The following is a 56,645-nucleotide window of genomic DNA, read 5'->3' on the forward strand; positions in this document are numbered from 1 at the left end:
GATTTTCGGGCACACAAGGGCAATGCCGTACTCGTTTGTGGCTCTACTACGGTGAAATATCCGGGTTAGTTCTTTGAGACTTAATGTTTGCTTGCGGTAGCAGCTTTCTTTTTAGATTTGTTGGCTGCTGGCCGGGTCTCGCCCCGGCGGGCGACTGACTTTCTTGCCCGCGCAAGAAAGTCAGCAAAGAAGGCGTGCTGCGCAGCTTTTGCACCGTGAAACTCGCTTCGCGCCCTTTGGGCGCTGCGCTCGGACAACCACGGTGAGTCAGACGGGTAGCGCTCGCTATGTTGAAGACGGTTGCGCTCTTGCGGTTGCGCTGTTGAGGAATGACTTCTTCGCTTGCTTTGCAGCAAGCGAAGAAGCCACTTTTCAAGGGCATCAAGAAAAAGCGCAGCCGCTGATCAAGCAAGCCCTCACCCATCCATGCTCGCCGTAGCTGTTTGAGCGCAGCGCCCGCAGGGCGCGCAGCGAGTTTTACGGCGGGTATTGAAGCTGCGCAGCACGCTTTCTTTGCATCCTTTCTTGCGCGTGCAAGAAAGGATGTCGCCTGCCGGGGCGAGACCCGGCCAGCAACCCTAAAAATCATCAAAACTAACGGTTAAAGCTGCTGAGCCAGCCAAGCCAGAGATTTGAGTGCCACCAACAGCAACACCGCCAGCAACAAAGCGCTGGTAAAGGGCAGCCGCAGGGTGCGCCGACCCAGGGGAAAACGCAGGTCGCCGGGCAATTTAGGCCACTTGCCCAGAATGCCGGTGGTGCTGTCGATGAGCAGCAGCACGATGAAGACGATGATGGCCCAGCGCAGCAGCATGGTGTGGTGTGCTCCTGGGGGCTTTACAGCCGGTGCGTGCGGTCGCCGTGGGCAAAGCCCAGGGTGGGCCAGGGCGGCACGCCTTTGCACAGGCCCAGCACTTTGAACAGCTCGCCCATTTCGTGCTCCAGCACCAGCTTGCCCGCCAGCGCCCGTTGGGAGAGGGTGAGGGCATCGGTTTTTGCGGTGAACCCGCAGTTCAGCAGAAAGTGCCCCTGGCTGGTGTAGCCCAGGATGTCAAAACCCGCGTCCTGCGCTGCGACGGCGCTGCCGGTGAAATTGACGTGGGCGGTGATGTCCTTGCCGCCCACGTCGGCCAGCGGGTCGCTGTCCATTTTGTGGCGCTGGTGGCAGACCAGGGTGCCCATGGAGCGCTGGGGGTGGTAGTACTCGTCCTCGCCAAAACCGTAGTCAATGAAAAACGCCGCGCCGCGCTGTAAATGGTGGCCCAGGGTGCGGATAAAGGCTTCGCCCTGGGGGTGGATTTCGGTGAGGTAATCGTGTTCGCCCTCGATCTCCAGCGGCGGGCGCAGGGGGGTGGGGCGGTCGCTCCAAATGAAAGCGCCCCCGTCGCCCAGCGCCACGCCGCGCTCGTGCCAAGTGCCGTCGATGCGGGCCAGCAGCTGCACGGGCATGGCATCGAGCACCTCGTTGCCCAGCACCACGCCGTGCATGGCGGGGGGCAAATGGTCGGCCCACTGCACCACATCGCCAAACGCGGCCAGCCGCGCTTGCTGGCGCTGGCGCAGGCTGCCCGAGACATCAACGATGGTGTAGCGCTCCAGCGGCACGCCCTGCGCCTGCAAGGTGGTGAGCACCTGCTCGGCCAGCGCCCCGCTGCCCGCGCCAAATTCCCACACCTCATTAGTAGCGGTGTGCTGCAGTGCTTCGATCACCTGGGCGGCCAGCGTTTGCCCGTACAGCGAAGACAGCTCAGGCGCCGTCACAAAGTCGCTGCCATCGGCGGGCATTGCGCCCAATTTAAGGCTGTCGTTGGCGTAATAGCCCAAGCCGGGGGCGTACAGCGCCAGGTGCATGAAGCGGTCAAACCCCAGCCAGCCACCGGCGGCCGTAATGGCGTGGGCAATGTGCTGGCTGAGTTCGGCGGAGGAGGGTGCGCAGGTGTTCATAATCGGGCCGATTTTTACCCGTATTTCCCCTGGCCCTTGGTGATTCATGAATAAGCTGCCGTTTTTATCCGCCGATTCTGTCGCAGCCCCGCCACCGCAGCCGCCCTCGTGGGTGCTGATTACGGGGGGAGCGGCCCGTTTGGGCAAGGCCTTGTGCTTGGCCTTTGCCGATGCGGGCTGGAACGTGGTGCTGCACTACCGCCACTCTCACGCTGCCGCGCAGCAGGTGCAGGCGCTGGTGCAGGCCAAAGGCCAGCAATGCACCCTGCTGCAGGCCGATTTGACCCAGCCGCACGCCGCCCAGCAGTTGTTGGCCGACTGCGCCATGGCCTTGGGCGGCCAACCGCTGCGCTGCGTGGTGAACAACGCCTCGCAATTCGAGCCCGATACCGCCGCCACCGCCCAGGCCCAGGGCCTGCAGGCGCATTGGCAAACCAACACCGCCACGCCGCTCTTGCTGGGCAATGGCCTGCTGGCCTGGGCGCAGCAGCACGCCAGCCCCGCGCCGGGCTGGTTCAGTGTGCTGCACATCCTGGATCAAAAGGTACACAACCTGAACCCGGATTATTTTTCCTACACCGTCAGCAAACTGGCGCTGGAGCGCAGCGTGGCCCTGCAGGCGCAGGCGCTGGCCCCGTGGGTGCGGGTGTGCGGCATCTCGCCGGGGCTGATGTTTTTAAGCGGGCCGCAAACGCAGGACAACTTTGACCGCGCCAGCCGGGTGAACCTGCTGCAAGCGCCCATTGACCCGGCGCAGGTGGCCGCCAGCGCGGTGTTTGTGGCCGAGACGGCGGCGTTGAATGGCTGCACCCTGCCCGTGGACAACGGCCAGCACCTGGTGCCGCTGGGCCGTGATGTGATGTTTGCCATTGAGACCACCCTGCACGGTGCCGGTGCGCAGGAGCAGCCCTTATGAACTCGATCTTGCTGGCGTTTGCCGCCCTAGACCCCCGCCTGGCGCTGCACTGCCGGGCGCTCAGCCTGCGCCGCCACGAGGTGCCGGTGCGCATTGGCGTGCATGCTTTTGAGCGCCAGGCCCCGCAGCGCATGTGGTTTGATGTGGATTTGTGCGTGCCGCTGGCCCAGGCCGCCGCCGCACACGACGATATTGCGCACACGCTGGATTACGACTTTATCCGCGCGGTGATTGCCCAGGTGGTGGGCGACCAGCACCACGAGCTGCAAGAAACCCTGTGCGACCGCATCGCCACCCAGCTGCTGGCCAACCCGGCGGTGCAGGCCGTGCGCGTGGCCACGCGCAAGCCCGATGTGTACCCGGACAGCGCATCCATAGGTGTAGAGCGCGTGGCGCTTAAACCATGCCAATCTTTGGGTAAAAACCAACTATAAATCAACGTCAGCAAGCGCTGACAGCTATCATTATGTTAAATCTCTCTTCGGTGCCGCAAACCGGCAACCAAATCCTGACCCTTACCGGCCTGCGCTTTGCGGCCAGCCTGGGCATTTTGGAGCAGGAAAAAACCGCCCCCCAGCCCATCCAGGTCGATGCCGAGCTGAACCAAGGCCCGCAAGCGCTGCGCCCGCAGGACGATGACATCCTGCACGTGCTGGACTACCGCAAGGTGCGGCAAATCATCATCGAGGAGTGCACGGCCGAGCACGTGAATTTGCTCGAAAGCCTGATCGGCAAACTCGCCCAGCGCCTGATGCAGCTGCCTGGCGTGCTGGGCGTGCGCATCAAAATCGCCAAGCTGGAGATTTTTGACGACTGCGAAGTCGCTATCCGGGTGGAAGCGGGGCAGTGGTAGCGCTGGCGCTGGCGGCAACGGCAGCGTGGGTGGTTAAAAAGGCTTCCAGCGCCTGTGCTGGCAGCGGCTTGCTGATGCCGTAGCCCTGAAAAAAGCGACAGCCCCAGCCCTGCAAGGCCGCTTGGTGGGCGGCCGTTTCGACCCCTTCGGCAATCACATCCAGGCCCAGGCTGTGGCCCAGGGCAATCACCGTCTGGGCGATGCTGGCATCGTTGTGGTCTTCCAGGCAGTCGCGCACAAAGCCCTGGTCGATCTTGAGCTGGTCCAGCGGCAAGCGCTTGAGGTAGGCCAGCGAGGAAAAGCCGGTACCAAAATCGTCAATCGAAAACCGCACCCCCAGTTGGCGCAGGGCCTGCATGCGGGCCACCACGGCCTCCATGTCTTCGACCATGGCGCTTTCGGTCAGCTCCAGCTTGAATCTGGGCTTCGTAAAACAAAAATCTGGGCTTCGTAAAACAAAATGCTGCCCGGGCCGGTATTTTTTGCTTGGTTCAGCGCCAAATCGACTTTGCGCAGCAGCTCCATCGGCGGCTCGTGGGTCGCCCCGCCGAACACCACGATCCCAATGCTCACGCTGCAGTGCTGGGCGGTGTGGGCAAAGGCCAGTGGCTGCTCTAGTGCGTGCAGTAAGGCCGCTATGGGCTGCAGGGCAACCAACCAGGCTTGGCCCTGGTTGTCGTACTCCAGCTGGGCAAATTGGCCCTGCGCCAGGGCATCGACCAGCGGATTGCTGCCCAGCGGCGGCAAACGCTCCATCACCCGCTGGGGCTGGTTGGCGGCCAGCACGGTCTGGGTGGCCACATCGGCGATGAAAAATGTGCCTTGTTCCCCATAGGTTTGCTGTTCAATGTGCGACAAGAAATTGGGTCGGCTTAAATCCAGCACCCCCGCCAACACCCCAATCGGCTGGCCGCTGCTGCCCCAGATCGGCACCGCCAGCACCACCACCGGGGTGCCGGTTTCAATGAAGGGGGCGCTGACCACGCTGCGCCCGGCCAAGGCCGCTTGGATAAAGCTTTCCCCGCCGTAGTCATTGCCGGTGCGCAAGATGTGGGGCGGAAACGAAGTCAGCGCCAGCCCCTGGGCATTGGTAACAAAGGTGCCGCCATTGAACAGTTGCTGCAGCACGACCAGGCCCAGCTGGGTTGAATCTGGGGTGGAGAGCACCTCGCCAAAGGGCTGGCGCAAGGCACGAAAATCTGTGGCCGGGCGGTTGAGCTGCTCGGGCGCATGCTCCAGCACCGGGGCAAAGTGGCGGGCCACGCGCAACAAGATTGCTTGGCGCTCTTGCAAGGTGTGCTCCAGCGCCTGGGCCGCCAAGGCGGCCACGGAGCGCTGTTGGCGTTCAATCTGGTGGCGCATGTCGTGGCGCAACTGGTAATTGGCAAAGCCCGCCAAGGCCCATAAGCCCCCTAAAAACAAAACCACAATCAGCAGCGGCAAGCGCAGTTTCAAGGAATGCCAGGAGAGTGCCGCCATAAAGTTCAGACCCAGGTGGTATCAACGCTGGAGGCTGTCTGGCACCTGTGCCGCGAATCTTCCGCTGGAATGCCCGTGGGGGCCAAACCGCATTCAATTACAGGGAAAATCACGCCTCAGCAGCGTTGAGGGGATGAAATGGATTGTTTCAAGTCCCCGCGCTTTTACCGCAAATTGGCTTGTATGAATACTGATACTTCTCCCTCCTGGGTGGCTGAGGCTGCCGACTTTTCTGACACCGACAGCAGCGCCATGCCCGCCCCGGAGGCGGCCACCAGCGGCAGAACCAAGGCCCAGCGCGAGGCGTACAAACTGGAAAAACGCCTGTGCCGCGAGGTGGGGCGGGCGATTACCGACTTCAACATGATTGAAGAGGGCGACCGCGTCATGGTGTGCATGTCCGGCGGCAAGGACAGCTACACCCTGCTGGACATTTTGCGCAAGCTGCAAAAACGCGCCCCGGTCAAGTTTGACATCGTGGCCGTCAATCTCGACCAGAAGCAGCCGGGCTTTCCGGAGCACATCCTGCCCGATTACTTCAAAAGCATTGGCGTGGAGTACCACATCGAAAACCAGGACACCTACAGCGTCGTCAAGCGCGTGGTGCCCGAGGGCAAGACCACCTGCAGCCTGTGCTCGCGTCTGCGCCGGGCGATTTTGTACTCGGTGGCCGACCGCCTGCAATGCACCAAGGTGGCGCTGGGCCACCACCGGGACGACATTTTGGCCACCATGCTGCTCAACCTGTTCTACGGCGGCCGCATGAAGGGCATGCCGCCCAAGCTGGTCAGCGACGATGGCAAGCATGTGGTGATTCGCCCCCTGTGCTATGTGCCCGAGCGCGATACGCGCAGCTGGGCCGAGCACCAGCAGTTCCCCATCATTCCCTGCAACCTGTGCGGCAGCCAGGACGGCCTGCAGCGCGTGGCCGTCAATGAAATGCTGCGCGAGTGGGAGAAAAAACACCCCGGCCGCATCGAAAGCATGTTCCGCGCCATGGGCCACGTGGTGACCACGCACATGATGGACCCCAAGCTGCACGACTTTAAAAACGCCAAGGCCACCGGCATGGCCGACCCCCAGGGCGACATTGCCTTTGACGATGAGCCCCTGCCCATGCCGCAAGTCGTCCAGCGCAGCCGTTCTACCCTGGAAACCAGCCTCGACAATTAACGCGCCCCGCCGGGGCCAGAAAGGGATCACCATGTTCCAACGCGCATTCACCGCAGCCGCCCTGGCCAGTGCGCTGCTTTTGGCCGGTTGTGCCACCGGCCCGGCGGCCATTACCAGCCAGGTGCAGTCCTACGCCAGCATGCAAGGCGTGGCCTTGCCCAGCACCTACCGGCTGGAGGTGCTGCCCTCCCAGGCGCAGCAAGCCAGCTTTGCCCGCATTGAAATGGCCGCCGACACGGCCTTGACCAAGGTCGGCTTGCAGCGTGCCCCGCGCCCCGAGCAGGCCAAACTGGTGGTGCAAGTGGGTGCCTCGGCCGGGGAAGGCCGCGCCCAGCATCCAACGTGGGATCCGTACTACTACGGCCCGCGCTTTGGTTGGGGCCTGGGCTACGGCGGTGGCTGGTACAGCGGCTGGAATATGCACTGGATGATGATGGACACCCCACCCCGGGTGTATCTGCGGGCCGTCAAGCTGGTGCTGCGCGATGCGCAAAGCCAGCGCATCGTGTACGAAACCTCGGCCCAGTACGATGAAGTGCGCGTGAATGACGACACCATCTGGCAGGTGCTGTTTGATGCCGCCCTGACCGGGTTCCCGGCCCCGCCCGCCGGGCCCCGCCAAGTCACCCTCCTGCCTGCACCTGCAGAAGCGCCAGCCCCGCAGGCCCCGGCCAGCGTGCCGCTGCCGGTCTGGCAGCCGGTGGACACCACCTTGCCGCCAGCCACGCAACCCGCGCCCGCAGGGGCGGTACCGGCGACGGCTGCTCCTGTTAATGGATCAGCTCCCGTTCGTCCTGCTTCAGAATTGGGGCGCTAACGCCTTCATTTTGGCTTGCAGTAAACGCTTGCAGCCCTAATTTTTGTAGCAACTGATCATCGGCCTGGGTGTCTGGATTGCCGGTGGTCAGCAGCTTGTCGCCATAAAAAATCGAATTCGCCCCGGCCAAAAAGCACAGCCCTTGCACCGCCTCGCCCAGTTGCTGGCGGCCGGCCGACAGACGAATCCGCGCCCGGGGCATGGTGATGCGGCAGATGGCAATCACCCGCACAAAATCCAGCGGATCCACCGGGGCGCTGCTGGCCAGCACCGTGCCGGGCACGGGCACCAGGCTGTTGATGGGCACCGACTCGGGCTGCAGCTTGACCAGTTCGGCAATCAAACTTGCGCGGTCGGCCTGCTGCTCGCCCAGGCCAATGATGCCGCCGCAGCACACCTTGATGCCGGCTTGGCGCACGGCGCTCAGGGTGTCGAGCCGGTCTTGGTAGCTGCGCGTGGTCACCACCTGGGCGTAATGCGCGGGGCTGGTATCGAGGTTGTGGTTGTAGTAATCCAGCCCGGCCGCCTGCAAGGTCTGCGCCTGGTCGGGCGAGAGCATGCCCAGCGTGGCGCAGGTCTCCAGCCCCAGGGCTTTGACGTTGGCGATCATGGCGGCCATTTTTTCCAGATCCCGTCCTTTGGGGCTACGCCAGGCGGCCCCCATGCAAAAGCGGGTGGCCCCAGCGGCCTTGGCCGCCTGGGCCGCTTGCAGCACCTCGTTTTCAGGCAGCAGCTTGCTGGCTTTCACCTCGGTCTCAAAACTTTGCGACTGGGGGCAGTAGCCGCAGTTTTCCGGACAGCCGCCGGTTTTGACCGACAGCAAGGTCGCCAGCTCCACCTCCGGCTGGGGCCAATGGGCCTGGTGGACGCTAACGGCGCGTTGCAGCACCGTCAGCCACGGCTGGGCAAACAAATCCTCAATAGCAGACAAAGTCCAAGCAGTCATCGCAATCTCCAAAGCAAAAACAATCGACGGCGATGGTAGGAGAGTGTTTCAGGCTTGCCCAGGGGAGCAGCGCAAAATAATCAGCGCTATTTATTTGTCTGCAAATGCCGGTAAATCATCCCAATTTTGCGCAAACTTAATAACAGTTAAGCGCAGATTGCTGCTTTGTAGTCATGCGCAACTAACCTGCTGTCTTCTGCCTGCAATGGCGTGCAAAATCGCGCATTCACCGCTGTATTCCTCTGGGGCTTGCAAGCACCTAGGGTTTACCCGAGAATCAAACGCTTTTTTTACCCCCTTTTTTTTCTTGCCCATGGACGCAACCCGCATCATTGCCATTCGGCACGGCGAAACCTCCTGGAATGCGACTGGCCGCATTCAAGGCCACACCGACATTCCCTTGAACGCCACGGGCCAAGCCCAGGCCCAGCAGGCGGCCCAGGCGCTGGCCGATGAAACCTTGGCCGCCATTTACAGCAGCGACTTGCAGCGCGCCTGGCAAACCGCCCAGGCCCTGGCCACGACCACGCAAACCGCCCTGCACCCTGAGCCGGGCCTGCGCGAGCGCTGTTTTGGTGTTTTTGAAGGGCGCACCTTTGCCGAGGTGGCGCAATCGCACCCCGAAGACTCGCTCCGCTGGCGCAAGCGCGACCCCCACTTGGTCTTTCCTGGTGGCGGCGAATCCCTGCTGCAACTGCGCGAACGCATCGCCGCCACCGTGCAGCGCCTGGCCCAGCAGCATGTGGGTGAGCAAATCGCCCTGATTGCGCACGGCGGGGTGATGGACATCTTGTACCGCCTGGCCACCCAGCAAGACCTGCAAGCGCCGCGCACCTGGGCGCTGACCAATACCGCCATCAACCGTTTGCTCTGGACACCCCAGGGCCTGAGCCTGGTTGGCTGGGGCGACGTGCGCCATCTGGCACCGGGGGCGCTGGAAGAGTCGTTTTCCTAGCCTCGTCTCCTCGTCCTCTAGCCCCGTCTGCGCCCCAGCCATAAAAAAGCCAGCCTATCAGGCTGGCTGGGTGCTGGCAGGGCGCGATTACAGCGCAGGAATGCGCAGTTTTTGACCCGGGTAAATCTTGTCCGGGTGGGTCAGCATGGGCTTGTTGGCCTCAAAAATCACCGGGTATTTATTGGCATCGCCATAGAATTTTTTCGCGATGGCGCTCAAGGTGTCACCGCGCACCACGTCGTGGTACTGGGCTTCGGGCTCGGGGTGGGTGACCGTCATCTCGTTGTCCACACTTTGCACGCTGGCAACGTTGCCGCAGCACAGGGTGACTTTTTCTTTGGCCGCTTGGGTGGGGGCCGCGCCCCGCACGGTCACTTTGCCCTCGCTGCCATCAAACGTGACCTGCAGGTCTTCCAGGCCCAGGTTTTGAGCTTGGATATAGGTGGTAATGGCTTGCGCCGCTTGGGCATTTAAGGCTTCAGCCGAAGGGGCCGCCGCTGTGGCTGCCTGGGCGGGCTTGCCGCCAAAAAGTTTTTCACCGGCTTCTTTGATAAAACTAAACAGACCCATGGGGAAGACTCCTTCTTGTGTTGAAACAAGCGACCACTTTACCGGCGGATGCGGGTCAATCGTCCTTTCATTGGCGCAATAGCTACTTTTTTTCACAATTCAGTGCCGCGCCCTCTGCAATGCGCTGTGCCGTCGCTGTCCTGGGCGGTAAAAATCCTGATAATCCCTGCCTTATGACATTTCTGGCCATTGACATCGGCAACACCCGCTTGAAGTGGGCCATGTACGACGCACCCCGCCATGGGGCCAGTCTGCTGGCACAGGGGGCGGAGTTTTTAGAGCAAATCGAACAATTGGCCGACGGCCCCTGGAGCCGTCTGCCTGCGCCCTGCTGCATGCTCGGTTGCGCGGTGGCCAGCGAAACCACCCGGCGGCGGGTGCATGAGCAAATCGACCAGATGCTGGGCTGGGACTTTGCTCCCCAGTGGGTTGTGCCCAGCAGCCAAGAGGCAGGCGTGACCAATGGCTACGACCAGCCGCTGCGCCTGGGGGCCGATCGCTGGGTGGCCATGATTGGCGCGCGCCAACGCATCGTGCAACGCGGCAGCCCGCGCCCGCTGATTGTGGTGATGGTGGGCACGGCCGTAACGGTGGATGCGCTGGATGCCGATGGGCGGTTTCTGGGTGGCCTGATCTTGCCCGGCCACGGCATCATGCTGCGGGCGCTGGAGACGGGCACGGCCGGGCTGCATGTGCCCACCGGCCAGGTCACCCCCTTCCCCACCAACACCAGCGATGCCTTGACCAGTGGCGGCACCTACGCCATTGCCGGGGCGGTCGAACGCATGTACCAGCACCTGTACCTGCACTGCCGCATGGAGCCAGCCTGCATCATGGCCGGTGGCGCGGGCTGGAAGATGGTGCCCAGCATGACGCGCCCCTTTGAGCTGGTCGATAACCTGGTGTTCGAGGGCCTGCTGGCCCTGGGGGCCCAGCGCTTTGCCAAAGCGGCGGCTTAGAACGTGTTCACGATCTGCGCGCGAAGGGGTGCGGGATGCGGATCGGGATGGGCTGCAAGGCGCAAACCACAGACATAGCGCTAGCTATGGCGAGGATTTGCAACGCCGCAGACCGCCCGAGGCCGCGACTGCACACCCGCGAGGAGATTGTGAACACGTTCTTAGGGGCGCTGCGTTTGGGCGTACTGATCAGCAGGCCAGTACCGGTGCCAAAGCACGCTGGATGCAATTATTTTTTTAATAGCTTCTACCGCTTTTATATTAACGATATTAAAGAAAAAATACCGTTAAATCTTTTATTTAAAAGCGGCTACAGCTATCAAATTAGGCGCGCACCTGGGCATCGTAAGCATCAATGATCCGCGCTACCAGGGGGTGGCGCACCACGTCCTGGCTGCCAAAGTGCGAGATGGCAATGCCGCGCACGCGCCTGAGCACGCGCTCGGCATCAATCAGGCCGCTGGCCGTGCCTTTGGGCAGGTCGATTTGGCTGACATCGCCGGTAATCACGGCCTTGGCACCAAAGCCAATGCGCGTTAAGAACATCTTCATCTGCTCGGGGGTGGTGTTTTGCGCCTCGTCCAGAATCACAAACGCATTGTTCAGCGTGCGCCCGCGCATGAAGGCCAGCGGCGCAATTTCCAGCACATTGCGCTCAAAGGCTTTTTGCACCTTCTCGTAGCCCATCAGGTCGTACAGCGCGTCGTACAGCGGGCGCAGGTAGGGATCGACTTTTTGCGTCAAATCGCCGGGCAAAAAGCCCAGGCGCTCGCCCGCCTCCACCGCCGGGCGCGTCAGCACGATGCGCTGCACGGCGCTTTTCTCCAGCGCATCGACGGCGCAGGCCACGGCCAGATACGTCTTGCCCGTGCCCGCCGGGCCAATCCCTAAGGTGATGTCGTGCTGGGCAATGTTGTCCAGGTAAATGGCTTGGTTGGGCGTGCGCGCGCGCAGGCTGCCACGGCGGGTGTGCAGGCTGGGGGCATCGGGGTCGGCCTGCAGCATGTCCTTGTCGCCGGCCAGCAGCAGTTGCACGGCATCTTCGATGATCGGGTCATCGGCCATTTCGTACAGGGCCTGCAATACGTCCAGCGCTTGGTGCGCCTTGGCCTTCACGCCATCAATTTTGAACTGCTCGTGGCGGTGGGCGATTTTGACTTGCAAGCCGTTTTCGATGGTGCGCAGGTGCTGGTCGGACGGGCCGCACAGGTGCGCCAGACGGGTGTTGTTGTGCGGGGTAAAGGTGTGGCGCAAGATCACGCGGATAATTCCAAGACAGTAAAAACGTGCAAGGCTTGCCCCGCACGCTCCAGAAAACAAAGAAGGACGAATCCGCCATGATAGGCAAATTAACCGGCACCCTGACCGATAAACATCCCCCTGAGGTCATCATCGACTGCCACGGCGTGGGCTACGAGGTGCAGGTGCCCATGAGCACCTTTTACCACCTGCCCGCGCTGGGCCAACCCGTCAGCCTGCTCACCCACTTCGTCGTGCGCGAAGATGCGCAGCTGCTCTATGGCTTTGCCACGCTGCAAGAGCGCCACACCTTTCGCCAGCTGATCAAGGTCAGCGGCGTGGGGCCGCGCACCGCCCTGTCCATCCTCTCGGGCCTGAGCGCGGATGATTTGGCCCAGGCCGTTAGCCTGCAGGAGGTGGGCCGCCTGGTGAAGGTGCCCGGTATCGGCAAAAAAACCGCCGAGCGCTTGCTGCTGGAACTCAAAGGCAAACTCGGCGATGCCCTCACGGCCAATCTGCCCCTGCAAGCCAGCACTGCCGAACGCGCCGACATCCTGCAAGCACTGCTGGCCCTGGGCTATAACGATAAAGAGGCCAGCGCCGCCCTCAAAGCCCTGCCCGCCGACGTGGGCGTGAGCGAAGGCATCAAACTGGCGCTCAAAGCCCTGGCTAAATAATTTCAGCCAAATCGCCACTTAACCCTTGCACAGCAAGCGCTAGCAGCTATTGATTTAGAAAACCATGAGCATCCACACCGAAGATTTCGGCCTGGGCAACGCCGCAGCGGCCACCACCGCCGCACCCGCCCCGCGCCTGATTGCCGCCACCAGTGCTTCGCGCAGCGAGGAGGCGCAGGAGCGGGCCTTGCGCCCCAAGCTGCTGGATGAATACGTCGGCCAGGCCAAGGCGCGCGAGCAGCTGGAAATCTTTATCGGTGCCGCCAAAAAGCGCAGCGAGGCCCTAGACCATGTGCTGCTGTTTGGCCCGCCCGGCCTGGGCAAGACGACGCTGTCGCACATCATTGCCGCCGAACTGGGGGTAAACCTGCGCCAAACCAGCGGCCCGGTGCTGGAAAAGCCCAAGGATCTGGCCGCCCTGCTCACCGGGCTGGAGGCGGGGGATGTGCTGTTCATTGACGAGATTCACCGCCTCTCGCCCGTGGTGGAAGAAATCCTCTACCCCGCGCTGGAGGACTACCAGATCGACATCATGATTGGCGAAGGGCCGGCGGCCCGCTCCATCAAGCTGGATTTGCAGCCTTTCACCTTGGTGGGTGCTACCACCCGTGCCGGGATGCTGACCAACCCGCTGCGCGACCGCTTCGGCATCGTGGCGCGGCTGGAGTTTTATACGCCGCAGGAGCTGGAGCGCATCGTCACCCGCAGCGCCAGCTTGCTCCACGCCCCGATAGATGCCGCAGGCGCGATGGAAATCGCCCGCCGCGCGCGCGGTACGCCCCGCATCGCCAACCGGCTGCTGCGCCGCGTGCGCGACTTTGCTGACGTGAAGGCCGATGGCACGATCACGCAGACCATCGCCGCGCAGGCGCTGGCGATGCTCGACGTTGATCCGGAAGGTTTTGACGTGATGGACCGCAAGCTGCTCGAAGCCGTCATTCATCGCTTTGACGGCGGCCCGGTGGGCGTGGATAACATTGCCGCCAGCATTGGCGAAGATGCCGGCACGATTGAGGATGTGATTGAGCCGTACCTGATCCAGCAAGGCTTTTTGCAGCGCACCCCACGCGGGCGCATGGCCACCCAAGCAGCATGGCGGCATTTGGGATTGCAGGCACCGCCGCAGGGCAGCTAGCCAACCAAACAAAGAAAAAGCCGCCACCTTTTGACAGGTTGCGGCTTTCGGTGGTTTAGTCGAGGAAGGATTACTTCATCGACAAAATCCAGGTCACCAATTGCTTGGCTTCGGCTTCGGTCACTTTGTTTGGCGGCATGGGCACGGGGCCCCAAACGCCTTTGCTGCCTTCGATGATGGCTTTTACCAAAGTGGCTTCCGCGTCTTTTTGACCGCCAAATTTGGCCGCTACGTCTTTATAGGCGGGGCCAACCATTTTTTTGTCGACGGCGTGGCAGGCCATGCAGTTTTTGGCCTTGGCCAAAGCCTCGTCGGCCATGGCGGGGGCTGTAGCCAAAATACCAGCAGCCACAGCAGCAAGCAGAGCAAGTTTTTTCATAGAAAAACTCCTGAAGTTAAAAAGTGAAAAGGACGGGGTAAGACAAAACCTGCCCTCCCCATCCTGAATGTTTACGGTTAGCTACCGTTTACGCGACGCTTAGTAAACGTCGTGTTGGGTGTTGTAAACGTTGAACTTGCCGGTGGGGGTGATCAGACGTTTGTCTTTGATCACAGTCTTGCAAGCGCGGGTTTTGTCATCCACAACAACGATAGCAGATTCTTTGTCTTTGGCGCTCCAAACCGAGAACCAGACTTCGTCACCGGCCTTGTTGTATTCCGGCTGCACTACGCGCTTGGCACCATCGTCTTTCAGGCCAGCGCAGGCGGCGATATCGATCACTTGGTAGCCTTTGTCCAAGTTGTTGATATCAAACACGGCAACGCTTTGGCTGATCTTGGCATCGGGGTTCAGTGTGGTATCGACCCACAGGTTGGTGGACTTGGGGTGGGTTTTGATGAACAGCGAACCACCACCCTGGCCTTTGAGGGTTTGAACCACTTTCCAGGCGTGGTCTTTGTTTTTCTTCGGATCGGTGCCGATCAGAGAAATGCCCTCGTCACCCAAGTCAGACGTTGCCCACACCGGGCCAAATTTGGGGTGCTTGAAGTTGGCACCGCGCCCAGGGTGGGGGATTTTGCCGACATCGACGATGGCTTCAAGCTTGCTTTCCTTGGTGTCGATCACCACGATCTTGTCCGAAGCGTTGGCAGCGGTCATGAAGTAGCGGCCCGAAGCGTCAAAACCGCCGTCGTGCAGGTATTTGGCCGTATCGATTTGCGTGGTCTTCAAGTTGGTCAAGTCGGTGTAATCGACCATCCACACTTTGCCGGTTTCTTTGGCGTTCACCAAGAACTCAGGCTTGTTGTGGCTGGAAACGATGGCCGCCACCCGGGGTTCGGGGTGGTACTCGTTGTTGATGTCCATGCCGCGGGTGCCGACCACTTTTTTGGGCTTCAGGGTGTCGCCATCCATCAGCACGAACTGGGGCGGCCAGTAGGTGCCGGCAATGGCAATCTTGTCTTCCCAGCCTTTGAACTTGGAGGTTTCCACCGAGCGGGCTTCCAGACCGACTTTGATCTCAGCGACGTTGTCGGGTTTTTCCATCCACAGGTCGATCAGGTTCAAGCGGGCATCGCGGCCAATCACGTACAGGTAGCGGCCCGAAGCGGACAGGCGCGAGATGTGCACGGCGTAGCCGGTTTTGATGATGTTGATGATTTCCTTGGTATCACCGTCGATCAGGGCGATCGTGCCGTCGTCACGCAAGGTCACCGAGAAGATGTTCTCGATGTTGTAGTTGTTCATCTTTTTGGTGGGGCGCTTGTCCACAGGGATGTATTCCTTGCGGGTCGCTTCCATGTCCGCTAAGGAGAACTCGGGTGGTGTCGGGGCATCGTGCTGGATGTAGCGGGCCATCAGATCGACGGTGGCTTCATCGAACTCACCCGAGGTCAGCCAGTTGGGCATCCCGGCGGGGGAACCGTAAGCGATGAAGGTCTTGAGGTACTCGGTGCCTTTTTCGTTGGTCAGATCAGGGGTCAAAGGCTTGCCGGTTGCGCCTTTGCGCAGCACACCGTGGCAACCGGCGCAGCGCTCAAAATAAACTTGACGGGCGCGGGCAAATTCCTCCTCGGTCATGGGCGGGGCTTTGGGGTTGCTCGACTGGTGCATAGCGGCACCGGCCAAGGGCGATGCAGCGCCTTGGTACTGGGCTTCTGCCGCAGTGGTTTGGGTGGTGGCTGCGCCAGGTTTGGCTGGCTGGGCCACGGCGGCCAACGCCATCGAGGACAGAGCCAGAGCGATAAGACTCGTTAGTTTGCGGGTTTTCATGCAGGAAACTCCTTGTTATGCCGCCGCCCGAAACTCCCTCCCGTCCTAGGGGATACCCCCGCTGTGGGCCGCGACAAAGCAGCAGGGTTTTCCAGTTATTGTGGAGAGCACAGAAGGGTTTTTATTTGATTTATCTCAAATACGAATGCAGTGTCTATCTTTTCTTGGCATTGCGGGAAAGCACTCCATAATCAACGCGAAACTCCTTGTTTCTTGAATCGTTCTTGCTATGGCTTTTACCCTGCTGCCTTCTAATCTTTTGCTTTATCAACGGCTTAGCCCCGTCTGCCTTGGTGTGGTTTTGGCCTGTAACGTCTTATCGCTCGCCCAAGCCCAGGTCGCCACGCCGACGGCCCATGCCACCTTGCCCACCGTCGTCGTCAGCGGCGCGCGCATGGAACAGGCCAACGACGACCTGCCCCTGTCGGCGGACATCGTCAGCGAAGAAGGCCTGCGCGACCAGCAAAGCCGCAATCTGCGCCAGGCGCTGCAAGACCTGCCCAATACCGAGGTGCGCAGCAGCCCGGCGCGGCTGGCCGTGGGCGCAGGCTCGGCCGCTTTCGCGCGGGACGGCAACATGGGCATCCAGATTCGCGGCCTGGGCGGCAACCGCGTGTTGATGACGGTTGATGGCATTCGCATGCCGCGCAGCTACGTCTCGCGCTCGGCCATGTTCGATCGGGAATACCTCACGCTGGAGACGTTCAAGCGCATCGAGCTGGTGCGCGGCCCGGCCTCGGCCCAATACGGTGGCGACGGCATGGCGGGGGTGGTGAACTTTGTCACCCACGACCCCAGCGACTTTCTAAAAGCCGCTGACGGCAGCAGCAAAACCATGGGTGGGCGCATTGCCACTGCCTGGAGCGAGGAAGACCACAGCACCAGCCTGACCGGCACCGTGGCCGCCCAGGCGGGCGAGCAGGTGCAATGGATGCTCACCGCCTCGGGCCGCCAGGGGCATGCAATGCAGACCATGGGCACCGATGGCGCAGCCAACAGCAACCGCACCAAGGCCGACCCCTTGGATACCAACGACCAGGCCGTGCTGGGCAAGCTGGTGTGGAAGCCCAATGGCCTGCAACGCCATACCTTTACCGTGGAACATTCGCGCAAAAAGCTGGATGCCGATTTGCTCTCCAGCCGCATCGCCACCCCCAGTAAACCCAACGATGTGGTGAACGAGTTCACCACCAGCACCATTGAGCGCAATCGTTTGGCGTGGGATGGGCGCTTTGGCCTGCACACTGCCTGGGCCGACCATGTGCGGGCCATCGTCTCGGTACAGCATGCGCAGTCGCACCGCCTTGGCCAGAGCTTTTTAAACAGCGGCGTACACCGTGTGCGCGACAACCGCTACGAAGAGCAGACATGGCAACTGGGCCTGCAAGCGGACAAGGTGCTGCGCCACCCAAGCTGGTCATCCCGCTTTGTCTATGGGCTGGATTGGGTGCGCAACAGCATCAGCAACCTGTACACCGGCCAGGCCCCCCTGGCCCCAGAAGTTTTCCCGCTCAAACGCTTCCCCGATACCCATGAAACCAGCGCGGGCCTGTTTGTGCAAAACGAAACCGTGCTGGGCGATTGGACGATTACGCCCGGGCTGCGCATCGACCACTTCCGCATTGATGTGCAAAACCAGGATTTGTACTTTCCGCCGGCCCCCCAACCCGCCAAGGATATGAGTGGCACCGCCGTGCTGCCCAAGCTGGGCCTGCTCTACCGCGCCACGCCCGAGTGGAGCGTGTTTGGCCAGTACGCCACCGGCTACCGCGCCCCCGAGGCGGGGCAGGTGAATGACCGCTTTCGCGCCCAGGCCCTGCTGCCCGGCGTGGGCATGGTGGACAACTACATCATCGCCAACCCCCACTTAAAACCGGAGCGCAGCCGGGGCATGGAGCTGGGCGTGCGGGGCCGCATGGAGCGCTTGAGCGTGGATGTGGTGGGCTTTTACAACCGCTACAGCAACTTGATTGAAGATGCCCGCCTGATTGAGCGCACCCCGTTAAAACAAGTCTTCCAGACTGTGAACATCACGCGTGCCAAGATTTACGGCTTTGAAGTCAAAGGCATTTACGACTGGGGCCACGTGGGTAGCAACACCGACGGGCGCTTGCGCAGCTCTTTTTCGTATGGCCAAACGCGGGGCAAGGATGTGACCAGCAACAGTCCGCTGAACTCGGTCTCACCCGCCCAGCTGTCGGTGGGGCTGCGCTACGACACACCGCATTGGGGCGTGTACGCCAACGCCCGCCATTACGCCGCAAAGCGCGATCAAGACATTGATTTGGTCTCGATTGGCAACAACAAGGCCGGAACCACCCAATTTGCTACGCCCTCAGCCACCACCTTGGATGTGGGCATGCAATGGCGGCCCCGCAGCAATGTGCGGCTGAATCTGGCGTTGAACAACCTCACCAACCAAAAATACTGGCGCTGGGCTGATGTGTATGGGCAAGCGGCCAATTCCCCCACCATTGACGCTTACACGCAACCGGGGCGCAATATAAAAATAGCACTAACCGCTGATTTTTAAACGCGTATCGGTCAAATACTTCCCAAACCTGACAGGCCGGCTAAATCCACTTGCATGCAGATTTTGCGGGCGACTTGGGTGGGATTGTTGCGCTGGGTATCCAGTACGTAATGCGCCACTTCGCGGTACAGCGGGCCGCGCACTTTTTGCAGGGCTTGCAGGCGCTGCAATGCATCGACGCCTTGCAGCAACGGGCGCACAGTATCACCACGCAGCCGCCGGGCGATATCCTCTGGCGCAGCGTGCAGGTAAAACACCGTGCAGCCTTCACGCAAGGCCACCCGATTTTCTGGTTTGAGCACCGCGCCGCCGCCCGTGGCAATCACCGTGGGTTGGGGCGCTTGCAGCAAGGTGCGCAGCACCTGTGCCTCGACCTCCCGAAAAGCGGCCTCGCCGTGCTGGGCAAAATAATCTTTGATGCTGCAGCCCAGGCGCTCTTCAATGGCGTGGTCGGCATCGACAAACACCCAGCCGCCTTGGCGCGCCACCTGCCGCCCAATGGTCGATTTGCCCGAGCCGGGCAGTCCCACCAGTGCCAAATGCTTTGCCATAACGCTTGCCTTGATAAAAAAACCGCAAGGCCGCAATTGCGGCCTTGAGGGGTTAATGAAATTTTTGATTAACGGTTGGCGATGGCATCGGTGACCATGCGTGGGGTAATAAACACCAACATTTCCCGTTTTTCGGTTTGGCGAGTACGGTTTTTAAACAAGTTACCCATTACAGGAATATCGCCTAAGACTGGCACCTTATTGACTTGGTTAGATTCTTCCATTTCGAAAATACCACCAATGACCAGTGTTCCACCATTTTCTACTAATACTTGGGTTTTAATACTTTTTGTGTTGATTGCTAAGCCGTCATCTGTACGATCACCAACAGAATCTTTGTTAACCTCAAGATCCATAATAATATCTCCTTCAGGAGTTATTTGTGGGATAACTTTTAATGATAAAACAGCATCTTTAAAATCGGTGGTGCAAGAGGATGATTTGTTTGGATCACTGCAAGCCCTAAATGGAATTTGTTGACCTTGCTTAATTTCTGCCTCAGATTTATCTGCAGTCATCAAACGGGGATTGGAAACAATTTTACCTACACCTTCCGATTCCATAGCAGAAAGTTCAAGACTCAAAAATCGAGACATTTCAGAATTGAATACACTGAATGCTAAGGATGCTGCATTGGTGTTTGGTAGTAAGGCTGGGAGGTTTACGAATGGATTGCCAGTGTTTGTGCCAGCTGTACCTGTGTTGTTGCCACCGTTATTGCTTCCAGAACCAATGCCACTGCCAACACTGCTACGGTTACTGAGATACCCACCACCAAATTTCACACCTAGCGAGCGACCAAAAGAGTCGCGGGCCTCAACAATCCGTGCTTCAATGAGCACTTGACGAACAGGTACATCGAGTTTTTTCAGCAGCTCGGCAATTTCTTCCAGCTTGGTCGGCGTATCAGTGATAAAGATTTGGTTGGTACGTTCTTCGGCAATCGCCGAGCCGCGCTCTGATAGAAAGCGGTTGTTGCTAGAGCCGCTGGTGCCAACACCACCACTGCGGTTTTGGGATTCAGTGAATTTCTTCACCAATTCTTCCGCTTTGGCGTAATTGATTTGAAAACCTTGGGTGCGCAGGGTTTCCAGCTGCTCAATGGAGCGGGCCGCTTCTAAATCCTTTTTCGTGCGCTCATCAATTTCTTCTCGAGGTGCAATCCACAGCACGTTGCCATTTTTCTTCATGCCCAGGCCCTTGGCCTCCATGATGATATTCAGGGCTTGGTCCCAGGGCACGTCTTTGAGGCGCAGGGTTAAAGCGCCACCAACGGTGTCGGAGGTGACGATATTGAAATTGGTGAAGTCGGCAATCACCTGCAGCAGGGCTCGCACTTCAATGTTCTGGAAATTCAGCGACAGGCGCTCGCCGGAGAAGCCTGGGCCCTGGGTCAGTTTGGTGGGATCGATTTTCTTTTCACGCACTTCCAGCACAAACTGGTCGTCGCTTTGGTAGGCGCTGTGCTCCCACTCGCCTTTCAGATCGACTTTCAAGCGCACCTTATCGCCTTTTTGCGAGCTGGAAATCAGCTGTACTGGGGTGCCAAAATCCACCACATCCAGGCGACGCATCAGTGCGTCAGGCAGGCTGGAGCGCGAGAGTTCTACCACCAGTCCCTTGCCTTCGTTGCGCACATCGGCGCTGGCACCGGCCGAGCCCAGGGCTACCACCAGGCGGCCTGCGCCGTCGCTGGTGCGGCGAAAATCTACATCGCGAATGCTTTTGGGCGATGCCACCGGGGCCGGTGCTGGCGTTACTTGCACAGGGGTGGAGATGGGGGCCACGGCCGAGGCGGTTTTTACCGGGTCGAGGTAAACCAAAACAGCATTGCCATCCAATTCGGTGCGGTAGTTGGTGGCCGATTTCAAATTCAGCACCACGCGGGTGCGGCCCGAGGCCTCGACCACGTTGGCGGTATTGAGATTGCCTTGGTTGAGTTCGACCAGGGATTGGGGCAGGCCATTGGTCGTACTCAAAAAATCCAATGCAATGCGTGCCGGTGATTGCACGGCAAAGCCGGTGGGGGCTTGGCTGAGGGGCTCATCCAGCACAATGCGTACCACTTCGCCACCGCCTTGCACCGAGCCAGTGACCGATTGAATGCTCCCTGCCCAGGCAAAAACGGGGAGTAGAAAAGCCATCCCGACACTATAGGCCAAGGTATTTTTCATTGGTTTTTTTTGACGCAGCAGCATTATTTGGTTTCCTCTTGCAGTTCCAGGATGGTGGTTTTCTCTACCCAATCTCCCGCTGGGTCTTGAACAATTTCACGCAAACGAATGGCGTTTTCTGAAATTTTTTCTATGCGGCCATAGTTTTGCCCCATATATCCCCCAGCCTTGACTTGATAAACCTGCTTGTTCACCCGTACTAAAGCAGTTTCGCTGCCATTTTGGTGCATGCTTCCAACCATTGAGATGGCATCCAGGGGGAAGCTTTCCAGTTCTTGTTTGCGACGATTGAGCTCTTGTTCCAGCAAGTTGGTATTGGCTGTGCCTTTTTCGCTATCCAGGCGCAAAGCCGACGTGAGCTTGAGAACGTTGAAGGGGTCCATCAAGTCCGCGGTGGTATAGGGCTGAGGAGTGAAGGCCTTGGGTTCGCTCAAGGGTTGAATATTGGGCTTGGCATTTTTGCGTTCTTGGCGCACCCATTCACGCAAATCGCCGGTGGTGTCGCCCATACAGCCAGAAAGGGTCAGCACGGCCAGCGCGCTGGCGAGCCATGGAAGGAGTTGATGGTTGCGCATCATTTTTTACCTCCTTTTTTCTTTTTGCTGGCTTCAGCCTGCTGTGCTTGTATCTCTTCAGGATCCAGGTAGCGATAGGTGCGGGCCTGCGCGTCCATGACCAAGCTTGTGCCTTTAGGGGTTGAAGTCAGGGCGATGTCGTTGATCGTGACAATGCGCGAAAGGTGTGCCACATCCGAAACAAAAGCACCCATGTCGTGAAAACGACCAGAAATGCGCAAAGTAATCGGCAACTCTGCATAGTAATCGCGAATGGATTCGGAGCCTGGACGGAATAAGTCAAATTGCAATCCCCGCCCCATGCCCGCATGGTTCACATCTGACAGCAGCGCTGCCATCTCCGCTTTGTTGGGAAGTTGTTTTTCCAACTGGGTGACGTATTGTTGTACTAATTCGCGCTGGGCTTTGAGGGCTTCCAATCCAGCCGCTTTGCGCATTTTGGTGGAAAACTCTTGTTGCAGTGTGGTTTCTTTTTGCTGTTCTGCCTTCAGGTCTTCTTCTAAGGTGTTGAGATACGCAAACCAAGCACCAATCAAAACGCCTACGGCAATGGCGATACACAGAAAGACTCTAGGGATCAGAGGCCACAGAGAAGGGTCTTTGGGATCCAGATTTCGAAACTGATTTTTAAAGGCTTCAAATTTCTCAGAAAGATCAGAAGCCGTATTGTTTTTGCTTTTATTGCGCATATCAGGGCTTTCTCTCTTGGTTTTGCTGCTTCACCTCGGTGGAGCGAACCAAGGTAAAAGACATGGTAAAAGTGACTACTTTACGCAAGTCTTTTGGAGCAACTTCGACGGTGCCAGAAACAATTTCCTTCAGAATAGGCTTGGTAAACCATGGCGACCCATTCGAGATGTTGCGCAGCACTTCAGAGACGCGTTCATTGGATTGCGCCGAGCCTTTTACTTCGACATTCAGGCCTGTTTGCTTCATGGAAGTGATGTAAACCCCCTCGGGCAGAAGCTGGGTAATGTCGCTGAACAGATAAACTGGTAAATTACGATCAGCTTGTAAATCCTCTACTGATTTTTGCCGTGCTTTTAATGAGTTGATTTCTTCTTCAAGACCTTGAATATCTTTAATTTGATTGTCTAGCTGGGATATTTCTGATTTTAAATAGCTGTTGCGCTCTTGTTGGCTACCAATCAAGGCTTGGTAGATAGAAAATACAACCGCCGCTGCCAGCAAACCGGCAAGCAAGGCGCCGAACATTGCCATTTGAAAAACTTCTTTGCGGCGTTTGTTCGCGATTTCTCGGTGCGGTAAGAGATTGATGAGAATCACTGGTAGAACCTCCGCAGTGCTAAGCCGCATGCTGTTAAGTAGGCGGGGGCCGCTTTGCGTATTTTTGATTTATTAATCGACGAACCCATCTCCATGCCAAGGAAGGGGTCAAGTACCAGGGTTGAAACCTTGGTTTCATTTTGAATGGCCGAGGCCAGCCCTTCCAAAATCGCGGAGCCACCAAATAGCAAGATGTGCTGCACGCTGTGGTAGGGGGTGCTGGTAAAGAAAAATTGCAGCGAGCGGCCGATGTCCAGGGCCAGGTTTTTGACAAACGGTGCCAATACGGCGGTGGCGTAATCGTCCGGCAGATTGTCGTTGCGCTTTTTTTGTTCGGCCTCTTCGGGGGGGATGCTGTAGTAGCGGGCAATCGCTTGGGTCAGTTGTGCGCCTCCCATGCCTTGCTCGTGATCGAACAAAATTTCTTCACCGCGCAAAACTTGCATGGTGTACCCGCGATCGCCCACATTGATCAGGACGGCCAAGTCGGCTTCGCCAACATGGGCGGGGGCTTGGGGATGGTCCAGCACGCGTTGTACCGCCAAGAGTGCCGCGTAGGACTCAATATCCAAGACGGTTGGTTTTAAACCTGCGATTTCGGCGGCATCTTGGCGTTCGTGTGCTTTTTCTTTGCGGGTTGCGGCCAAGAGAACATCCACATCGCCTGGGTTTTTGGCATTGGGCCCAATGACGCAAAAATCCAAGCGCACTTCTTCCAATGCAAAGGGCAGGTATTGACTGGCCTCAGATTCAACCTGAATCTCCATTTCCTGATCGGAAAGGGCCCCGGGCAGAATAACTTTTTTGGTGATGACGGCAGATGCCGGCAGGGCCAGGGCAACGTTTTTCGTGCGCGTGCCACTTTTGGCCAATAGACGGTGGATGGTGGCGCTGACTTCATCCATGTTCGCGATGCTGCCATCCACAATACAGCCGGGGGGCAGCGGAACCATGGAGCAGCGCTCCAGCGTCCAGCCATCTTGGCCGTGACGCGCCAACTCCACCAACTTCACAGCCGTGGCGCTAATGTCCAGGCCAATGAGTGGCTCTGGCTGGCGTTGGAAAAGTGACTTCAGGGAAAGCAAGACAACTCCTATTTGCTGGCATCTACTGGTGTTTGCGGTATGTGGCGGAATGTAAGCCGGGCCGAATGATGCTAGCAGCAAGAAGTGATGCCGCTTTCCTGCGCAGTTCACAATTTCAAAGGAGTGTTGCCAAAACCGCACGTTTCAAGGGTTTTTGGTGACATCTGGTCGCACTCTGTGACACGTGTAGTTTGGCGGTGGCTTTCTATAATGCGCCTCTTGCCTGGTAGCCCTTTATGCCCACTTCGAAACCTTCTTCTCATGGCGCAGCGTCGCCCAATCCCAAACAAACACCCCCGAAAAAAAAGCGTTTGCCGTGGCCCGTTCGGGCTATTTTTTGGGTGCTTGGTCTGGCGGTGGCTGGCATGGTGGCCGGGGCCTTTGTGGTGGCGATTGCTTTGTCGCAGGCCTACCCGAATTTGCCGGATATTTCAGATTTGGTTGATTACCAGCCTAAGCTGCCGCTGCGGGTCTACTCCTCAGAAGGGGTGTTGATTGGGGAGTTTGGTGAAGAGCGGCGCACGCTGACACCGATCCGCGAGATTCCCAAAGTAATGGTGGATGCGGTGCTGGCGATTGAAGATACGCGCTTTTTTGAGCACAACGGGGTGGACTACAAGGGTATTTTGCGGGCGGCCTTGGCCAATTTGGGCAAGGTCAAAAGCCAGGGGGCTTCCACCATCACCATGCAGGTGGCACGCAATGTGTACTTGTCGTCAGAGAAAACGTACACCCGCAAAATTTACGAGGTGCTGCTGACGTTCAAGTTAGAGCATTTGCTGACCAAAGAGAAAATTCTGGAGGTCTATATGAACCAGATTTTCTTGGGTCACCGGGCTTACGGTTTTGCCGCTGCCAGTGAGGTGTACTTTGGCAAGCCATTGAAGAACATCACCATTGCGGAGGCTGCCATGCTGGCCGGCCTGCCCAAAGCGCCATCGGCGTACAACCCGATCAGCAACCTCAAGCGGGCCCGTGTGCGCCAGCTGCACATCATTGACCGGATGGAGGAAAACGGCTTTATTACCGCCGAACAAGCCGAAGAAGCCCGCAACGAGCCCCTACGGTTGCGCCGCGATAGACCGCGCGAGAATGCGGCCCATGCGGACTACGTTGCAGAAATGGCCCGGCAGCTGATTTTTGACCAGTATGGGGAAGCGGCTTACACCAAAGGGCTGAACGTGTACACCACGCTCAAGCTCGATGAGCAAAACGTGGCCTACCAGGCCCTGCGCGAAGGCATCATGGCCTACGAGCGGCGCCAGCGCTTTCGGGGGCCGGAGCGCTTTGTCGCCTTGCCAACGGATGCGCAGGCGTTGGAGGATGTCGTAGATGATGCCCTGGCCCAACACCCGGACAACGGCGATGTGCTGGCCGCTGTGGTGTTGGAAGCTTCACCGAAAAAACTGGTCGTGGTGCGGGCCAATGGGGACAAGATTGAAATCACCGGCCAAGGCCTCAAACCCGTTGAGTCGGGTTTGGCCGCCAAAGCGCCGCCGCAGATCAAGATTGTTCCGGGTGCGATCATCCGCATCATCCAGACGGGCACGACCTGGGCGGCCACGCAGTTGCCGGAAGTGGAAGGGGCCTTTGTGGCTTTGGACCCCAATACCGGGGCCATTCGGGCCTTGGTGGGGGGCTTTGACTTTGCGAAAAACAAATTCAACCACGTCACCCAAGCCTGGCGCCAGCCCGGCTCGGCGTTCAAGCCGTTTATCTACTCTGCTGCGCTGGAGAAAGGCATTGTTCCTTCCACCATCGTCAATGACGCTCCTTTGGTGTATGGCGCGGGGGTGACGGGGGGGCAACCTTGGACACCGAAAAACTACGATGGCCGCTTTGAAGGCCCCATGACGGCGCGCGTGGCCATGGCAAAGTCAAGAAATATTCCCGCCATTCGCATTCTCGAGGCGGCCACCCCGGCCTTTACCCAGCAGTGGATCACGCGCTTTGGTTTTGAGGCCAGCAAACACCCGGCATACCTCACCATGGCTTTGGGCGCAGGCTCGGTCACGCCGATGCAAATGGCGGTGGGCTTTGCCACTTTTGCCAATACCGGCTACCGCATTACGCCGTGGCTGATTACCAAAATCACCGACCAGCGTGGTGTGGCCTTGGCCGAGTACCAGCCCAAGCCCCTGGCCCAGCAGCAGCGGGTGATTGAGCCGCGCAATGCCTTCATCATGGACAGCATGTTGCAGACGGTGACCCGCTCGGGCACCGCCGCGCGCGCGCAAGCCACCTTGAAGCGGCCCGATTTGTACGGCAAAACCGGCACCACCAACGATGCCATGGATGCCTGGTTTGCTGGCTTTCAGCCCAATCTGGTGGCCGTCACCTGGATTGGTTACGACACGCCGCGCAACCTTGGCTCGCGCGAGACTGGCGGGGGCTTGAGCCTGCCGATCTGGATTCAATACATGCAGTACGCATTAAAGGATGAGCCTGTGGCCAGCTACACCGTGCCGCCGGGTGTCACCAATGCCAATGGCGAATGGTTTTATACCGAGAACGTGGAATCGAGCGTGCGCGGTTTGGGTATGAGTGATGTCCCCCTGGAGGGAGGGGAGGATGCCATTCCTACGCCCAATGCCGAAGAGCGCAAAAACATTCTGGATTTGTTCCGCAACAATTAAATAATCAATGGCTATGCGTTTTACCTATTTGCTTCGTACTTTGGCGCTTGTGATGGCCGTGGCTGCTTTGGGCGGCTGCGGTCAAAGCGGCCCGCTTTACCTTCCTGGGGCACAGGCTCCAGCCCCCCAGGCAGCGCCCGCTGCATAGCCATGACCCTGCTGGCCGAAGGCGTGCTGAATGCGCACTGGGATCACAAGCTTCCGGTGAATTTGGCCCGCATCGCCAAGGGCATGGAGGTGGTGGTGGCCTTTGCCCCGTTGGGCCGGGTGTGTGCCCTGGTGGAACTGGCTGCCAAGCGCAAGCCGCGCATTGTGATTGATCGCCAGCACCCTTTAGAGCGCCAGCGCTACGGCGTGGCCCATGCGCTGGGGCACATTGCCTTGCACCATTTGCGCCCAGGCCAGACGCACGCGATTGAGGTGTCAGACAGTTACCACTGCAACGTGCAGGAGCGCATCGACAACGAGGCCAATGACTTTGCCCTGCGCCTGCTGCTGCCCGAGGCGGCGTTGCGTGCGCAGGTACAGCCCTTGACCCCGGTAGAAGCCTTGGCCCAGGTGTTTCAAGTGGCGCCGATTTTGATCAAGCAGCGCATGGCCGACTTGAATTTGCCCTGGCCGCGCACCCTGGCACAGCAATTGCGGCCAGAAACCACCTGGGATGACTAAAAAATCATCAAAATAAATAGCTGTTTGCGCTTATTCAGCAAAGAAAACGCGGTTCTTCCCTGCTTTTTTCGCCATATAAACAGCCTTGTCAGCTCTGATTAATGCGTGTTGGTAGTCCTCGTTGGCTTGCAGCTGCGCCACGCCGGCGCTGAAGGTGATCAGCACCCGTTCGTTGTCTTGCAAAAAGTACTGCGCAGTGAGCGTGCGCTGTAGGCGCTTCATCACCTCCACGGCCTGTGTGGCGGTCGTGTCGGGCAGGAGGAAAACGAATTCTTCTCCGCCATAGCGGGCCAGCTGGTCTTGGGTGCGCATGATTTTTTTGGCCACATGGACCAGATGCTCCAGGGCTTTGTCGCCGGCATCGTGGCCCAAGCGGTCGTTGAGGTTTTTAAAGTCATCCAAATCCAACAAGGCAACGCACAAGGGGGCACCGGTCTTTTGCGCGGCTTTAACTTCTTGCTCCAGCGCCTCGTCCATACCCCGGCGGTTGAGCGCCCCGGTTTGGGCATCGGTGCGGGCCTGGGCCGAGGTCTCCACCAGGGCATCGCGCAGGCGGTTGATTTCCTGCATCCCTTGTTCGCTTTGTATGCGCAAGGTGTGCAGCTCATGGCGGGCCAGATCGCAGCGATCGGCCATGGCTCGGGTAGCACCGATGACATCTTCGAGCAGCGGGGTGATTTCGTGCAGCTGCGAGACTTTGGTGAGCTTGGCCGCGCACTGCTCCAGATGGTCGTGGTAGCTGCTGTTGGTGTCCCCTATGTCGGCCAAGCGGTCAATAAACGTGGCGAGCAAATCACGCACCTGGTTTTGCGCTTGCACCAGGCGCTCTTTGGCCTCGGTTTGCTTGAAGATCACCTCTTGCAGGCGCTGCTCCATCTCTTGCAGGCGTGGCAGCGTCAGCGGTGGCTCGGTGGCCGTTTGCAGCGCGCTCAACTGCCCCTCCAGCCACTGGTCGTCCAAACACAGCACGGCCATGTTTTGCAGGATCAGCCCCAGCAAGCGCAGCAAACCCTCGTACAGCTGCACCTGGTCGGGCACCGCAAACGACAGGCGGTGGCTAAAGTTTTGCAGCAGCAAGAGTGCGGTGCTCAGCTCGGGCTGGGGTTGGCGCAAAAAATGCACCAGCTGCTCGGACATTTCGCGCAAGCGCGCATCGCTGTGTGCAAAGGCAGGCTGTGCAAACTGACACAAACGTGCCAATTGGTGGGCCAGGCCAGGCGGGACCACGATGGCATCCATCGTCCCAGCGACTTCGTGGTAAGCCGCTTGGTAGTTTTCAGGAGTAGGTGGTTGCTCCCGTGAAAACAACAGCTTAAGCGCTTCGCGAGCAAGAGTAGAGGGGGATTTTTCGACCATGACAGGCTAAAGCGTAGGCAGCATACAAAAGGAGCACAGCCTTTTCATTCTAAATGAGTGTCCCCTAGGTAACGCCAAAACAATATCTTTAAATGCCACAATAATAGAACGGCCGTGCATTTTTGCCGGTATTTGCTGCGCATTTTGATTTGCCAAGGACATTCCATGACCGCTACTGCTGCCACTGCATCCCCTTACCCCCACTTGCTGGCCCCGCTGAACCTGGGCTTTACCACGTTGAAAAACCGCGTACTCATGGGCTCCATGCACGTGGGGCTGGAAGAAGCGCCCAATGGCTTTGAGCGCATGGCGGCGTTTTACGCCGAGCGGGCCAAGGGCGGCGTGGGCCTGATCGTGACCGGCGGCATTGCCCCCAACGAAGCGGGCCGGCCCATGCCCGGCGGCGCGGCCATGACTTCGCAGGCCGAGGCCGACAAGCACCGGGTGGTAACGCAGGCCGTGCATGACGCAGGCGGCAAAATTTGCATGCAAATCTTGCACTTTGGCCGCTACGCCTACCACCCGCAGCTGGTGGCACCCAGCGCCCTCAAAGCCCCCATCAGCCCGTTTGCCCCCAAGGCATTGACCACCCAAGAAGTGCAACAAACGGTGGAGGACTACGCCAACGCTGCCGCCCTGGCACAAAGCGCAGGCTATGACGGTGTGGAAATCATGGGTTCGGAGGGCTACCTGATCAACGAATTCATCGCCGCACAGACCAACCAGCGCGATGACGAGTACGGCGGTAGCTACGAGAACCGCATCCGCTTTGCGCTGGAGATCGTGCGCCGCACGCGCGCGCGGGTGGGCCAGCACTTCATCATCATCTTCCGCCTGTCGATGCTTGATCTGGTCGAAGGCGGCTCCACGCAGGACGAAGTGGTGCAACTGGCGCAGGCGCTGGAAGCGGCGGGCGTGACGATTTTGAACACCGGCATTGGCTGGCACGAGGCCCGCATTCCCACCATTGCCACCAAGGTGCCGCGCGCCGCCTTTGCCTGGGTGACCGAGCAGCTCAAGGGCAAGGTCGGCATTCCACTGGTGGCCACCAACCGCATCAACACCCCTGATGTGGCAGAAAACATCCTCGCCAGCGGCCAGGCCGACATGGTGAGCATGGCGCGGCCCTTCTTGGCCGACCCGGAGTTTGTGAACAAGGCGGCCGCTGGGCGCGCGCAGGACATCAACACCTGCATTGGCTGCAACCAGGCCTGCCTGGACCACACCTTTGCGGGCAAGATCACCTCTTGCCTAGTGAATCCCCGCGCTTGCCATGAAACCATTCTGCTGCCGCAGCCCCTGCCAGCCGCTGCGCAAAAAGAGCGCATTGCCGTGGTCGGCGCTGGCCCAGCGGGTCTGGCCTTTGCCACCGAAGCGGCCCAGCGTGGGCTGGAGGTGACGCTGTTGGATGCGGGTCACGAGATTGGCGGCCAGTTCAACATTGCCAAACAGATTCCGGGCAAGGAAGAGTTTTACGAAACCCTGCGTTATTTTGGTGAGCGCCTCCAGCAGACCGGCGTGACCGTCAAATTGGGGCAGCACGTGGCGGCAGACGATTTGGTGCAGGCGGGCTTCAAGCACGTGGTGCTGGCCACCGGCATCAGCCCGCGCCTGCCGCAGATTGAGGGCATTGACCACCCCAAGGTGCTGGGTTATTTGGACGTACTGCGCGACAAAAAGCCCGTGGGCCAGACCGTGGCCGTGATTGGTGCAGGCGGCATTGGCTTTGACGTGAGCGAATACCTGCTGCACGAGGGCGAGAGCGCCAGCCTCAACCCGGCCCAATTTTTTGCCGAATGGGGCGTGGACACCACGGGCGCAAAGCGCGGCGGGGTTCAGCCTGGGCAGGTTCCCGCTGCGCCACGCCAGATTTACCTGCTGCAGCGCAAGAGCAGCAAGGTGGGCGCGGGCCTGGGCAAAACCACGGGCTGGATTCACCGCACGGGGCTGAAAAACCGGGGCGTGCAGATGCTGGCCGGCGTGACGTACCGCAAGATTGACGATGCGGGCCTGCACATCACGGTGGAGGGCCAAGACCGGCTGCTGGCGGTGGACAACGTCATCGTCTGCGCTGGCCAAGACCCCAACCGCGAGCTGCAGGCCGCGCTGCAGGCCCAGGGCGTGACCGTGCACCTGATTGGCGGGGCCGACAAGGCCGCCGAGCTCGATGCCAAACGCGCCATCCAGCAGGGCACGGAGCTGGCGCTGCGCCTGGACCCCTGCGATCAATCTAAAACCGTAGCTGCTAACGCAGATGCACAAAGCGCTAATGGCCAAAATGATGCCAAAAACAATACCGCAGATGCGGCCTTGGAGCTGAGCACCCTGCGCGTCACGCTGGAGCAGCACATCGCCACCGTCACCCTGAACCGCGCCGACAAGGCCAACGCCATGAACGCCGCCATGTGGCAGGAAATTCGCCAGGCCTTTGAATGGGTGGACCGCACGCCCGAGGTGCGCGTGGCCGTGCTGCAGGCCGAGGGCAAGCTGTTTTGCTCCGGCATTGACCTGCAAATGATGATGTCCATGCCCGCGCAGATTGCCGACGACTGCGAAGGCCGCCAGCGCGAAAAGCTGCGCCGCGTGATTTTGGATTTGCAAGACACCCTGACCAGCCTGGAGCGCTGCCGCAAACCCGTGCTGGCCGCCATCCACGGCCCCTGCATTGGTGGCGGGGTTGATCTGGTGGTGTGCGCCGATATGCGCTACGCCAGCAGCGAGGCCAGCTTTTGCATCAAAGAAATTGACCTGGGCATGGTGGCCGATGTGGGCACCTTGCAGCGCCTGCCCAAGCTGGTGGGCCAGGGCATTACCCGCGAGCTGGCCTACACCGGGCGCACCCTGGGCGCGGCCGAGGCGCAGCAGATCGGCCTGGTCAATCGCGTGTTTGACAGCCGCGCGGCGCTGTACGCGGGCGTGCAGGAGATTGCCCGGCAGATTGCCGCCAAGTCGCCCTTGTCGATTCGCGGCAGCAAGGAAATGCTCAACTACGCCCGCGACCACAGCGTGGCCGATGGCCTGAACCATGTGGCCACCTGGAACGCGGCCATGCTGCAAAGCGACGACCTGATGGCCGCCATGGTGGCGGGCATGAGCAAGCAAACGCCGGAATTTAAAAATTAACAACCGCTTGGTGTCTGGCCAGCGGCCATCGAAAACGCCCCGCAAGTTGCGGGGCGTTTTGCTGGGGACGCAGCGCCTGCGGCTGCGCGGGGCGTGTCGTTACGCCAGGCCGCGCTGGATGATGATTTTTTGCACGTCGCTGGTGCCTTCGTAGATTTGGCACACGCGCACATCGCGGTAAATGCGCTCCACTGGGAAGTCATTCACCACGCCGTAGCCGCCCAGCGTTTGGATGGCGGCGCTGCACACGCGCTCGGCCATTTCGCTGGCAAACAGCTTGGCCATGGCCGCTTCTTGCAAACAGGGCAGGCCGGCATCGCGCAGGCTGGCCGCGTGCCAAATCAGCTGGCGCGCCGCCTCAAGCTGCGTGGCGCAGTCGGCCAGGCGAAAGCCCACGGCCTGGTGGTTAAAGATGGGCTGGCCAAAGCTCTCGCGCTCTTTGCTGTAGTGCAGGGCGCATTCAAAGGCCGCGCGGGCCATGCCCACGCTTTGCGCGGCGATGCCGATGCGCCCGCCCTCCAGGGCCGAGAGGGCAATTTTGTAGCCCTCGCCCTCGGCACCGATCAGGTTCTCGGCCGGGATGCGGCAGTTGTCCAAATTGATTTGCGCGGTATCGCTGCTGTGCTGGCCCAGCTTGTCTTCCAGCCGCGCCACCTGGTAGCCGGGGTTGCTGGTGGGCACGATGAAGGCGCTCATGCCCTTTTTGCCTGCGGTTTTATCCGTGACGGCAATGACGATGGCCACCTGGCCGTTCTTGCCGCTGGTGATGAATTGCTTTACGCCGTTGATGACGTAATCGCTCCCGTCCTTGACCGCCGTGGTGCGCAGGGCCGAAGCGTCGGAGCCGACATGCGGCTCGGTCAGGCAGAACGCGCCCAGCATCTCGCCGCGCGCCAGGGGGGTGAGCCATTGCTGCTTTTGCGCCGCATTGCCGTAGCGCATGAGGATGGCGTTCACCGGGCAGTTGGTCACGCTGATGGCGGTGCTGGTGCCGCCGTCACCGGCCGCGATTTCTTCCAGCACCAGCGCCAGGCTGAGGTAGTCCAGCCCCGCGCCGCCGTATTCCTCGGGCACGCAGATGCCGTAAGCGCCCAGCGCGGCCAGGCCCTGGTGGACATCTTTGGGGAATTGGTGCTCTTTGTCCCAGCGGGCGGCGTGGGGGGTGATTTCGGACTGCACAAACTCGCGCATGGCATCGCGCACCATGTGTTGGTCTGGGGTCAGTAGCATCTGGCTCTCCTGAAGGTAAATGGGCTGCCCGCTAGGCAAATATTTTGGTGAGCTGTTTCCGCTTGAAAACAAAGCATTTCAAAGTGAAAACACAGTAAAACTGTTTATTTAAAAGCGGAAACAGCTATTTTTTTAGATTAATTCCACTGCCATGGCCGTGGCCTCGCCGCCGCCGATGCACAGCGTGGCCAGGCCTTTTTTCAGGCCCCGGGCCTGCAAGGCGTGCAGCAGGGTGACGATGATGCGGGCACCGCTGGCCCCAATCGGGTGGCCCAGGGCGCAGGCACCGCCATTGACGTTTACCTTTTCGTGCGGCACCTTCAGGTCGGCCATCAGCGCCATGGGCACCACGGCAAAGGCTTCGTTGATTTCCCACAGATCGACATCTTCGACCTTCCAACCGGCTTTTTTCAGCGCTTTTTCAGTGGCACCGACGGGGGCCGTGGTGAACCATTCCGGCGCTTGTGCGTGGGTGGCGTGGGCGACGATTTTGGCCAGCGGCGTGCAGCCCAGCTGCTGCGCGGTCGATTGGCGCATCAGCACCAGGGCGGCGGCGCCGTCGTTGATGCTGGAGCTGGCGGCGGCGGTGATGGTGCCGTCCTTTTTGAACGCGGGGCGCAGGGTGGGGATTTTGTCGGTGCGGATTTTCAACGGGCCTTCGTCTTGGTCGATGGTCACTTCGCCCTTGCGCGTCTGGAAGGTCACGGGGGTGATTTCGGCTTTGAACGCGCCCGATTCAATCGCCTGCTGGGCCCGCGTCACGCTGGCGATGGCAAAGGCATCTTGTTGCTCGCGGGTGAATTGGTATTTGGCGGCGCAGTCTTCGCCAAAGGTGCCCATGCTGCGGCCCGCTTCGTAAGCGTCTTCCAGACCGTCAAGCATCATGTGGTCAAACACCTTGTCGTGGCCCATGCGGTAGCCGCCCCGGCCTTTTTTCAGCAAATAGGGGGCGTTGGTCATGCTCTCCATACCGCCCGCAACCATGACCTCGCGGCTACCGGCCACGATCTGGTCGTGGGCCAGGATGGTGGCTTCCATGCCTGCGCCGCACATTTTGGACAGGGTGACGGCACCGGTGCTTTGCGGCAGGCCGCCTTTGAAACCGGCTTGGCGGGCGGGGGCTTGGCCCTGGCCGGCCATCAGGCAGTTGCCAAACAGCACTTCTTCGACTTTTTCTGGGGCGATGCCAGCCCGCGCGACGGCGGCCTTGATCGCAGCGCCGCCCAGGTCGTGCGCGGCCAGGTCGGAAAAACCGCCCTGGAAGGCGCCCATGGGGGTGCGCACGGCGCTGACGATGACGACGGGGTCTTGCTGGTGGGACATGTTGTGTTCTCCTGGGTGTAGAAAAACCAGCGCCGGGGCGCTGGTTGAGGGGGGGGAAATTCAGGGGGTTAGCTGCGCTCGCGGGTGGCGACCAGTTCCACGGCCCGTTCATGCACGTCGTACAGGCCGCCCACGCCGGGCAGGGTGATTTCCAGGTTGGTGATCAAGCCGTTTTTCAGGCTGTAGCACCAGCCGTGCAGGGTGACTTTTTGGCCACGGGCCCAAGCATCTTGCATGACGGTGCTTTGCGCGACGTTCATCACCTGCTCAATCACGTTCAGCTCGCACAGCACATCGTGGCGGTGCTGCACGGCGGTGTTTTTGATCAGGTGGTAGTGCTTGACGCGCACATCTTTGACGTGGCGAATCCAGTTATCGGCCAGGCCCACGCGCAATTCTTCCAGGGCCGCCAGCACGCCGCCGCAGCCGTAGTGGCCGACCACCATCAAATGCTCGACCTTGAGTTGGTCAATGGCGTATTGAATGGTCGAGAGGCAGTTCAAGTCGCTGGGCACGACGACGTTGGCCACGTTGCGGTGGACAAACACCTCGCCCGGCTCCAGCCCGCTGATTTGGTTGGCGGGCACCCGGCTGTCCGAGCAACCAATCCACATGTATTTGGGGTTTTGTTGCTCGGTCAGTTTGGTGAAAAAGCCGGGACGCTCGCATTCGACGCGCTGGGCCCATTCGCGGTTATTGGCTAAGAGGTCGTCGATGGTCGTCGTGGGCATAGGGCTCCTTTAAGAGGTTTCGTAGGTTAAATCAACAAGTTTCGGCGAAGAGCTCGCGGCCGATCAGCATGCGGCGGATCTCGCTGGTGCCTGCGCCGATTTCGTAGAGTTTCGCATCGCGCCACAGGCGGCCCAGGGGGTACTCGTTGATATAACCGTTTCCGCCATGGATTTGGATGCCCTCGCCGGCCATCCAGGTGGCTTTTTCGGCGGTCCACAAAATCACGCTGGCGCAGTCTTTGCGCACCTGGCGCACGTGCTCCTGGCCCAGCATGTCCAGGTTTTTGGCCACGGTGTAGGCAAAGCTGCGGCCCGCCTGCAGCACGGTGTACATGTCGGCCACCTTGCCCTGGATGAGCTGGAACTCGCCAATGCTTTGGCCAAACTGCTTGCGGTCGTGGATGTAGGGCACCACGTTGTCCATCACCGCCTGCATGATGCCCAGCGGGCCGCCGGTGAGCACGGCGCGTTCGTAATCGAGGCCGCTCATCAGCACCTTGGCGCCGCCATTGACCTGGCCCAGCACGTTCTCAGCCGGCACTTCCACGTTTTGGAAGACCAACTCGCCGGTGTGGCTGCCGCGCATGCCCAGCTTGTCCAGCTTTTGCGCGACGGAAAAGCCCTTCATGCCTTTTTCGATCAAAAAGGCGGTCACGCCGCGCGCGCCCAGTTCGGGTTCGGTTTTGGCATAGACCACCAGGGTGTCGGCATCGGGGCCGTTGGTGATCCACATTTTGTTGCCGTTGAGCAGGTAGTAGCCGCCCTTGTCCTCGGCCTTGAGCTTCATGCTGATGACATCCGAGCCTGCGCCGGGCTCGCTCATGGCCAGCGCGCCGATGTGCTCGCCGGAAATCAGCTTGGGCAGGTATTTGGCTTTTTGCGCTTCATTGCCGTTGCGGTTGATTTGGTTCACGCACAGGTTGGAGTGCGCCCCGTAGGACAGGCCGATCGAGGCGCTGGCGCGCGAGATTTCCTCCATCGCCACCATGTGCGCCAGGTAGCCCATGTTGGCACCGCCGTATTCCTCGCCCACGGTGATGCCCAGCACGCCCAGGTCACCAAACTTTTGCCACAGGTCCATGGGGAACTGGTCGGTGTGGTCGGCCTCGGCAGCGCGGGGGGCGATTTCGGCTTGGGCAAAGTCGCGCACCGCATCGCGCAGGGCATCAATGTCTTCACCAAGCTGGAAGTTCAGGCCGGGCAGGTTGGTCATGGTTATCTCCTTGAAAAATATTGAGAATTTTAAAAATTTCAGCGCTTTGGCTTACACCGCAGCAATGCCGGGGCGGTTTTCGAGCGCCATCAGGGTGCAGTTCATGGTGGCGACCAGTTTTTCTTGGTCGCCATCGATGGCGTAGGCGCGGCCTTCGGTCACGACGATGGTGCGCCCAGGTTTGAGCACCACCCCCTCGCAGCGAAAGCTTTGCCCCTTGGCCGGAGCCAGCAGGTTGATCTTGAATTCAATGGACAGCACGCCCGCTTCCAGCGGCATCACCGACAGGCCCGCATAGCCGCAGGCCGAATCCAGCACCGTGGCCATCATCCCGGCGTGGATAAAACCATGCTGCTGCGTCAGCGCCGGGGCCCAGTCAAAGCACAGATGCACCTGCCCCCGTGCCAGATGCGTCAGCCGCGCCCCTAAAGTGGTCATGGCACCCTGCTTGGCAAAGCTGGCGTGAATGCGCTCGGTGGCAGCGGCCTCCAAAGGGGGGAAGTGGTCCATGGTGTCTCCTCGATTTGCTAAGTTTTATTTACCTTTACGTAAACGTCAATTACGTAGATTCCCGTGTGCCAAGCTTGCGCAGCAGTTGTTGCGCTTCTTTTTCTTGGGCCCGCACCTCGTCTAAAGTGAGTTGAATGTCTTGCATGCGCTCTTCCAATTGCTGGCGGTGTTCGGCCAGGACTTGCAAAAATTTTTGCAGCTGCGCCCCCGAGTCGCGCGGGCTTTCGTACAAGTCAATGATTTCTTTGGCCTCGGTCAGCGACAGGCCCAGGCGCTTGGCCCGCAGCGTGAGCTTGAGTCGCGCCCGGTCACGGGCGCTGTAGGTGCGCGTGCGGCCCCCGGTGCCCTCGCGCTGGGGTTCGAGCAGGCCCATGTCTTCATAAAACCGAATAGCGCGGGTGGTCAGGTCAAATTCCTTGGCCAAATCGCCAATCGAATAGGTCGGTTGGGGTGCAGAGTCTTTGTGATTTTTGTGCATCTCGCCATTATTGACGTTTACGTAAACTTCCCATGCGCTTTCAGCCCTAGGACTTGTCCTAGTTTTTCGCGCTGCGCCGCCTGTCCGTGACAATCGGCTGATGTCTCGCTCTGCACTTGTTTCTGATTTTTGCCCTTGTGGCCGCACCCACACCCAAGGCCGCCAAACCCAGCCCATCGCTTACGCCGCCTGCTGTGGCCGTTTTATTGACCACTACGCCGACACCGCTGCGCCCGATGCCGAGCATTTAATGCGCTCGCGCTACAGCGCCTTTGTGCGGGAAGATGCCGCCTACCTGCTTGCCACGTGGCACCCCGATACCCGTCCGGCGGCGTTGGAATTTGGCCCGGCCACCCAATGGCTGGGCCTGGAAGTGAAATCTTTCACTGCCATGGATGCGCACCACGCCAGCGTAGAGTTCGTCGCCCGCTACCGCCAACAAGGCCGCGCTGTGCGCCTGCACGAGCGCAGCCGTTTTGTGCGCGAAATGGTCGATGGCCTGCTGCGCTGGCGCTATGTGGATGGGACGCTTTCCTGAGGCCGGCCGCCCGCCCGCAGCGCCTTGTTTGATTGCTTCCCTGCCACCGGGCACCAGCACAATCGCGGTGCCTCTGCCCCCTCTGTACACAACCCCACCATCATTTCCCTATGCCTGCACCAACACCTACCCCATTGCACCCCGTTATCGCCTTTATCGGTGGCGGCAACATGGCCAGCGCCATCATTGGCGGGCTGACCAGCCAGGGCCATCCAGCCAGCCAGATTGAAGTGGTCGAACCCTGGGACCAGGCCCGCGCGGCGTTGCGCGAACGCTTTGGCATCGAAGCAGCGGCCACCCCCGGCCCCCAACTGGCGCGAGCGGCGCTCATCGTCTGGGCCGTTAAACCGCAAACGTTTAAAGAGGCTGCTTTGGCGGCCGCGCCCCACACGGGGGCAGCGTTGCACCTGAGTGTGGCCGCCGGCATCACCACCGCCAGCATTGCCGCGTGGCTGGGCAGTGAGCGCATCATTCGCGCCATGCCCAACACGCCCGCGCTGGTGGGGCGGGGCATGACGGGCCTGTTTGCTGGCGAAGCGGTGGCTGCCGAGGGCCGCGCCCTGGCAGAGCGCATTGTGGCCACCACAGGCCAATGGCTTTGGGTGGACACCGAGGACAAGCTGGATGCGGTGACGGCGCTTTCGGGCTCTGGCCCCGCGTATGTGTTTTTATTCCTAGAGGCCATGATTCAGGCCGGCACCGACATGGGCCTCACCCCCGCACAAGCGCACCAGCTGGCGGTGGCCACCTTTCAGGGCGCTGCCGAATTGGCGGCCCGCTCTGGGGAAGCGCCCGAGGTCATGCGCCAGCGCGTGACCAGCCAGGGCGGCACCACCCATGCGGCCATTACCCACCTGCAGGCGCAACAGGTGCCCGCGCACTTTGTGGCCGCCATGCGCCAGGCCCAGGCCCGTGCACAAGCCCTGGCGGCGGAGTTTGGCGGCTGAATGGAATGGGTAAAGCGCATCAGATAAAGCAGATCGGGTACAGCAACATGTTGTTTGAAGCCATTTTGTTCGATTGCGACGGCGTGCTCGTCGATAGCGAACACATCACCAATCGCGCCCTGCACACCATGCTCAACGCCTCGGGCTGGGCCATTTCTGAGGCCGAGTGCCTGCAAATCTTCATCGGCAAAACCGTGCGCAGCGAAACCGCCCGCATCGAACGCGAAACCGGCCAGCCGCTCACCGATGCCTGGATGGCCGCCTTCTACGCCCTGCGCGACCAAGGGCTGCACGCCCACCTGCAGGCCATCCCCGGCGCGGTCGCCGCCGTGCAGCAATGCCATGCCCTGCTGGGCGGCAAGATCGCCGTGGCCAGCGGCGCGGACAAGGCCAAGGTGCTCATGCAGCTGGACAAAGTAGGCCTGCTGCCGCTGTTCGACCCGCATATCTTCAGCGGCCACGACCTGCCGCGCACCAAACCCTTTCCGGATGTGTACCTGGCCGCCGCCGCATCCCTGCAACGCGACCCGCGCCGTTGTCTGGTGATTGAAGATGCCTTGCCCGGCTTGCAAGCGGGCCTGGCCGCCGGGGCCACCGTCTGGGGCTATTGCCCTTGGGAGGGGGGACACACCACCCCCGAAGCGCTGCTGGCCGCCGGTGCCCAGCGGGTGCTGCGCGATATGGCAGAGCTGCCGGGGTTGCTGCGGCATTGAATGTCATAAAATGCTGTTTATCGGTCAATTATTGGCATTTTGAGGTGAGAAATGAGCGTTATTCGTACAACGGTAGATGAAAATCTATTTCTTTCTGCCAGCGATATTCTGGCTACGCTGGGGCTGGATATGAACAGCGCCGTTCGCATGTTTTTGCAAGGCGTGGTGCTGCACAACGGCATTCCGTTTGACCTGCGCCTGACAGAGGCGCAAGCCCAGGCCCTGCGCCAGCGCAAGCAAACCAATCGCCAAGCCACCCTGGAAGCCCGCGACATTGCCCGCACGGGCGGCCCCAGCCATGCCAGCGTACAGGCCATGCTGGCAGCGATGGAGCACGAAACGCACCAGGACGAAGCCTGATGGCTGGCAAAAAAGGGCGCAAGCTGCGCACCATTGCCTACACGAAGACTTTTAAAAAAGACTACCAGCGCATGGCCGCTGCCGGACGGTATGACATGACGCTGGTGAACGAAGTAGGTGGTCTGTTGATTGCCCACACGGCTCAGCAGGTGCTGGCCGAGCAGTGGAGCGACCACGGCCTGACCGCAGACGATGAATGGGACGCGGGCGACCGCGACATTCATCTGGGCGGCGACTTTCTGCTGATCTACCGCATTGATCCCCACCCCGAAGACAAAGCGCTGGAGATCATCATCTTCAAACGCCTGGGGACACACAGCGACCTGTTCGGGTAAGCGGGTGCAGGTGGGATACCAGCACGAGGTTAGGATACAAATCGTATTCGATCGAATACAATCCCGCCATGCAAGTCGAAACCACCGAAGCCTTTGATGCGTGGCTGGACAGCCTGAAAGACCACATGACACGCATTCGCTTATCGCGTCGTCTAGACAAAGCCATGCGCGGTTTGCTGGGCGATGTCCAGCCCGTTGGTGAAGGGGTTTTTGAAATGCGTGAATTTTTCGGCGCTGGCTGGCGCATGTACTACATCCAGCGCGGGCCTATCCTGATCGTCATGCTGGGTGGTGGCGATAAATCCACTCAGCAAGCCGATATTGCTGCTGCCATCGCCCTGTCCAAAACCTTACCGGAGTAAGCCATGCCCACCACCACCCGCCCCTTTGATATGGCCGAACAACTGCGCGATGAGCAGGACATTGCCGCCTACCTCACCCTGGTGCTAGAGGAGGGCGACCCCGGCGAACTGGCCCATGCCCTGGGCGTGATTGCCCGTGCCCGGGGCATGACGCAAATTGCTGCCGAGGCGGGCATGGGCCGCGAAGCGCTTTATAAAGCCCTGCGTGCGGATGCCAGCCCGCGCTTTGAAACCATCCTCAAGGTCATGCACGCGCTGGGGTTGCGCCTCAGCGTGCAACCGGCGGCTTGATGTCGCGCCCACATTGACGGTGGGCAGCGCAAGGCCAGGGGCGGCTTCCTACAATAAAGCCCCCTGATTTTTGCCCCCTGCCATGTCGTCATCTTCGTCCTCTGATTCCCCCCACGGTCTTATCCGCATCCACGGCGCGCGCCAGCACAATTTGAAGAATCTGGATGTGGACATCCGCACCGGGGAGCTGACGGTGGTCACCGGCCCCAGTGGCTCGGGCAAATCCAGTTTGGTGTTTGACACGCTGTATGCCGAGGGGCAGCGGCGCTATGTGGAGACGTTCAGCGCCTATGCGCGGCAGTTTCTCGATCGCATGGACAAGCCCGCCGTGGACAAGGTCGAGGGGGTGCCGCCAGCGATTGCCATCGACCAGACCAACCCCGTGCGCAATTCCCGCTCCACCGTGGGCACGATGACGGAGCTGAACGACCACCTCAAGCTCTTGTTCGCCCGTGCCGGGGCGCTGTTTGACCGGCAGACCGCGCAGCCGGTGCGCCACGACACGGCAGACAGCATCTACACCCAGTTGCAGGAACGCGCCCAGGCGGCGGGCGATCCGCGCCTGGTGCTGACCTTTGCCGTGGAGCTGCCCGCCAGCACCAGCGCCGACGAGGTGCAGCAGTGGCTGCTGGCCAGCGGCTTTACCAAGATTCAGGCCGAGCGCACGCTGGAAAAACCCGCCCCTGCGCCCGAAAAAGGCAAAAAAGCCGCCAAACCGACCAGCGTGAAAGTGCTGGACGTGGTGGCCGACCGCTTTCGCATGGGCAACGTCGAACGCGCCCGCGCCATGGAAGCGATTGAGCTGGCACTGCTGCGCGGCCAGGGGCTAATGCAGGTGTATGCCCTGACCGATGCGCCGGAACCCGAAATCTGGAAATTTGCCCTGGGCCTGCATTGCCCCGAGAGCGCCATCAGCTACCAAGCGCCGCTGCCCGCGCTGTTTTCCTTTAACTCGGCGGCAGGGGCCTGCCCCGAGTGCCGGGGCTTTGGCCGGGTGATTGGGGTGGATTGGAATTTGGTCGTGCCCAACGACAAACTCACGCTGCGCACCGGCGCCATCAAGGCCATCCAAACCCCGGCGTGGAAAGAAATCCAAGACGACTTGCTGCGCCACGCCGAGGCCGAGGGCATTCCGCGCGACATTGCCTGGGGCAAGCTCACGCCCGCGCAGCGCGATTGGGTGCTGGACGGCTCGCCGCGCTGGAACGGCAAGTGGGAGCAGACCTGGTACGGCATCCGCCGCTTTTTTGAGTATTTGGAGAGCAAGTCCTACAAGATGCACATTCGCGTGCTGCTCTCCAAATACCGCAGCTACACGCCCTGCCCATGCTGCGGCGGCGCGCGCCTGGGGCTGGAAAGCCTGCTGTGGCGCGTGGGCAGCAAGGCGCAGGCCGATGCGGTGCTGCCGCCCGCGCAGCGCTTTATGCCCCAGGGCGTGGCCTGGAGCCGTGCGCAGCTGGAAGCCCTGCCCGGCCTGTGCCTGCACGATGTGATGCAGCTGCCCCTGGTGCGGCTGCAAACATTTTTTCAAGCACTTAAAAAAGAAGCTGTTCCCGCTGATTTAGCAAGCATTTCAGCAACAAAACCTTCTGAAAACCAAGCAGAACAAGCGGCACAAGCTTTGATTTTGGAAGAGATTGAAACCCGCTTGCGCTACCTGTGCGATGTGGGCATTGGCTACCTAACACTCGATCGGCAAAGCCGCACGCTTTCGGGCGGCGAGGTGCAGCGCATCAACCTGACCACGGCGCTGGGCACCAGCTTGGTGAACACCTTGTTTGTGCTGGATGAGCCCAGCATTGGTCTGCACCCGCGCGACATGCAGCGCATCAACTTGGCCATGCAGCGCCTGAAAGACGCGGGCAACACCCTGGTGGTGGTGGAGCACGACCCGGCCGTGATGCTGGCCGCTGACCGCATCATCGACATGGGCCCCGGCCCCGGCGTGCGCGGCGGGCAGATTGTGTTTGATGGCCCACCCGCGCAACTGCGCCAGGCCGACACCTTGACCGGGGCCTACCTGGGCGGGCGCAAGCAGGTGGGCTTTGGCTTTAAGCGCCCGGTGCAAGACAGCACGCCCAAGCTGATTTTGGAAGGGGCCAGCGCCCACAACCTGCAAAACGTGGATGTCGCCTTTCCCCTGCAGCGGCTGGTGACGGTGACGGGCGTTTCTGGCTCGGGCAAATCCAGCCTGATTCAAGATGTGCTGGTGCCCGCGCTGCTGCGCCACTTTGGCAAGCCCACGGAAAGCGCCGGGGCCTTTACCCGCCTGCTGGGCGCGGAACAACTGGCCGATGTGATGTGGGTGGATCAATCGCCCATTGGCAAAACCGCCCGCTCCAATCCCGTGAGCTACGTGGGTGCGTGGGACAGCCTGCGCGAGCTGTTTGCCTGCGCCCCGCTATCGCGCCAGCGCGGCTACACCGCCGGCAAGTTCAGCTTTAACACCGGCGACGGGCGCTGCCCGACCTGTGGCGGCTCGGGCTTTGAGCATGTGGAGATGCAGTTTTTAAGCGATGTGTACCTGCGCTGCCCCGATTGCAACGGCCAGCGCTACCGCCCCGAGGTGCTGGAGGTGCGCCTAGAGCGTGGCGGGCGGCTGCTGAATGTGGCCGATGTGCTGGCGCTGACCGTAGCCGAGGCCGCGCAGCTGTTCGCCCAAGATGCCGAGGTGATTCGCGCCCTGCAGCCCATCGTGGATGTGGGGCTGGACTATGTGCAGCTGGGCCAAAGCGTGCCCACCCTGTCCGGCGGCGAGGCGCAGCGCCTCAAACTCGCCGGTTTTCTGGCCGAAGCGGCCAAAACCCAGGCCAAATCGCGCCAAAGCCTGGCCCGCAAAGGCACGCTGTTTTTGTTTGACGAGCCCACCACCGGCCTGCACTTTGAAGACATCGCCAAGCTCATGCGCGCGCTGCGCAAGCTGTTGGAGGCCGGGCACAGCCTGATCGTGATTGAGCACAACCTGGACGTGATTCGCGCCAGCGATTGGCTGATTGACCTGGGGCCGGAGGGGGGCGATGGCGGTGGCCACATCGTCGCCCAGGGCACGCCCGAAGAGCTGCGGCAAATGACCGGCTCGCACACCGCGCAGGCGCTGCGCGACTATGAGCAGGCCTTGGGCCTGGACGGGCACAGCGTGGCCGAGGCGGGGGCGAAATTTCACACAAAATCGGTAAAAAAGCACGTCCCTGTTGCGCCCCGTGCTATCGAAGTGATTAACGCCAAAGAGCACAACCTGAAAAACCTGAGCGTGCAAATTCCGCACGGCAAGTTCAACGTGATTACCGGCGTGAGCGGCTCGGGCAAATCCACGCTGGCGTTTGACATTGTGTTCAACGAAGGCCAGCGCCGTTACCTGGAGTCGCTCAACGCCTACGCCCGCAGCATCGTCCAGCCCGCCGGGCGGCCCGAGGTGGATGCCGTGTATGGCATTCCGCCCACCGTGGCGATTGAGCAGCGCCTGTCGCGCGGCGGGCGCAAATCCACCGTGGGCACCACCACCGAGGTGTGGCACTTTCTGCGCCTGCTCTACGTCAAGCTGGGCACGCAGCACTGCATTCACGACGATGCGCCGGTGCAACCGCAAAGCCTGGACAGCATTGCCGCGCAGCTGATCACCCAGTTCAGCGGCCAGGTGATTGGCCTGCTGGCCCCGCTGGTCAGCCACCGCAAGGGCGTTTACACCGAGCTGGCCGACTGGGCCCGCCCGCGCGGCTACACCCATTTGCGCGTGGACGGGGCGTTTCTGCCCACCACCGGCTTTCCGCGCCTGGATCGGTTTAAAGAGCACAGCATTGAGCTGCCCGTGGCCAGCGTCTTGGTCAGCGCCGCTGACGAGGCCACGCTGCGCCAGCACCTGGCCCAGGCGCTGGAGCTGGGCAAGGGCGTGGTGCAGGTGCTGCACGGCATCGACGATTTGGCCACCGCGCTGGGGGCGGGTGGCGACGGCGCGGGCATTGGCAGCGTGCAAGCCTTCTCCACCCAACGCGCCTGCCCGGTGTGCGCCACCAGCTATGCCGAACTCGACCCGCGCCTGTTCAGCTACAACAGCAAGCACGGCTGGTGCCCCGACTGCGTGGGCACGGGCGTGCAGCTTAATAAAGACCAGCGCAAGGTGTACGACGACAGCCAGCTGGCCGAAGACAACCGGGGCCGCGAAATCGGCTTTGCCAGCCAAGAGGTGGAGGATTTGGCTGAAGTGGCCTGCCCCCGCTGCCACGGCACGCGCCTGAACGCCACCGCCCGCGCCGTGCGCTTTGCCGGGCAGCGCATCACCGATCTGGCCCATTTGAGCGTGGACGACCTGCGCCAGTGGGCCGCGCACTTGGCGCAGGCCGGGCGCTTAACGCAACGCGAAAGCGACATCGCCCGCGACCTGCTGCCCGAAATCGCCAGCCGCCTGGAGTTTTTGCAGGAAGTCGGCCTGGGTTACCTCACCCTCGACCGGGGCGCGCCCACCCTCTCTGGCGGCGAAGCCCAGCGCATTCGCCTGGCCGCGCAGCTGGGCAGCAATCTGCAGGGCGTGTGCTATGTGCTGGATGAACCGACCATCGGCCTGCACGCGCGGGACAACCGCATCCTGCTGGGCGCTTTGCACAAGCTCAGCGCCAAAGGCAACACCTTGGTGGTGGTGGAGCACGACGAGGACACCATCCGCCGCGCCGAGCACATCATCGACATTGGCCCCAGCGCCGGGCGGCGCGGCGGCCAGCTCATTGCCCAGGGCAGCGTGGCCGATATTGAAAGCGCCGCCGATTCGCAAACCGGCCGCTACCTGCTGCACGCCATGCGCCATCCGTTGCAGGCGCGGCGCAGTGTGGTTGCTTCGGTAAAAGAAGCTGTTTCCGCTGATAAAAAAACAGTCTTAGCATCAAAACCATCTAAAACCAAACAAATACCAGCGGAAACAGCTTCTGAAACAGAAGCACTGCGCTGGCTCACTGTCCACGACGCACAGCTGCACAACCTGCAAAGCGTCACCGCCCGCGTGCCGCTGCAGCGGCTGGTGGCGGTCACCGGCGTGAGTGGCTCGGGCAAATCCACCCTGGCGCGGGATGTGCTCTTGACCAACGTGGCCGCCTGGGTTGGCCAGCGCCAAACCAAAGCCGGGCGCGAGGCCATGGATGCCGGCCAGGCCCCGGCGCTGGTGGGCTGCGCGGGCCTGTCGGGCTTTGAAAGCATCGACCGCGTGCTGGAAGTCGATCAAACGCCGATTGGCAAAACCCCGCGCAGCTGCCCGGCCACCTACATCGGCTTTTGGGACACCATCCGCAAACTGTTCGCCGGTACGCTGGAAGCGCAGGCGCGGGGCTACGCCGCCGGGCGCTTTTCCTTCAACACCGGCGCGGGCCGCTGCCCGGCCTGTGAAGGCCAGGGCCTGCGCACCATCGCCATGAGCTTTCTGCCCGATGTGAAACTGCCCTGCGATGTGTGCCACGGTGCCCGCTTTAACCCCGAAACGCTGGCCGTGACCTGGCGCGGCAAAAACATCGGCCAAGTCTTGCAAATGGAAGTGGCCGAGGCGGTCGAATTTTTTGCCGCCATGCCCGCCATCGCCCACCCGCTGCAGCTGTTGCAAGACGTTGGGCTGGGCTACCTCACGCTGGGCCAGCCCAGCCCCACGCTCTCGGGCGGCGAAGCGCAGCGCATCAAGCTGGTCACCGAACTGACCAAGGTGCGCGACGACATTGGCCGGCGCGGCCAGAAAGCCCCGCACACCCTGTACGTGCTGGACGAACCCACCGTGGGCCTGCACATGGCCGACGTGGACAAACTCATCCGCGTGCTGCACCGCCTGGTGGATGGCGGCCACAGCGTGATCGTCATCGAACACGACCTGGACGTGATTGCCGAGGCCGACTGGGTGCTGGACCTTGGCCCCGAGGGGGGCGCTGGCGGCGGCCACATCGTTGCCCAGGGCACGCCCGAGGATTTGGTTCAGGCGGGCACGCATACGGGGGTGGCGCTGGCGCCCGTGCTGGGGCGTGGAGCATCGCTATGAGAGAGCTAAATATGACGACCAACAATCCCCCCACGCATTTTGAAAATTTCCAATCCGGCGTATGGCGACAGCAGTACCAGTACCAAAGCTTTTCTCCCCAGCGGGTCAATCGGCTGTGGTGCTGGGAAGACCCGCGCATCAATACCTTGTTAGAGCAAGCCACGCGGGCCTTGGGCGAGTTGAATGCGTTTTCGCTCATCGTGCCGGATGTCGATCTGTTTATCGAAATGCACATCGCCAAGGAGGCGAACCAGTCCAGCCGAATCGAAGGCACGCAGACCGCCATGGATGAGGCGGTGATGCGCGAGGAGCTGATCGCTCCGGAAAAACGTGACGACTGGCGCGAGGTGCGCAACTACGTCGATGCCATCAACATGGCGATTGCCGAGCTGCAAACGCTGCCACTGTCCAACCGTCTGCTGCGTGAAACCCATGCTGTATTGATGCGCGGCGTGCGTGGCGAACACAAGATGCCCGGTGAGTTTCGTTCCTCACAAAACTGGATTGGCGGCTCGGGCCTCAAGGATGCCGCCTTCGTCCCTCCCCACCCGTCTGAAGTGCCGGATTTGATGGGCGATTTGGAGAAGTTTTGGCACAACGAGATGATCGAGGTGCCAGACCTGATCCGCATTGCCATCAGCCATTACCAGTTCGAGACCATCCACCCTTTTTGCGATGGCAATGGACGCATCGGTCGCCTGCTGATTACGCTGTATTTGGTCAGCAAAGGCTTGCTGCACAAGCCTGCGTTGTACTTGTCCGATTTTTTTGAGCGCAATCGTGCCAGCTACTACGATGCCCTGATGGCGGTGCGCACCTCCGGCAACCTGAACCACTGGGTGCGATTTTTCCTGAGTGGCGTAGCGGAAACAGCCCGAAATGGGCGCGATACGTTCCAGAAAGTGCTGGCGCTGCGTACCGAATCCGAGGCGCGGATGCATGAGCTGGGACGGCGTGGCAAGAAGGGGCTGGAACTGCTGCGGCTGCTCTACAGCCGACCTGTGGTAACGGTATCGGATGTGGGTGAAGCGCTGAAGATGAGCGCTCCCACGGCGAACGCGCTGGTGTCCGAGTTCCAACGATTCGGGTTACTCAAAGAGCAGACCGGATATGCCCGCAACCGGGTTTTTGCGTTTGAGGCTTATCTAAAACTTTTTCTTATTTAAAGTTTTGCCGAAAAATTTAAACAAAAATCTTTAAATTAAAGATTCGCCCTTAGATCGTGAACACGTTCTTAGGCGCTATACGACAACAAAGCACTCCATGAACGCCACATCTGCCCTGCTGCAACAACTGGACACCCTCAGCGCCCCCGAACTGCGCCGCCTGCTGGCTGAACACCTCACACGCCAAAAGTTGGGCCTGTATTGGGAGCGCGATGCCATCGCGCACGACCAGGCGCTGAATGCCGATGTGGTGCTGCCGCGCGTTGTGCCGCAATACGGCCACGCCCCCGAGGGCTGCGCCGCGCACCGCAACCTCATCATCGAAGGCGACAACTTCGACAGCCTGCGCCTGCTGCGCAGCACCCACGCGGGCAAGGTGCGGGTGATTTACATCGACCCGCCCTACAACACCGGCAACAAAGACTGGGTGTACAACGACAAATTCGTGGGCGCGAACGACCGCTGGCGGCACAGCCAATGGCTGGAGTTTCTGTACCAGCGTCTGCTGCTGGCGCGGGATTTATTGACCAGCGACGGCGTGATCTTGGTCAGCATCAACGATGAAAACCGGGCGCGGCTAGAGCTGTTGATGGATGAGGTGTTTCCGGGGCGTAGGCTGGGCAGCATTACATGGCGCACGCGGCAAGGCTCAAATGCAGACCAAGCCTGTTTTCTATCTGTCGATCATGAGCATGTGCTGGTGTATGGAAACAGTGCCTTCGCCTTCAATGGATTTGATAAAAGCTATGAAATGTATAGCAATACGGATAATGATCCGCGTGGGGATTGGCGAATTGGTGACATTACGCTAGGTTTTTCGTTTAAAGAGCGACCTAATCTCTATTACCCGCTGACAGACCCTGCAACAGGCATTTCTTATCCATGTAGTCCGGAAAGCGTTTGGCGCTATGCCACTGAAGCTCGGTTGAAGCCTGGCCAACGACTTCAGGCCAAAAGCATGGAGGAGTACATTCGTTTAGGGCAAATCGTTTTTCCAAAAAATCCGCGTGTTGAGACATGGCATTCAATGGGCGAACTATTGCAAGCCATTGATGCAAATGAAGTACCGCGAGGTGGTAAATCGCTTTTACTGCGTAGAGATTTGCCCGATTTAGAGTGGTGGGTAGGCAAGCCAGTAGGCTTTGGCCGTCCTCAATTCAAGCGTTACAAGGCCGACTTGCGCAATCAAACGCAGCCGTTATCGAGCTGGGTTGTTCCGTCGTTCGAAGAGGGGACGTATGAAGCGGATGAGAGTCTCGTTTCGGCAACGAATCAAGAGGGTGCGCGACAGGTTGCGCAAATTTTTGGCGACAGGGCATTCAACTACGCCAAACCCGCATCTCTTATTAAAGGTTTGCTCTCCCAAGCCACCCGCCCGGGCGACATCGTGCTGGATTTTTTCGCCGGCTCCGGCACCACTGGCCAGGCGGTGCTGGAGCTGAACGCCGAAGACAACGGCCAGCGCCGCTTCATCCTGTGCAGCAGCACCGAGGCCACGGCCAAAGAGCCGCACAAAAACCTGTGCCGCGATGTCTGCGCCGAGCGGCTGCGCCGCGTCATTGCCGGGTACGGTGGCAAAGATGGCTACACCCTGGCGCAAGGCGGCGAGTTTGCCTATCTGCAGCTGGACAAGCTCAACGCCGCCGATGTGGTGCTGGACGCTACGCCCGCCCATGCCGCTGCCTTGCTGGCCCTGCGCAATACCGCCACCGCCCCCAACCAGAGCAGTGAGCAAACCGTGCAAGTGGTTGCCAAGGGCCATGACTGGCTGCTGGTGCTGTGTGCCGAAAGCACGCCGCAGGCCTTGGCCACCTTACTGGCTTTGCCCGCCCAGCATGGCGTGGCCCGCCTGTTGGTCGTGGCGCAGCGTGCCAAGTCTGTGGGGCACTGGCTGGCACAGCGCGGGGTGCAGGCGCAGGTGCTTTCGCTGCGGCAGGTGCTGCTGCAAGGGCAAGAGGGTGGCAAACGCCAGCGTTAAAACATTAAAACAATAGCTGTTAGCGCTTACTGAATAAGCGTTAAGTGCCAATTTTGTTTGAAATTTCAAGAGCTCCAAAAACCCTATGAACACTCCCGCCACCTTGCCAAGCACCCATTTGCTGCAAACCCCACTGGACTTGAGCCTGACCGCCCAGGCCACCAGCTTGCAGCCCGAGAAATTTCAGGCCACGCTGATTGCCAACATTAGCGCCGCCCTGCTGCGCCAGCCTGCGCCGCCTTGTCTGCTGCGTGCGCCCACGGGGGCGGGTAAGACTTTCATGATCGGGCAGGTGCTGCAGTGCGTGGGTCAGCAGCGCAATGTGCTGTGGTTCTGGTTTGTGCCCTACGTCACCCTGGTGGCGCAAACGTTGGATGCTTTGTTGCAGCAAGCTGCCGATCTGCGTCCGGTACCCCTGGCCCAGGGGCGCAACCAGGAGGTGGCGGCGGGCACGGTGCTGATTTCCACCGCTCAGGGGGTGGCCCGGGCGCAGTGGCGCACCCAGGGGTATGACGCGGATGGCGATGACGATGTGCGCACCCTGGCCGCCCTGCTAGCCCGCGCCCGTGCGAAGGGCTTGCAGATTGGGCTGGTGGTGGATGAGGCGCATATTGCGCTGGACAAGGGCACCGAGTTTGGCAAGTTTGCCCATTGGTTGCGGGCCGATTATTTGCTGCTGGCCACGGCCACGCCCAAAGACCAGCGGCTGACCGATTTTGTGGCCTATGCGGGCTATGGGGCGCAGGAGCATTTTCCGGTCAGCCGCGACGATGTGGTGGCTGCGCGGCTGAATAAGAAGTACATCGAGGCCGTGATCTATAGCTTGGGTGGCAGCATGGCCCAGGTGACCGATGTGCGCCGCACAGTGCTGCGCCAGGCGTGGGGACGCAATCAGCAGATTGCCCGCTTTCTGGCGCACCGGGGCGTGGCGTGCGTACCGCTGTTGTTGGTGCAAGTAGCCAATGGGGCCAACACCGTGGACGAGGCTGCCGAGGAGTTGATGCGCCATTGCGGTGTGCAGCCCGATGCCATCGGCAAGCACTCTGCCGACGAGCCTGACCCGATACTGATGGCGGCCATTGCCAACGACACCACCAAGCAGGTGCTGATCTTCAAACAGTCCGCTGGCACGGGTTTTGACGCGCCGCGTGCTTTTGTGCTGGCCAGCATCAAGCCGGTGAACGATGCGGACTTTGCCATGCAGTTCATTGGCCGCGTGATGCGCGTGGCGCGGCAGGTGCGCGAAGCATTTTCCAGGCCGCAGGAGATTCCACCCGAGTTGAATACAGCGTTTGTTTACTTGGGCAACGCTGAAGCGCAGGCGGGCTATGAAGCGGCTGTGCAGGCCACCAGCGCCATCAAAAGCCAGTTGGAAGGGCAGACGGAGAAGTTGATGGCCCGCCGCACGATGGCTGGTGGTGTGGCCTACACCAATCGCCCGACGCAGGAGCCGCCGCTGTCGTATGCCTTCGGCCTGCCAGAGCCGACCCTACCGATCGGAGTGGCCGAGGAGCCAGCCGCCCAAGCCGCTTTACCGTGGAGCTCACCCACCACGCAGCCCACCGGGGCGGGGCCAGATTTATTCGGCTTTACGCCGCAGGATTTGGATGCTTTGCAGCCCGAACCTGCGGCCAAACCGGCACGCGCCCAGCCCCCCAGCACACGGGAGGAGGTGCTCGCGGCACTGGCAGAAAACCGGCTCAAGGTCTATCACCGCAAACGCGATCCGCAGGCAGTGCCGACGCTGGGTGACAGGCTCAAGACAGAGGAGAAGCCTGAGTTTGTGGATTTATCGGCCATTTCCCAGCAAGTGGCACAGCGCCTGCCGATCAGCCCAGCCTTGCAGCGCACCGCCTTGCAAGTTGCGCTGAACCGCATGACGCAAAAGGAATTGCACAAGGAGCTAACGACTGGGCAGGGCTACGTCGAGGAGATTCAGGTGGTGACCGATCGCCAAGCCCTGGCACGCGAAGCGGTGGCCGCGCTGGAGGCTATGCCGCATGTGGAGGATGAGGACTACCGCATCATCATGCAGGTGCTGACGCAGCGCCTGCGCCTTGCACTGGATGGAGCGCTGGCCGAAATTCAGGGTGAATCGCAGGCGGCTGCCCAAGCAGTGGCGGCCCTGACGGAGCAAGACCGCGTGCGGCTAGCGCGTGATGCGGCGCATTGGGTGATCCGCGATAGCACACAGGAGTTGCATGAGGCGATTTTTCAAGCCATTGCCGAGCAGGCCGAGCTGGTGGATGCCCAGCCTTTGCCAGATGTCATGATTTTTCCGCAAGACCTGCCTTTGGAGGCTTCTGCCAAAAACATTTATGGGGTTTTACCGCCGTCCAAGGAAGATGCGCAGGAGGTGGAGAACGTCTTGTTCATGGACGAACGGCACTGGTGGCAAGACCAGGTGTTTACGCTGTCTGATGGTGCTGTGTTCAGCGTGGGGCGGTATGACGGTGCCGTCAAATTGAACAAGCTAGAGCGTGATTTTGCCCGTGCGTTGGATGCAGCCGATTTTGTACGCTGGTGGCATCGCAACCCGGATAAAAAGCCGTATGCCGTGCGTGTGGTGCGTGCCGAGCATGAGCATTATTTCTATCCAGATTTTGTGGTGTGCGTGGAGCACACCCCTGGCAGTCCGCCTATGCAACGCTTGCTGGAGACGAAAGAAAACACCAAGGATGCGGCCCGCAAGATGCAGCACTTTCCGCCCGTTTATGGCCAGGTGCTGTTTCTCACGCCGGATGGCAACCGGTTGCGCTGGGTAAATGCTGATGGCAGTCTGGGTGAGACGGTGAAGCTGACAGAAATGGATGCTGTGCGCGATCGGTTGGCACAGACGGTGGGGGCTGGGTAGGGAGAGGATTCTGGATACCCCCGTTTGCAGAGGAAATCATGCGGCGAATGCCGCCATACTGAGCAGCACCGATATTTATTGCATTTCACCAAGGAGCTTTTTGATGCCCTACCTCTTACAAGTCGATTTCCCCATGCCCGGCCCGTTTGGCGCGGCGATGGTGCAAGCCTTCACCGATCTGGCGCACAGCATCAACCAAGAACCCGGCATGCGCTGGAAAATCTGGACGGAAAACGCCCAGGCCCAAGAGGCTGGCGGCGTGTACCTGTTCGACACGCAGGAACAGGCGCAGGCGTATCTGAACATGCACAGCCAGCGCCTAACGCAGGCCGGGGTGCGCGACATCCGCAGCCGCATTTTTGCGGTGAATGAAGCGCTCACGGCCATCAACCACGGGCCGGTGACCACCGCATAAAAGCACCGCGCCCGCCTTATGCGCCACACCACCTTGGCCCATATCCACCCCAATGCGCCGCCCCAACCGGCGCTGGGGGCACCCTGCAACGGCTGCGGGCTGTGCTGCCTGCTGGAGCCGTGTCCGCTGGGCATGGTGCTATCGCGCAAGCGCACCGGTGCCTGTGTGGCATTGCGCTGGAGTGAGGCGCAGCAGCGCTACCTGTGTGGGGCCATCAGCGATGCCCCTACGGGCAGGCTGGGGCAGTTGCGCCAATGGCTGGCGCGGCGCTGGATTGCGGCGGGGGTGGGGTGTGATGCGGCCCTGGTGGCGCAGCTTGGGGCGGAAGAATAAAAAAGGGCTGCCGCAGCAACCCTTTTTACAGTGCGCGTGCGGGTGGTTCAGCCTTTAAGGCGGTGTCCGCATTCCCCGCAGAACATATCGTCATGGCCCACGTTGTGCTGGCACTGCGGGCAGGTGGCTGTGGCGGCCGACGCGGGTGGCAGGTTGGTGCTGGGCGCAGGCTCGGCCAGGAGGGGCGGCTCTTGGGGGGCTGCATCTGGCGGGGCAGCTTGTGCTGCGGCTGCTTCGGCGGCCAACCGGTCAGCAGCAGCCTGTTGCTCGGCTTGCTCTGCTGCCAACACTGCGGCCGCTTGGGCTTGGGCTGCGGTTTGCTCTGCGGCGGCAGCCTGGGCAGCGGCCTGCTCGGCCGCGCGTTGGCGGGCGCGTTCTTTGGCCTCTTCGGCCATTTGGCGGGCTTTTTCCTGGGCTTGTTCGGCGGCCAGTCGGGCTTTTTCTTGGGCTTCGCGGGCGCGGCGTTTCATTTCGTCCAGGCCGGCATTCAAGGCATTTTCGGTATCGGCGGTATCCAGCCCGTCGGTGGCCGAGAGATAGACCAGGTTCACCCCCATCAGGGCCACTTGCATCATCAAGGTAAAAGCCAATCCGAAAATCAGGGCTGTGGCCAGAATGCCAGCGTACATCAGGCCGCTACTGCCGCCGCCATAGCCGTTCATGAGGGCGGTGATGGCGGCCAAGCCATTGCCGGTCATTCCGACACCAAGGATGGAGGTGGCCAGCCCGCTCATAAAGAAATAACCCGGCAGCAAGGCCCCAAAGACCACCATGCCGATCACCGAGACCACGACATACAACGCCAAAAACAGCAGCACGGTGGGCACCAGGCGCTGGCGGCTTACGGCGATGACTAGGGTCAAGGATTCTTTGAACCCGCGCCCTTCCCAGACGGCTGGGGTAAACAGCGGAAACCCGACCCACAGCAAAGAAGTGAGCACCGCTGCGGCCATGATCACCAAAACTGGGTGCAGGACAAAGAAAAACAGGGGCCCAATCCCAGGAATTTTGGCCAGAAAGTAACCGATGGCACCGACCACGGCCAGCGCCGCCAGCACCAGCGCCACCACCACGTAAAAGCCCAAAAATTTGGGGATGCACCACAGGCCCGCTAAAAAGGCATCCAGCATCGAACGCGGCGCAATATTCTTGGCTTTGTCCATGAGCAAAATGCCTGCGCCAGACATGCCGGCGGCAATCAAAATCATGGCCAAGAGCCCGAACAACCCCATCAGCCCCCCGCCAGCCGCACCGCCGAGGCTGCTGCTTAAAAACCCACCAACGGCCAGCAGGAGCGCGACGACCACCCAGGTTAAAAATCCCAAGGCCATCGGCCGCCATTGGGTCAGCCCCTCGCTGGCGCGGAGCAAGGGCGCAAAACTGACCTGGCGCATGGTTTCGGAAGGCTGCATTGGATACGTTCTTTCTATGAATGAAGGGTGCGGGAACAGGCACGGGCAGCCTGCAACTGCCCGTGGTGCTTGAACCAGCGCTGTTTAGCGCCCGTAGTGCGCGGTAAAGCTTGCCGTGGCAATGGTGTTGGCGTTGATCATGAAGCCGGCCAGGGCGGCGGTCGCATCGTCCGGAACGTCCAGTTTGGGCACGGACAGGGCGTGGACGGTGAACACATACCGGTGCGGTTTGTCGCCCGGTGGTGGGCAGACACCGCCCCAGGCAAAGCTGCCGTAATCGTTGCGAATCTGGCGTGCGCCAGTGGGCAGGGTGGTGCTGCCAGCGGTGCCCGCATTGGGCTGCAGCCTGGTGGTGTTGGCGGGCAAGTCGATGACCATCCAGTGCCACCAGCCACTGCCGCTGGGGGCATCGGGGTCGTACACCGTCAGTGCCAGGCTTTGCGTGCCGGCCGGGGTGCCGCTCCAGCACAAGGTGGGCGATTCATTGCGCCCTGTGCAGCCAAAGCTGTTGAATTCAAAGATTTGTGGGATGGTGCCACCGGTGGGAATGTCGGGGCTGCTTAAAACAAATTCGGTCATGGTGTCTCCTTGGCCAGTCAAGCCGCCGAGTATGCCCAAACCCTGGTCGTAAAAAAAGGCGCAGCCAGAGTGTGCGCCTTTGATCCTGCCTGTGCTGGGCTTACAGCTCGCCGTAGCTGTGCAGGCCCGAGAGGAACATATTCACCCCCAGAAAGGCGAAAGTGGTGACGGCCAGACCCACCAGCGCCCACCAGGCCGACACCGTGCCGCGCAGACCTTTCATAAGGCGCATGTGCAGCCAGGCGGCGTAGTTCAGCCAGACGATCAGCGCCCACGTTTCCTTGGGGTCCCAGCTCCAGTAGCCGCCCCAGGCATCCGCAGCCCACAGTGCGCCCAACACGGTGGCAATGGTGAAGAAGGCAAAACCCACAGCGATGGATTTGTACATCACGTTGTCGAGGATTTCAAACGAGGGCAAGCGCTCGGCAATGGGTTTGCGCAGCGCCAAGATGCCGCCGACGATCAAGGCCGAGATACCGGCATACACAATCCAGTAGCTGCTGCCACCTGCTTGTGACTGGCGGAAGGCCAGCGGTTCAAAGCACAGCGCCACGCCCAGCAGCCACAGGGGGGCCAGTTTGTACCATTTGGTCTCGGTGGCCTGCTGTTTGATCAAGTAGGCAAAGGCGACCATGGCGGCAATGGCAAAAGTGCCATAGCCGATAAAGTTGGCCGGTACGTGCAGCTTCATCCACCAGCTTTGCAAAGCGGGGATGAGGGGCTGGATCTCTTGGCCTTCACGGGCCACGGTGTACCAGAGCAAAAAGCCCACCGCGGCGCTGACCACCAGCATCACAAAGCCACCCAGTGCGCGGGTGGCGTACTGGTCTTCGTAGTACAGGTAGAACAGGGCCGTCATCCAGATGAACATGACGAAAACTTCGTACAGGTTGCTCACCGGAATGTGGCCGATGTCCGGGCCCATGAGGTGGCTTTCGTACCAACGCACCATGGTGCCGACCAGTGCCAGGGTGACCGCGACCCAGACCATGGTGCTGGCAATGCGGCCAAA

51 protein-coding genes and 4 pseudogenes (1 of these 55 running past the window's edge) are annotated in these 56,645 nt (G+C 60.6%); 29 read left to right on the top strand and 26 right to left on the bottom strand.

Going from position 1 to position 56,645, the window contains the following annotated elements; translation table 11 throughout:
- Positions 1–46 precede the first annotated feature (46 nt).
- The 3 genes from ACFO24_RS04095 to ACFO24_RS04105 all read right to left on the bottom strand — a co-directional run bounded on the left by ACFO24_RS04095 (position 47) and on the right by ACFO24_RS04105 (position 1,944).
- Positions 47–424 (bottom strand): hypothetical protein, encoded by a 378-nt coding sequence (locus tag ACFO24_RS04095; protein ID WP_377736974.1) that lies wholly within the window; start codon positions 422–424, stop codon positions 47–49.
- Between the two features lie 177 nt (positions 425–601).
- Positions 602–814, bottom strand: coding sequence for a DUF2905 family protein (locus ACFO24_RS04100; protein ID WP_377736975.1), 213 nt, complete (start codon positions 812–814; stop codon positions 602–604).
- Between the two features lie 23 nt (positions 815–837).
- Positions 838–1,944, bottom strand: a complete 1,107-nt coding sequence (locus ACFO24_RS04105) for a class I SAM-dependent methyltransferase (RefSeq protein ID WP_377736976.1) — start codon at positions 1,942–1,944, stop codon at positions 838–840.
- Between the two features lie 46 nt (positions 1,945–1,990).
- Between ACFO24_RS04105 and ACFO24_RS04110 the strand changes: the two genes are divergently transcribed.
- The 3 genes from ACFO24_RS04110 to ACFO24_RS04120 are packed head-to-tail and all read left to right on the top strand — an operon-like array spanning position 1,991 to position 3,713.
- Positions 1,991–2,860, top strand: coding sequence for an SDR family oxidoreductase (locus ACFO24_RS04110; RefSeq protein ID WP_377736977.1), 870 nt, complete (start codon positions 1,991–1,993; stop codon positions 2,858–2,860).
- Positions 2,857–3,294: a dihydroneopterin aldolase gene (locus ACFO24_RS04115; protein ID WP_377736978.1), complete on the top strand. Its 438-nt coding sequence runs from the start codon at positions 2,857–2,859 to the stop codon at positions 3,292–3,294. The genes ACFO24_RS04110 and ACFO24_RS04115 overlap by 4 nt, the downstream gene beginning before the upstream one ends.
- A gap of 32 nt (positions 3,295–3,326) precedes the next feature.
- On the top strand, positions 3,327–3,713 hold the full coding sequence (locus ACFO24_RS04120) for a dihydroneopterin aldolase (RefSeq protein ID WP_207575824.1): 387 nt from the start codon (positions 3,327–3,329) through the stop codon (positions 3,711–3,713).
- On the opposite strand, the gene ACFO24_RS04125 is transcribed toward ACFO24_RS04120, so the two are convergent.
- Both ACFO24_RS04125 and ACFO24_RS04130 read right to left on the bottom strand, forming a co-directional pair.
- On the bottom strand, positions 3,685–4,104 hold the full coding sequence (locus ACFO24_RS04125) for an EAL domain-containing protein (protein ID WP_377736979.1): 420 nt from the start codon (positions 4,102–4,104) through the stop codon (positions 3,685–3,687). The two genes, ACFO24_RS04120 and ACFO24_RS04125, sit on opposite strands and share 29 nt — an antisense overlap.
- Before the next feature lie 11 nt (positions 4,105–4,115).
- Positions 4,116–5,192, bottom strand: a complete 1,077-nt coding sequence (locus ACFO24_RS04130) for a cache domain-containing protein (RefSeq protein WP_377736980.1) — start codon at positions 5,190–5,192, stop codon at positions 4,116–4,118.
- Positions 5,193–5,375: 183 nt separating this feature from the next.
- Between ACFO24_RS04130 and ttcA the strand changes: the two genes are divergently transcribed.
- Both ttcA and ACFO24_RS04140 read left to right on the top strand, forming a co-directional pair.
- Positions 5,376–6,365, top strand: coding sequence for a tRNA 2-thiocytidine(32) synthetase TtcA (gene ttcA / locus ACFO24_RS04135; RefSeq protein WP_377736981.1), 990 nt, complete (start codon positions 5,376–5,378; stop codon positions 6,363–6,365).
- Between the two features lie 31 nt (positions 6,366–6,396).
- Positions 6,397–7,182, top strand: coding sequence for a DUF4136 domain-containing protein (locus ACFO24_RS04140; RefSeq protein WP_377736983.1), 786 nt, complete (start codon positions 6,397–6,399; stop codon positions 7,180–7,182).
- Here ACFO24_RS04140 and bioB read toward each other — a convergent pair.
- On the bottom strand, positions 7,136–8,152 hold the full coding sequence (bioB, locus tag ACFO24_RS04145; protein ID WP_377737185.1) for a biotin synthase BioB: 1,017 nt from the start codon (positions 8,150–8,152) through the stop codon (positions 7,136–7,138). The genes ACFO24_RS04140 and bioB overlap by 47 nt on opposite strands.
- Before the next feature lie 289 nt (positions 8,153–8,441).
- Here bioB and ACFO24_RS04150 point away from each other — a divergent pair, with 289 nt between their 5' ends.
- Entirely contained in the window at positions 8,442–9,083 is a 642-nt protein-coding gene (locus tag ACFO24_RS04150) for a histidine phosphatase family protein (RefSeq protein ID WP_377736985.1), read from the top strand.
- Positions 9,084–9,170: 87 nt separating this feature from the next.
- Here ACFO24_RS04150 and lysM read toward each other — a convergent pair whose 3' ends face one another.
- Positions 9,171–9,653, bottom strand: a complete 483-nt coding sequence (gene lysM, locus ACFO24_RS04155; RefSeq protein WP_377736986.1) for a peptidoglycan-binding protein LysM — start codon at positions 9,651–9,653, stop codon at positions 9,171–9,173.
- A gap of 173 nt (positions 9,654–9,826) precedes the next feature.
- Here lysM and ACFO24_RS04160 point away from each other — a divergent pair, with 173 nt between their 5' ends.
- Entirely contained in the window at positions 9,827–10,612 is a 786-nt protein-coding gene (locus ACFO24_RS04160; RefSeq protein ID WP_207575817.1) for a type III pantothenate kinase, read from the top strand.
- A 324-nt stretch (positions 10,613–10,936) separates the two neighbouring features.
- On the opposite strand, the gene ACFO24_RS04165 is transcribed toward ACFO24_RS04160, so the two are convergent.
- Positions 10,937–11,872, bottom strand: a complete 936-nt coding sequence (locus ACFO24_RS04165) for a PhoH family protein (RefSeq protein ID WP_207575303.1) — start codon at positions 11,870–11,872, stop codon at positions 10,937–10,939.
- A 77-nt stretch (positions 11,873–11,949) separates the two neighbouring features.
- On the opposite strand from ACFO24_RS04165, the gene ruvA reads away from it, so the two are divergent.
- Together ruvA and ruvB are read left to right on the top strand one after the other, a co-directional pair.
- On the top strand, positions 11,950–12,528 hold the full coding sequence (gene ruvA, locus ACFO24_RS04170; RefSeq protein WP_377736987.1) for a Holliday junction branch migration protein RuvA: 579 nt from the start codon (positions 11,950–11,952) through the stop codon (positions 12,526–12,528).
- A gap of 64 nt (positions 12,529–12,592) precedes the next feature.
- Entirely contained in the window at positions 12,593–13,663 is a 1,071-nt protein-coding gene (gene ruvB / locus ACFO24_RS04175; protein WP_377736988.1) for a Holliday junction branch migration DNA helicase RuvB, read from the top strand.
- Between the two features lie 70 nt (positions 13,664–13,733).
- On the opposite strand, the gene ACFO24_RS04180 is transcribed toward ruvB, so the two are convergent.
- Both ACFO24_RS04180 and ACFO24_RS04185 read right to left on the bottom strand, forming a co-directional pair.
- Positions 13,734–14,042, bottom strand: coding sequence for a c-type cytochrome (locus tag ACFO24_RS04180; protein ID WP_207575300.1), 309 nt, complete (start codon positions 14,040–14,042; stop codon positions 13,734–13,736).
- A gap of 99 nt (positions 14,043–14,141) precedes the next feature.
- Positions 14,142–15,875 (bottom strand): cytochrome D1 domain-containing protein, encoded by a 1,734-nt coding sequence (locus ACFO24_RS04185; RefSeq protein WP_377736990.1) that lies wholly within the window; start codon positions 15,873–15,875, stop codon positions 14,142–14,144.
- A 301-nt stretch (positions 15,876–16,176) separates the two neighbouring features.
- Between ACFO24_RS04185 and ACFO24_RS04190 the strand changes: the two genes are divergently transcribed.
- Entirely contained in the window at positions 16,177–18,408 is a 2,232-nt protein-coding gene (locus ACFO24_RS04190) for a TonB-dependent hemoglobin/transferrin/lactoferrin family receptor (protein ID WP_377736991.1), read from the top strand.
- An 11-nt stretch (positions 18,409–18,419) separates the two neighbouring features.
- Here the strand turns inward: ACFO24_RS04190 and ACFO24_RS04195 are convergent, their stop codons facing one another.
- From ACFO24_RS04195 to ACFO24_RS04220, 6 genes are all read right to left on the bottom strand, one after another.
- On the bottom strand, positions 18,420–18,959 hold the full coding sequence (locus ACFO24_RS04195) for a shikimate kinase (RefSeq protein ID WP_377736993.1): 540 nt from the start codon (positions 18,957–18,959) through the stop codon (positions 18,420–18,422).
- Between the two features lie 68 nt (positions 18,960–19,027).
- Positions 19,028–21,133 carry a type IV pilus secretin PilQ gene (gene pilQ / locus ACFO24_RS04200; RefSeq protein WP_377737187.1) on the bottom strand — a complete coding sequence of 702 codons (2,106 nt, stop codon included), beginning with the start codon at positions 21,131–21,133 and terminating at the stop codon, positions 19,028–19,030.
- 23 nt (positions 21,134–21,156) lie between these two features.
- Positions 21,157–21,708 carry a pilus assembly protein PilP gene (locus tag ACFO24_RS04205; protein ID WP_377737188.1) on the bottom strand — a complete coding sequence of 184 codons (552 nt, stop codon included), beginning with the start codon at positions 21,706–21,708 and terminating at the stop codon, positions 21,157–21,159.
- Complete coding sequence (locus tag ACFO24_RS04210) at positions 21,708–22,397, bottom strand: type IV pilus inner membrane component PilO (RefSeq protein WP_377736994.1); 690 nt, start codon at positions 22,395–22,397, stop codon at positions 21,708–21,710. Before ACFO24_RS04210 ends, ACFO24_RS04205 begins: the two co-directional genes overlap by 1 nt.
- Position 22,398: 1 nt before the next feature.
- Positions 22,399–22,995 carry a PilN domain-containing protein gene (locus ACFO24_RS04215; RefSeq protein ID WP_377736995.1) on the bottom strand — a complete coding sequence of 199 codons (597 nt, stop codon included), beginning with the start codon at positions 22,993–22,995 and terminating at the stop codon, positions 22,399–22,401.
- Positions 22,992–24,080: a pilus assembly protein PilM gene (locus tag ACFO24_RS04220; protein WP_377736996.1), complete on the bottom strand. Its 1,089-nt coding sequence runs from the start codon at positions 24,078–24,080 to the stop codon at positions 22,992–22,994. Before ACFO24_RS04220 ends, ACFO24_RS04215 begins: the two co-directional genes overlap by 4 nt.
- 311 nt (positions 24,081–24,391) lie before the next feature.
- Between ACFO24_RS04220 and ACFO24_RS04225 the strand changes: the two genes are divergently transcribed.
- From ACFO24_RS04225 to ACFO24_RS04235, 3 genes are read left to right on the top strand one after another with little or no spacing between them, the layout of a single operon-like run.
- A complete protein-coding gene (locus tag ACFO24_RS04225; RefSeq protein ID WP_377736997.1) occupies positions 24,392–26,716 on the top strand; it encodes a penicillin-binding protein 1A in 2,325 nt (774 codons plus the stop codon).
- Positions 26,717–26,729: 13 nt separating this feature from the next.
- Positions 26,730–26,864 (top strand): LPS translocon maturation chaperone LptM, encoded by a 135-nt coding sequence (gene lptM, locus ACFO24_RS04230; protein WP_377736998.1) that lies wholly within the window; start codon positions 26,730–26,732, stop codon positions 26,862–26,864.
- A gap of 2 nt (positions 26,865–26,866) precedes the next feature.
- Positions 26,867–27,385: an ImmA/IrrE family metallo-endopeptidase gene (locus ACFO24_RS04235; RefSeq protein WP_377736999.1), complete on the top strand. Its 519-nt coding sequence runs from the start codon at positions 26,867–26,869 to the stop codon at positions 27,383–27,385.
- Positions 27,386–27,415: 30 nt separating this feature from the next.
- On the opposite strand, the gene ACFO24_RS04240 is transcribed toward ACFO24_RS04235, so the two are convergent.
- Positions 27,416–28,741 (bottom strand): GGDEF domain-containing protein, encoded by a 1,326-nt coding sequence (locus ACFO24_RS04240; protein ID WP_377737000.1) that lies wholly within the window; start codon positions 28,739–28,741, stop codon positions 27,416–27,418.
- A gap of 165 nt (positions 28,742–28,906) precedes the next feature.
- Between ACFO24_RS04240 and ACFO24_RS04245 the strand changes: the two are divergent.
- Together ACFO24_RS04245 and ACFO24_RS04250 are read left to right on the top strand one after the other, a co-directional pair.
- A pseudogene (locus ACFO24_RS04245) lies at positions 28,907–30,946 on the top strand (oxidoreductase); the annotation flags it as partial.
- Between the two features lie 120 nt (positions 30,947–31,066).
- A pseudogene (locus ACFO24_RS04250) lies at positions 31,067–31,864 on the top strand (crotonase/enoyl-CoA hydratase family protein); the annotation flags it as partial.
- Positions 31,865–31,963: 99 nt separating this feature from the next.
- On the opposite strand, the gene ACFO24_RS04255 reads toward ACFO24_RS04250, so the two are convergent.
- From ACFO24_RS04255 to ACFO24_RS04280, 6 genes are all read right to left on the bottom strand, one after another.
- Positions 31,964–33,094 (bottom strand): acyl-CoA dehydrogenase family protein, encoded by a 1,131-nt coding sequence (locus ACFO24_RS04255; RefSeq protein WP_377737001.1) that lies wholly within the window; start codon positions 33,092–33,094, stop codon positions 31,964–31,966.
- A 132-nt stretch (positions 33,095–33,226) separates the two neighbouring features.
- Positions 33,227–34,417, bottom strand: coding sequence for an acetyl-CoA C-acyltransferase (locus tag ACFO24_RS04260; RefSeq protein ID WP_377737002.1), 1,191 nt, complete (start codon positions 34,415–34,417; stop codon positions 33,227–33,229).
- 68 nt (positions 34,418–34,485) lie between these two features.
- Positions 34,486–35,148, bottom strand: coding sequence for a carbonate dehydratase (gene can, locus ACFO24_RS04265; protein ID WP_207575285.1), 663 nt, complete (start codon positions 35,146–35,148; stop codon positions 34,486–34,488).
- Between the two features lie 31 nt (positions 35,149–35,179).
- On the bottom strand, positions 35,180–36,361 hold the full coding sequence (locus ACFO24_RS04270; RefSeq protein ID WP_377737004.1) for an isovaleryl-CoA dehydrogenase: 1,182 nt from the start codon (positions 36,359–36,361) through the stop codon (positions 35,180–35,182).
- Positions 36,362–36,412: 51 nt separating this feature from the next.
- Complete coding sequence (locus ACFO24_RS04275) at positions 36,413–36,871, bottom strand: PaaI family thioesterase (protein WP_242700452.1); 459 nt, start codon at positions 36,869–36,871, stop codon at positions 36,413–36,415.
- Positions 36,872–36,920: 49 nt separating this feature from the next.
- Positions 36,921–37,349, bottom strand: a complete 429-nt coding sequence (locus ACFO24_RS04280) for a MerR family transcriptional regulator (RefSeq protein WP_207575283.1) — start codon at positions 37,347–37,349, stop codon at positions 36,921–36,923.
- Between the two features lie 100 nt (positions 37,350–37,449).
- Here ACFO24_RS04280 and ACFO24_RS04285 point away from each other — a divergent pair, with 100 nt between their 5' ends.
- The 14 genes and pseudogenes from ACFO24_RS04285 to ACFO24_RS04350 all read left to right on the top strand — a co-directional run bounded on the left by ACFO24_RS04285 (position 37,450) and on the right by ACFO24_RS04350 (position 53,642).
- A complete protein-coding gene (locus tag ACFO24_RS04285) occupies positions 37,450–37,887 on the top strand; it encodes a YchJ family protein (protein WP_207575282.1) in 438 nt (145 codons plus the stop codon).
- 110 nt (positions 37,888–37,997) lie between these two features.
- Positions 37,998–38,834 (top strand): pyrroline-5-carboxylate reductase, encoded by an 837-nt coding sequence (gene proC / locus ACFO24_RS04290; RefSeq protein WP_377737006.1) that lies wholly within the window; start codon positions 37,998–38,000, stop codon positions 38,832–38,834.
- Positions 38,835–38,881: 47 nt separating this feature from the next.
- Entirely contained in the window at positions 38,882–39,547 is a 666-nt protein-coding gene (locus ACFO24_RS04295) for an HAD family hydrolase (RefSeq protein ID WP_377737008.1), read from the top strand.
- Between the two features lie 51 nt (positions 39,548–39,598).
- Entirely contained in the window at positions 39,599–39,907 is a 309-nt protein-coding gene (locus tag ACFO24_RS04300; RefSeq protein WP_377737009.1) for a type II toxin-antitoxin system RelB/DinJ family antitoxin, read from the top strand.
- A complete protein-coding gene (locus tag ACFO24_RS04305; RefSeq protein ID WP_207575278.1) occupies positions 39,907–40,242 on the top strand; it encodes a type II toxin-antitoxin system YafQ family toxin in 336 nt (111 codons plus the stop codon). Before ACFO24_RS04300 ends, ACFO24_RS04305 begins: the two co-directional genes overlap by 1 nt.
- Positions 40,243–40,310: 68 nt before the next feature.
- The gene (locus tag ACFO24_RS04310) at positions 40,311–40,604 is read left to right on the top strand and encodes a type II toxin-antitoxin system RelE/ParE family toxin (RefSeq protein WP_377737010.1); all 294 of its coding nucleotides are present in this window, start codon (positions 40,311–40,313) and stop codon (positions 40,602–40,604) included.
- A 3-nt stretch (positions 40,605–40,607) separates the two neighbouring features.
- Entirely contained in the window at positions 40,608–40,895 is a 288-nt protein-coding gene (locus ACFO24_RS04315; protein WP_377737011.1) for an addiction module antidote protein, read from the top strand.
- A gap of 82 nt (positions 40,896–40,977) precedes the next feature.
- Positions 40,978–45,708: pseudogene (uvrA, locus tag ACFO24_RS04320) on the top strand (excinuclease ABC subunit UvrA); the annotation flags it as partial.
- Between the two features lie 111 nt (positions 45,709–45,819).
- Positions 45,820–46,896, top strand: a pseudogene (locus tag ACFO24_RS04325) (excinuclease ABC subunit UvrA); the annotation flags it as partial.
- Positions 46,897–46,907: 11 nt separating this feature from the next.
- Entirely contained in the window at positions 46,908–48,062 is a 1,155-nt protein-coding gene (locus ACFO24_RS04330; RefSeq protein ID WP_377737012.1) for a Fic family protein, read from the top strand.
- A gap of 97 nt (positions 48,063–48,159) precedes the next feature.
- A complete protein-coding gene (locus ACFO24_RS04335) occupies positions 48,160–50,040 on the top strand; it encodes a site-specific DNA-methyltransferase (protein WP_377737013.1) in 1,881 nt (626 codons plus the stop codon).
- Positions 50,041–50,125: 85 nt separating this feature from the next.
- On the top strand, positions 50,126–52,894 hold the full coding sequence (locus tag ACFO24_RS04340; RefSeq protein ID WP_377737014.1) for a DEAD/DEAH box helicase family protein: 2,769 nt from the start codon (positions 50,126–50,128) through the stop codon (positions 52,892–52,894).
- 103 nt (positions 52,895–52,997) lie between these two features.
- Positions 52,998–53,309: a monooxygenase gene (locus tag ACFO24_RS04345; RefSeq protein ID WP_377737015.1), complete on the top strand. Its 312-nt coding sequence runs from the start codon at positions 52,998–53,000 to the stop codon at positions 53,307–53,309.
- A gap of 18 nt (positions 53,310–53,327) precedes the next feature.
- The gene (locus ACFO24_RS04350) at positions 53,328–53,642 is read left to right on the top strand and encodes a hypothetical protein (protein WP_377737016.1); all 315 of its coding nucleotides are present in this window, start codon (positions 53,328–53,330) and stop codon (positions 53,640–53,642) included.
- 47 nt (positions 53,643–53,689) lie between these two features.
- Here ACFO24_RS04350 and ACFO24_RS04355 read toward each other — a convergent pair whose 3' ends face one another.
- The 3 genes from ACFO24_RS04355 to ccsB all read right to left on the bottom strand — a co-directional run.
- Complete coding sequence (locus ACFO24_RS04355) at positions 53,690–55,054, bottom strand: hypothetical protein (RefSeq protein WP_377737017.1); 1,365 nt, start codon at positions 55,052–55,054, stop codon at positions 53,690–53,692.
- Positions 55,055–55,138: 84 nt separating this feature from the next.
- A complete protein-coding gene (locus tag ACFO24_RS04360) occupies positions 55,139–55,633 on the bottom strand; it encodes a YbhB/YbcL family Raf kinase inhibitor-like protein (protein WP_377737018.1) in 495 nt (164 codons plus the stop codon).
- Between the two features lie 100 nt (positions 55,634–55,733).
- A protein-coding gene (gene ccsB, locus ACFO24_RS04365) for a c-type cytochrome biogenesis protein CcsB (protein WP_207575266.1) crosses the window boundary here: on the bottom strand, positions 55,734–56,645 show its 3' portion. 456 nt of this gene lie beyond the right edge of the window; the window shows 912 of its 1,368 coding nt (coding positions 457–1,368); the start codon falls outside the window, past its right edge — the gene reads right to left on this strand; its stop codon occupies positions 55,734–55,736.

The sequence above is a fragment of the Comamonas denitrificans genome, assembly GCF_042654745.1.
Classification (GTDB): Bacteria; Pseudomonadota; Gammaproteobacteria; order Burkholderiales; family Burkholderiaceae_C; genus Comamonas; species Comamonas denitrificans.

Coding starts and splice junctions, on each gene's coding strand:
- ACFO24_RS04305 (WP_207575278.1), top strand. CDS start 39,907: ATGGCTGGCAAAAAAGGGCGCAAGCTGCGCACCATTGCCTACACGAAG.
- ACFO24_RS04350 (WP_377737016.1), top strand. CDS start 53,328: ATGCGCCACACCACCTTGGCCCATATCCACCCCAATGCGCCGCCCCAA.
- ACFO24_RS04095 (WP_377736974.1), bottom strand. CDS start 424: ATGGGTGAGGGCTTGCTTGATCAGCGGCTGCGCTTTTTCTTGATGCCC.
- ACFO24_RS04315 (WP_377737011.1), top strand. CDS start 40,608: ATGCCCACCACCACCCGCCCCTTTGATATGGCCGAACAACTGCGCGAT.
- ACFO24_RS04125 (WP_377736979.1), bottom strand. CDS start 4,104: ATGGTCGAAGACATGGAGGCCGTGGTGGCCCGCATGCAGGCCCTGCGC.
- ACFO24_RS04285 (WP_207575282.1), top strand. CDS start 37,450: ATGTCTCGCTCTGCACTTGTTTCTGATTTTTGCCCTTGTGGCCGCACC.
- lptM (WP_377736998.1), top strand. CDS start 26,730: ATGCGTTTTACCTATTTGCTTCGTACTTTGGCGCTTGTGATGGCCGTG.
- ACFO24_RS04110 (WP_377736977.1), top strand. CDS start 1,991: ATGAATAAGCTGCCGTTTTTATCCGCCGATTCTGTCGCAGCCCCGCCA.
- ACFO24_RS04140 (WP_377736983.1), top strand. CDS start 6,397: ATGTTCCAACGCGCATTCACCGCAGCCGCCCTGGCCAGTGCGCTGCTT.
- ACFO24_RS04120 (WP_207575824.1), top strand. CDS start 3,327: ATGTTAAATCTCTCTTCGGTGCCGCAAACCGGCAACCAAATCCTGACC.
- ACFO24_RS04330 (WP_377737012.1), top strand. CDS start 46,908: ATGACGACCAACAATCCCCCCACGCATTTTGAAAATTTCCAATCCGGC.
- ACFO24_RS04340 (WP_377737014.1), top strand. CDS start 50,126: ATGAACACTCCCGCCACCTTGCCAAGCACCCATTTGCTGCAAACCCCA.
- ACFO24_RS04205 (WP_377737188.1), bottom strand. CDS start 21,708: ATGCGCAACCATCAACTCCTTCCATGGCTCGCCAGCGCGCTGGCCGTG.
- ACFO24_RS04105 (WP_377736976.1), bottom strand. CDS start 1,944: ATGAACACCTGCGCACCCTCCTCCGCCGAACTCAGCCAGCACATTGCC.
- ACFO24_RS04345 (WP_377737015.1), top strand. CDS start 52,998: ATGCCCTACCTCTTACAAGTCGATTTCCCCATGCCCGGCCCGTTTGGC.
- ACFO24_RS04335 (WP_377737013.1), top strand. CDS start 48,160: ATGAACGCCACATCTGCCCTGCTGCAACAACTGGACACCCTCAGCGCC.
- lysM (WP_377736986.1), bottom strand. CDS start 9,653: ATGGGTCTGTTTAGTTTTATCAAAGAAGCCGGTGAAAAACTTTTTGGC.
- ruvA (WP_377736987.1), top strand. CDS start 11,950: ATGATAGGCAAATTAACCGGCACCCTGACCGATAAACATCCCCCTGAG.
- ACFO24_RS04100 (WP_377736975.1), bottom strand. CDS start 814: ATGCTGCTGCGCTGGGCCATCATCGTCTTCATCGTGCTGCTGCTCATC.
- ACFO24_RS04275 (WP_242700452.1), bottom strand. CDS start 36,871: ATGGACCACTTCCCCCCTTTGGAGGCCGCTGCCACCGAGCGCATTCAC.
- ACFO24_RS04295 (WP_377737008.1), top strand. CDS start 38,882: ATGTTGTTTGAAGCCATTTTGTTCGATTGCGACGGCGTGCTCGTCGAT.
- ACFO24_RS04310 (WP_377737010.1), top strand. CDS start 40,311: ATGCAAGTCGAAACCACCGAAGCCTTTGATGCGTGGCTGGACAGCCTG.
- ACFO24_RS04280 (WP_207575283.1), bottom strand. CDS start 37,349: ATGCACAAAAATCACAAAGACTCTGCACCCCAACCGACCTATTCGATT.
- ACFO24_RS04195 (WP_377736993.1), bottom strand. CDS start 18,959: ATGGCAAAGCATTTGGCACTGGTGGGACTGCCCGGCTCGGGCAAATCG.
- ttcA (WP_377736981.1), top strand. CDS start 5,376: ATGAATACTGATACTTCTCCCTCCTGGGTGGCTGAGGCTGCCGACTTT.
- ACFO24_RS04160 (WP_207575817.1), top strand. CDS start 9,827: ATGACATTTCTGGCCATTGACATCGGCAACACCCGCTTGAAGTGGGCC.
- ACFO24_RS04255 (WP_377737001.1), bottom strand. CDS start 33,094: ATGCTACTGACCCCAGACCAACACATGGTGCGCGATGCCATGCGCGAG.
- ACFO24_RS04235 (WP_377736999.1), top strand. CDS start 26,867: ATGACCCTGCTGGCCGAAGGCGTGCTGAATGCGCACTGGGATCACAAG.
- ACFO24_RS04270 (WP_377737004.1), bottom strand. CDS start 36,361: ATGACCAACCTGCCCGGCCTGAACTTCCAGCTTGGTGAAGACATTGAT.
- ACFO24_RS04130 (WP_377736980.1), bottom strand. CDS start 5,192: ATGGCGGCACTCTCCTGGCATTCCTTGAAACTGCGCTTGCCGCTGCTG.
- ACFO24_RS04300 (WP_377737009.1), top strand. CDS start 39,599: ATGAGCGTTATTCGTACAACGGTAGATGAAAATCTATTTCTTTCTGCC.
- ruvB (WP_377736988.1), top strand. CDS start 12,593: ATGAGCATCCACACCGAAGATTTCGGCCTGGGCAACGCCGCAGCGGCC.
- ACFO24_RS04240 (WP_377737000.1), bottom strand. CDS start 28,741: ATGGTCGAAAAATCCCCCTCTACTCTTGCTCGCGAAGCGCTTAAGCTG.
- can (WP_207575285.1), bottom strand. CDS start 35,148: ATGCCCACGACGACCATCGACGACCTCTTAGCCAATAACCGCGAATGG.
- ACFO24_RS04355 (WP_377737017.1), bottom strand. CDS start 55,054: ATGCAGCCTTCCGAAACCATGCGCCAGGTCAGTTTTGCGCCCTTGCTC.
- pilQ (WP_377737187.1), bottom strand. CDS start 21,133: ATGAAAAATACCTTGGCCTATAGTGTCGGGATGGCTTTTCTACTCCCC.
- ACFO24_RS04115 (WP_377736978.1), top strand. CDS start 2,857: ATGAACTCGATCTTGCTGGCGTTTGCCGCCCTAGACCCCCGCCTGGCG.
- ACFO24_RS04260 (WP_377737002.1), bottom strand. CDS start 34,417: ATGTCCCACCAGCAAGACCCCGTCGTCATCGTCAGCGCCGTGCGCACC.
- ACFO24_RS04180 (WP_207575300.1), bottom strand. CDS start 14,042: ATGAAAAAACTTGCTCTGCTTGCTGCTGTGGCTGCTGGTATTTTGGCT.
- proC (WP_377737006.1), top strand. CDS start 37,998: ATGCCTGCACCAACACCTACCCCATTGCACCCCGTTATCGCCTTTATC.
- ACFO24_RS04185 (WP_377736990.1), bottom strand. CDS start 15,875: ATGAAAACCCGCAAACTAACGAGTCTTATCGCTCTGGCTCTGTCCTCG.
- ACFO24_RS04210 (WP_377736994.1), bottom strand. CDS start 22,397: ATGCGCAATAAAAGCAAAAACAATACGGCTTCTGATCTTTCTGAGAAA.
- ACFO24_RS04150 (WP_377736985.1), top strand. CDS start 8,442: ATGGACGCAACCCGCATCATTGCCATTCGGCACGGCGAAACCTCCTGG.
- ACFO24_RS04360 (WP_377737018.1), bottom strand. CDS start 55,633: ATGACCGAATTTGTTTTAAGCAGCCCCGACATTCCCACCGGTGGCACC.